Raw genomic sequence first — 57,671 nt, 5'->3', positions numbered from 1 at the left:
CGCTGTGATGCAGCATCCCGCTGTGCAAGCGGTCGCCTGTTTTGGTATTCCATCAGAACACATTGAGAGCGAAGCAGAATTAAAAATTGATGTGGTATTGAAACCCGATGCTTCCGTCAGCGCAGAAGAATTGGCGCGCTACATCAACGATAACGCGCCTTACTTTTTTGTGCCGCGCTACATCGAATTTGTGAGTGAATTGCCCATGACGCCAACCAACAAAGTGCAAAAATACAAATTGCGCGAAAAAGGTTTGAGCGGTGCTGTGTGGGATCGCACTAAAACTGATTTCAAAGTCAGCAAATAATTTTTTGATTTGCTAAAGCAGCGCTGCGCGATTATTCTTGCGCGCGGAGTTGGCCAGACAATCGCTGCCTTGCAAAAGGTGGAGGAAAGTCCGGGCTCCATAGGGCAGAGTGCCAGGTAACGCCTGGGCGGCGTGAGCCGACGGCCAGTGCAACAGAAAGCAAACCGCCGAACGGGCTGCAAAGCTGCGTGGTAAGGGTGAAATGGTGCGGTAAGAGCGCACCGCGAGTCTGGTAACAGACCGGCACGGTAAACCCCACTCGGAGCAAGACCAAATAGGAACCCTTTGGCGCGGCCCGCGTTGGGTTCGGGTAGGTCGCTTGAGGTCTGCGGTGACGCAGGTCCCAGATGAATGGTTGTCCACGACAGAACCCGGCTTATCGGCCAGCTCTAATTTTTTCTTCTTTCTTCAATACCCCTTCTCAAACAAATTAAACTTAAGGTTTTACTTTAGGTTTGTTTTCTATTGCCATGATTTGTATAGATTTTGACCATCATGAAAAGTCGATAACTTGCTGCTATCTGGCGATAAATTGAGGCGAACTGCGCTGAACGCGCCATTTTCCTGCCTTGACAAGGTTTTTTGCCCCCTATAGTGTGCCTCTGTGGTGAAAAGTGGGTAAAAGTGGCGAATATGGGATTTGCTGCACCTGCGCACCAGGGATAGGCCATGTTTCGAGGCATAGCGGAAATCAATCTAGACCCGAAAGGGCGATTGGCGATTCCAGCCAAGTACCGTGAAGTACTGGCTGAGCTGTGCCGTGGTCAATTGGTCGCCACTATCGACATCCAAGACAGTTGCCTGCGCATTTATCCGCTGCCCGTGTGGCAAACCTTGGAAGCGCAACTGGAAGCACTGCCTAGCACCGACCCTAATGTGCGCCGCATTCAACGCCTGCTGCTGGGTTACGCCAGCGAATTGGAAATGGATGGCAACGGTCGCATTTTGTTGCCCGCTTCACTGCGCAAATACGCGCAGTTGGATAAAAAACTCGTGCTCGTCGGGCAGGGCAAAAAATTCGAATTGTGGAGTGAGGAAAACTGGCAGCAGTGTCTTGATACAGCCGTCAGTGGGCAGTTTGAGCTGCCTGCGGCGATGTCCACGATTTCGTTTTAGGTGTGAGCATGAGTCACTTCACTCACACAACGGTACTGCTGCAAGAAGCGGTTGATGCGCTGCTGACGGATCGCGACGGCATTTATATCGACGGCACTTATGGACGCGGCGGACACAGTGCGCTGTTGTTATCGCGTTTGTCTCCCGCTGGCAAATTGCTGGCTTTTGATCGCGATACAACGGCGATTCATCATGCAAAAACTGCGCACGCTGATGATGCGCGTTTTGCCATCGCGCACAATAATTTTGGCGATATGTTGAGCGAAGTCTCTGCACGCGGTTGGTTGGGCAAAGTGCGTGGGATTTTGTTAGATGTAGGTGTTTCTTCGCCGCAATTGGATGATGCCGAACGCGGTTTCAGTTTTTTGCAAAATGGTCCTTTAGATATGCGTATGGATACCTCGTCTGGCGTCAGCGCGAGTGAATGGATCAATCATGCGTCCGTAGAAGAGATGACCACAGTGTTTCGCGAATACGGTGAAGAGCGTTATGCGAAACGCATCGCACAGGCGATAGCAACAGCGCGTATCGAGCAGCCTTTTCAAACCACGCTGCAATTGGCGGAAGTAGTGTCTGCCGCCAATCCTGCATGGGAAAAACACAAACATCCTGCGACGCGTGTTTTTCAAGCGATACGCATTTTTATCAATAACGAATTGGGCGAGTTAGAAGCAGCGCTACAACACTCGCAACAAATACTGTGCAGCGGTGGTCGCATTGCCGTTATTGCATTTCATTCTTTGGAAGATCGTATCGTCAAACACTATTTTCGCGAGCAGAGCCGTGGAAAAGTATTGCCGCGCCATATTCCCGTCACGGGTGAAGCGGAAGGGCGCACACTGAAATTGGTTGGCAAAGCGGTTAAAGCCAGTGAGCAAGAAGTGGCACAAAACCCGCGTTCGCGCAGTGCCGTCATGCGCGTGGCAGAAAAATTGCCGATGGAGTGCGCAGCATGAGTGCGCAATCACCTGACGATCAGAAGAAAAGTTTCGAAATCAGTGTATTTGGTCTGTTCTGCCTCGTGTTATTAATTTTTTCTGTGATGGGCACGGCCTTGGGTGTGATTGTTTCCACTTTTGAGAATCGTCGTTATTTAGCCGAGTTAGAAACACTCCGCAAAGATGCGCGCAATATGCAGGTGTTGTGGGGACAGTATTTGGTTGAGAAAACCACTTGGGCTGCATACGGCCGCGTGCACGACATGGCAGAAAAAGATTTGGGTATGCAAGCACCGCAAACTGACAAAATTATCGTGGTTAAGGTGCAATGATGGCTGAGAAAAATATGTCATCAAGTAAAGTTCAGAGCAAGAAAAATATAACGCAAGATATTTTGCCGCGTGATGGCTGGCGCATGAAGACGGCATTTGGCTTTTTGGCTTTTCTCGCTTTGTTATTGTTGGGCGGTTTAGCGAACCATCAAGTTTTGATGAATCATGCTTTTTTAGAGAAGCAGGGTGAAGCGCGAATGGTGCGTCCTGTAAAAATTCAGGCGCATCGCGGCATGATCACGGATCGCAATGGTGAACCTTTGGCGGTAAGTACGCCGGTTGTCACGCTGTGGGCGAATCCAAAAGAAATGGGGCAAGACTTAGAAAGCTGGCGCGCTGTTGGGCGAATTATGTCTTGGGGCGAGCAGGAGGTACGCGAAAAAATGGCGCAGTACGGCAATAAAGAATTTATGTATCTGCGGCGACAAATGGCGCCAGCGGAAGCAGAAGTTATTTTGGCGGAAGGGATTGATGGTGTTTACGGCCAACGAGAATACAAGCGCTTTTATCCTGCGGGGGATGTCACAGCAAGTTTGGTTGGATTCACCAATATTGACGATCGCGGGCAAGAAGGAATAGAGCTGGAATTTAATGATGCTTTAACAGGAAAAGAAGGTCATCGTCGCGTTATTAAAGATTTGAAGGGGCGAGTTGTTAAAGATTTGGGATTACAAAGACCTGAGCAGCATGGTTTAGATATCGCATTAAGTATTGATCTTCGTTTGCAGTATTTTGCGCACACAATTTTGCAAAGCACGGTTGAAAAGTTTGAGGCAAAAGGAGGGTCTGCTGTTGTTATTGATGTGAAAACTGGTGAAGTGCTCGCCATGGTGAATTGGCCTTCATACAACCCTAATAATCGTATTGGCGTAAAACCAAATCAAATGCGTAACCGTGCAATGGTTGATGTATTTGAGCCAGGCTCAACGATGAAACCGCTGACGATGTCGGCAGCATTAGAAAGTGGAAAATGGAAGCCGGAAATGGTGATTGATACCAATCCAGGCAGCATCAATGTGCAAGGAAAAGTATTGAAAGATCACCGCAACTACGGCGTGATCAATTTGACAGGGGTTATTCAAAAATCGAGTCAGGTAGGCACGGCACGAATTGCATTATCGATGGACCCCAATGTTGTACGCGGTTTATTTCATCGTGTTGGTTTTGGACAGGTAACTGGTACAAGTTTTCCTGGGGAAAGTACTGGAGTATTACCAAGCTATCAGCGTTGGCGCGATCTTGATCGCGTCACCATGGCGTTTGGTTATGGTGTTTCCGTGACCACTTTGCAATTGGCACATGCGTACAGTGTCTTTGGTAATGAAGGCGTCAAAATGCCAGTTTCCATCTTGCGAAAAGATGCAGTGACGCAAGGTGAACGCGTATTGCCAGAAAAAGTGGTACAGCAATTAATTCCAATGCTGGAGTCTGTCACTCTGCCTGGCGGTACTGCAACGCGCGCGAAAGTGCCAGGCTTTCGTGTGGGGGGTAAGACAGGCACGGTGCATAAATTGGATGGTCGTGGTTACAGCCCAAATCGTTATGTTGCCGTATTTGCAGGCATTGCGCCGATCAGCAACCCGCGTTATGCCATGGCTGTCATGATTGATGAGCCGAGCACGGGGCAGTATTACGGTGGTGAAGCGGCAGCACCTGTTTTTAGTCAGTTAATGCAAGGGGTTTTGCAGTTGATGGGAGTAGTACCTGACGCTATTCCTCCAGCAACAACACAACCACAAACGGCAGAAAAAAATAAAGTCAATGTCAGCAAGCCTGCTACTAAAGGGGTGACTGCATGAATGGCCTAGCGGCAGTGCGTACTTGGTTTGGCGATGTATTGCAGGGTGCAACCGTTGCGCATTTGCAATTAGATAGCAGAAAAGTGTGCGCTAACGATGTGTTTTTTTCTTTGGTCGATGAACCAGAAATAGCACAGGCACACATCGCACAAGCAGTGCAACGCGGTGCAGCGGCTGTCGCTGTGGATGCGTCGCAGCGCAATAGTGCTGCAAATAATTCCCCCACTATTCTTATTGCTGATTTGAAAAGAAACCTTGGTGCAATCGCGCACGCTTTTTATGGTCAGCCTTCAAAAAACTGTACTGTTGTTGGTATTACCGGCACCAACGGTAAAACATCGTGCTCGCATTGGTTGGCGCAAGCGTGGCAGAAAACAATCGGTCAGACGGCATTTATGGGCACGCTAGGCTGCGGCATGTTGCAGCAAGCGCAGCGTTTTGAAACGGGAATGACAACGCCAGATGTGTTGACGGTGCATCGCTTATTAGCTGATTTAGTGCAACAAAATACCAATATGGTGGCTATGGAAGTTTCGTCACACGCGCTCGATCAACACCGTGTCGATAGCGTGCAATTTGATACAGCTATTTTCACCAATTTAACGCGTGATCATTTGGATTATCACGGTGACATGGCGAGCTACGCGGCGGCGAAACAAAAATTATTTGATGTGGATGCGCTGCAATTGGCGATTATCAATGCTGACGATGCTTTTGGTCAGCAATTGATTGCACGCGTGCAAAAAAATGGAAAACCAGTGCTGAGTTACGCGCTGGAAAATGTAACAAGCGATCTCGGAGTGGAGCGTTATGAGGTAACTGGACAGGGTATCGCTGCCAGTATCCGTACGCCCTGGGGGAAAGGTGAGCTACAGAGCAGATTTCCGGGGGGATATAACCTGCTCAATACCCTTGCGGTAGTAGCCACCTTGTGTGGTCACGGCATCGGCCTTGAAGCTGCGTTGCAAGCAGTCGCGCAGTTAGAGGTCGTGCCGGGGCGCACGCATATCGTTAGTGAAAAAAATGATGACATCTTGGTGGTGGTGGATTACGCACACACCCCCGATGCTTTACAGAAAGTTTTGCAAGCACTGCGTCCACAAACGGCAAAGAAGTTGTGGTGCGTATTTGGATGTGGCGGCAAACGTGACAAAGGAAAACGCCCGCAGATGGCGCAAGCTGTGCAAGCTTTAGCTGATTACGTTGTGGTGACGACCGATAATCCACGCGATGAAAAGCCAGAGCAAATTATTGCGGAAATCGTTGCTGGTTTTGTGGCAACAAGCCACAAAGCATACGAAGTGATTGTTGATCGTGATGAAGCTATCAAGCAGGTCATCACCAACGCTTCTGCGGGCGATATTGTGCTGTTAGCCGGTAAAGGCCACGAAGATTATCAAGAAATTTTAGGTCAGCGCCTGCATTTTTCCGATGTGGAGCACGCGCAACAGGCTTTGCATCTGCGTCGTCAGCAGCACGCAGGCGGTGTCGCATGATGCGAGCGCAAACGCTATTTGTGGTGGCGGATGCCTGTGGTGCTGCTCGCAGCGCAACGGATACTGCGTTTACACGCGTGGTAATTGATAGCCGTAAAGTGCAAGCGGGCGATTTGTTTGTCGCGCTGGCTGGCGAGCGCTTTGATGCGCACGATTTTTTGGCTGATGTGCAGAGAGCAGGCGCTGTCGCTGCTATCGTCGAAAGAAAAAATGCTGCATTAAATTTTCCGCAGCTGGAAGTGAGTGATTGCGTGCAAGCATTGGGAAAAATTGCCTGCCTGAATCGCAATTTATTTAGCGGAAAAATAATTGGCTTAACGGGCAGTGCCGGTAAAACCACGACCAAAGAAATGATTGCTGCAATTTTGGTACAGCAGGGCAAGCCCCTAATCACACAAGGCAATCTCAATAATCATTTGGGTGTGCCATTAACGCTATTGTCGTTATCGCCTGAGCATGATTGTGCCGTGATAGAAATGGGTGCTAGTGCAGTGGGTGAAATTCGTTATCTCACGCAGATGGTGAAGCCGCAAGTTGCTTTGGTGACCAATGTCGCGCCAGCGCATCTCGAAGGATTCGGTTCAATAGAAAATGTTGCCAGCGGCAAACGAGAAATTTTTGAAGGTTTAGCCTCAGATGGAACAGCGATTATCAATTTAGATAATTCGTGGACAGCTTCTTGGCTGGATAGTGTCTCTGAGCAGTTTCGTGTGCTGACTTTTTCTATGCAAAAAACGGCCGATGTGTTTGCAGAAAATATTGTGCAAACAGCAGCGGGTGTTTCCTTTGCGCTTTGCACATCAACAGAGCACCGCAATATCGCTCTAAATTTTATTGGAACACACAATGTAGGCAATGCACTCGCCGCAGCGGCGAGTTGTTTGGCCTTAGGTATTTCACTGGATGTAATTGCGCAAGGCTTGCATACGGCGAAGCCTTACAAGGGTCGTTTGCAACTCAGAAAAGGTGTGCAAGGCAGTAGTGTGATTGACGATAGTTATAACGCCAATCCGGCATCGGTGCGCATGGCAATTGATACTTTGATGCAGTGTGATGGTGAGAAGATTTTGGTGCTCGGCGATATGGGTGAATTGGGTAGTGATGCAAAAGCCCTGCACGCAGAAATTGGCAGTTATGCCAGGCAAGTTGGTATAAAAAAACTATTGGTGACAGGTGAGTTATCACGGGCAACGGCACAAGCTTTTGGTGCGGAGGCGCAGCATTTTCCCAATTGGGAATTGTTAACTGAGCGTTGTGTTGTATTAGCGCAGGCAAAAACAGTTTTTTTAATCAAAGGATCCCGCAGTGCGGGTATGGATAGAGTTGCCGATCACTTGGCGGCTACAGAGGATTCATTATGTTGATTTGGTTGGCGGAATATTTATCACAATATTGGAGTGCATTCTCCGTTGTGCAGTATCAAACATTTCGCGCCATCATGGGAGTGCTGACTGCATTGGTCTTTTCGTTATTGATGGGCCCGTCAGTCATTGCTTATTTGCAGCGATTAAAAATTGGCCAGTCTGTGCGCACCGATGGGCCTCAGTCGCATTTAGGTAAATCAGGCACACCGACTATGGGTGGTGTTTTGATTTTGTTATCTATTTGTTTAAGCACTTTTTTGTGGGCGAAGTTGGATAATCGCTATGTTTGGGTGGTTATGCTTACCACCGTTTGTTTCGCCGCTATTGGCTGGGTAGATGATTGGCGAAAAGTGGTAGAAAAAAATTCACGAGGCTTGCCTTCGCGTTGGAAATATTTTTGGCAGTCGGTATTCGGTTTGGCATCAGCTTGGTTTTTATACGAAACGGCAAAAACACCTGTTGAGTTACAGTTGTATGTACCATTTTTTAAAGATGTGGCTATTAACCTCGGTTGGTTCTATGTGCCCTTTGTTTATTTTGTGGTCGTTGGTTCTAGCAATGCCGTGAATTTAACGGATGGATTAGATGGTTTGGCCATCATGCCTTCAGTCATGATTGCGGGAGCGTTAGCTGTATTCGCCTACGCTGTAGGTAATATCAAATTTGCTGGTTATTTGAATTTGCCTTACATCGAAGGCGCAGGTGAGTTGATTATTTTTTGTGGAGCCTTTGTTGGTGCTGGCTTGGGCTTCCTCTGGTTTAACACTTATCCGGCGCAAGTGTTTATGGGCGATGTCGGCGCGTTGGCCTTGGGTGCTGCGTTGGGTTTGATTGCCGTTATCGTGCGCCACGAAATTGTGTTTTTCATTATGAGCGGTGTGTTTGTGATGGAAACCGTGTCCGTTATTTTGCAAGTGGCCTCGTTTAAATTAACGGGCAAACGTATTTTTCGCATGGCGCCTATACATCACCATTTTGAATTAAAAGGTTGGCCAGAGCCGCGCGTGATTGTGCGTTTTTGGATCATTACCGTTATTTTAATTCTCATTGGTTTAGCAACCTTGAAACTGCGTTAATTAGGAAAGTTTGTGAATTTATCGGCAAAAAAACGCGCAATTATCGGGATGGGCAAAACGGGCCAGTCCTGCGCGCAATTTTTGCAAAGCCAGAACGAAAGTTTTGTCTGGTGTGATACGCGTGAGCAGCCAGCCGATGTGGCGTGGTTGCGTACGCAATATCCTGCTGTTGAATTTCATTGCGGTGCTTTGTCGGCAGACTTGTTGCGCGATACGAGTGAATTGATCGTCAGCCCTGGTGTTACTGTGCTGGAGCCCGCTATACAAGCGGCGGTGGCAGCAGGCGTTGCTGTGGTAGGTGATATTGAATTGTTTGTGCGCGCCACACAAAAGCCCATCATCGCTATCACCGGTTCCAATGCAAAAAGTACCGTAACAACTTTGATCGGTGACATGGCGGCAGCCTGCGATTTGCGGGCGGGTGTTGGCGGTAATTTGGGTACGCCTGTACTGGATATGTTGCAGCAAGATGCAAACTTGGATTGCTATGTGTTGGAATTGTCGAGCTTCCAGTTGGAAACGACATGCAGTTTGCGTGCGCTGGTCGCCACGGTGTTGAACATCAGTGACGATCACATGGATCGCTACGACAGTGTGCATGCTTACACGGAAGCCAAGCATCGTATTTATCACAACGCAAAAAATATAGTATTTAACCGCGCGGATGCGTTGACGCAGGCTGATGAAAAAAATGCAGCGCTTCGTTGGTCATTTGGTGTTGATAGTGGTGATGCGCAGCACGGTGTCGGCGTAAAAAATTTTGATGGTCAGCCTTGCTTGGTTTTGAATCAACAGAAAAAAATAATGCCGCTGTCGGATATTCGTATCGCTGGCTTACACAATGTTGCCAATGTGTCGGCGGCTTTTGCTATTGCGGCGGCAGCGGGATGGGAGCTAGAGCGTTGCGCGCATGCAGTGCGCGAATTTAAAGGTTTGGCGCATCGCTGCCAATGGGTGGCTGAGAAAAATGGTGTGCGCTATTACAACGATTCTAAAGGCACGAATGTTGGCGCAACGATTGCGGCGATTGAGGGTTTGGCACAAGAAAAAAATCTGGTGTTGATCGCCGGCGGTGAAGGCAAAGGTGCTGATTTTTCAGTGCTATCCCCTGTGATTGGAAAATATGTGCGTGCTGTAGTGTTGATCGGTCGTGACGCCGGCATTATTGCCAATTATTGTTCGGGCGCAGTGCAATTTCATGCAGCATCAATGATAGGCGCTGTGCAACAAGCAGCAGCCATCGCGCAAGCTAATGATGTGGTGTTGTTGTCACCAGCTTGCGCCAGTTTCGATATGTTCAAGAATTATGAAGATCGTGGCGCGCAGTTTTGTGCGGCTGTGGAGGCGTTGGTATGAATACGCTGCTTTCATTGTCGCGCACGATGTGGGGGAGAGTGGCTGCGGGAAATTACCCGATACGCAGCAATCACCGCGGCAATTTGGCATGGGATTTGGATATGCCGTTGCTCACAATCACTCTGTCACTGTTGTGCATTAGTTGGGTGATGGTAAGTTCCGCTTCACTGGATTATGCGATGCAGCAAACAGGTGACGCTTTTTATTTTAGTAAACGCCACGGTATGTATGCATTGATGGCGATTACAGTGGGCGCTGGTGTATTGCGTATTCCATTTTATTGGTGGAAGCAAATTCATATGGCTTTCTTGATTGTGGCAGTGGCACTACTGGTTGTTGTATTGATTCCCCATGTTGGCAAGCGAGTCAATGGCAGCCAGCGCTGGATTAGTTTGGGCTTTATGACGCTGCAAGTGTCAGAAATTGCAAAATGTGCAGCGATTGTTTTTTTCTCTGGTTATTTAGTGCGCCGCCGCGATGAAATGCATAGCAGTTGGTGGGGGTTTATTAAGCCGTTTCTTGTGCTGGGCTTGTTGGCCGTATTGTTATTAGCTGAACCTGATTTTGGTGCCACTGTTGTTATTGGTTTATCAACGCTGGCATTGCTGTTTCTTGCAGGAGCGCCTCTACAAAAATTTTCACCTTTTTTTGCGGTTGTTGTGGTTGGCGCAGCTATTTTGGTGGTAACAGAACCTTATCGCCTTGCACGGATGATGGCATTTATTGACCCTTGGGAAGAGTCGGTCATGTATAAAAGTGGTTATCAATTAACGCAATCTTTGATAGCAATTGGTCGCGGCGAATGGTTGGGTGTGGGCCTAGGACACAGCGTGCAAAAGTTGTTTTATTTGCCAGAAGCGCACACGGATTTTGTGTTCAGTATTTGGGCGGAAGAATCAGGTTTGGCGGGGTGCTCAGTGATCATTGGTTTATTTGCAGCAATGATTTGGCGGATGTCATTAATTGCTCGCACAGCAGCAGATCGCAATGAAACTTTTGGCGCTTTGGTTGCGTTGGGTTTGGCGATGGTGATTGCATTTCAAGCATTCATCAATATTGGTGTTGCGTCTGGTCTGTTGCCTACCAAAGGTTTAACGCTGCCATTTATCAGTTATGGAGGTAGTAGTTTGATCGTGAGTGTAGCAATGGCTGCTATGGTCTTGCGTTTGAGTTACGAGAATCGAATGGCAGAAAAGCCACAAGTGGTGATGGGATGAGCACAAAAAAGAAAGGTCGCGCCTTGATCATGGCGGGCGGAACAGGCGGTCATGTTTTTCCAGCATTGGCTGTTGCCAAAGTATTGCTACAACGCGGCTGGCAAGTGGAGTGGTTGGGCACAGAAAAGGGGATTGAAGCGCGTGTCGTGCCTGCAGAAAATATTCCATTGAATTGCATCACGGCTGTTGGTTTGCGCGGAAAAAGTTTCACGCATTTATTAACGGCGCCTCTGAAATTATTGCGCGCGCAGTGGCAATCTTTGCGCGTATTTCGTCGTTTTCGCCCCGATGTAGTGTTAGGTATGGGGGGGTTTGCTTCAGGCCCCGGCGGTTTATCCGCACGCTTGCTGCGCATTCCTTTAGTCGTCCATGAGCAAAATGCTGTGGCGGGTACAACCAATCGTATTTTGTCGCACCATGCGCGCAGATTGTTGTTTGCTTTTCCCGATGTTTTTCCGCGCGGTGAATTGGTGGGTAATCCTGTGCGTGATGATATTGCGACGCTCGCATTTTCTGGTAAACCGACTAAGCCATCAAACACGCGTTTGCGTTTGTTGGTGTTGGGCGGTAGCCAAGGTGCGCGCATATTGAATACTTTATTACCGCAGGCTTTGGCGTTGTTACCTGAAGCGGAGCGACCGTTTGTTTTTCATCAGTGCGGTCGTGAAATGGTGGAGGAAACACGAAAAAATTATCAGCAAGCGCAGGTAACGGCGCAGATAGAGCCCTTCATTGAAAATATGATGGAGATGTATAGCTGGGCGGATTTTGCTGTATGCCGCGCCGGTGCAATGACGGTGTATGAATTGGCGTGTGCACAATTACCGGCTTTATTAATTCCATTACCCACTGCAATTGATGACCATCAAACGATCAATGCGCGTTGGTTTGAAAAAGCTAAAGCGGCCAAAGTGTTACCGCAGGCCACTTTGGATGCAAAAAGTTTGTCGCAGCAGATACAAAACTTGATGCAAGACCGCGCAGCATTGCAAGCGATGTCAAAAGCCATGAAAGGTTTAGCGCAGCCAGATGCTGCCAGTAAAGTTGCCACAATTTGCGAAGATATTTTAATTGAGGATACGCAAGATGCCTGATATCAGCAGCACAACAACAGGCTTTGTGATTCCTGATATGCGCCGTATTCGTCGCATACATTTTATTGGTATTGGTGGCGCGGGTATGTGCGGCATCGCTGAAGTGTTGTTGAATCAGGGGTACATTATTTCAGGTTCTGATTTGCGTGAAGGTGTAGTCGTTGATCGCCTGCGTTCTCTTGGTGCTACGGTGTTGATTGGTCACTCAGCAGACAATGTTGCTGATGTGAATGTCGTCGTGGTCTCGACGGCGATTGATCCAAAAAATCCAGAATTGTTGGCTGCGCGTGAACTGCGCATTCCTGTTGTGCGTCGTGCCGAAATGTTGGCAGAAATCATGCGCTATCGTCACGGCATTGCTGTAGCAGGTGCACATGGAAAAACAACGACGACCAGTTTGATTGCATCTATTTTGGCAGAGGCAGGGCGCGACCCCACTTATGTTATCGGCGGTCTGTTGAACAGTTCTGGCAGTAACGCGCGTTTAGGTGCAAGCCGTTATTTGGTGGCAGAGGCGGATGAAAGCGATGCATCATTTTTGCATTTGCAACCGATGGTGTCGGTTGTCACCAATATCGATGCCGATCATATGGAAACTTACGGCGGCGATTTCAAAAAGCTGCAACAAACTTATGTGCAGTTTTTGCATAACTTGCCGTTTTACGGTGTCGCGGTGGTGTGTGTAGATGACAAACCGCTGTGCGAAATTTTTCCGGATGTCGGTCGTCCACTGTTGACTTACGGTATGAGTGAAGAAGCCGATTTTCGTATCGTCGATGTGCAGCAAGAAAAAATGCAAAGCCGTTTTACCGTGTTGCGCCCTGAGCATCCGCCGATTACTGCCGTGATTAATTTGCCTGGTTTGCATAATGTGCAAAATGCAGCGGCTGCCATTGCTGTCGCAACGGATGAAGGTATTGCGGATGATGTGATTGTGCGTGCCTTGGAAAAATTTCAAGGTGTGGGCCGTCGCTTTCAAGTGTACGGTGAATATCCTGTGCAATCTGGCACCGCAATGTTGGTGGATGATTATGGTCATCACCCGCGCGAAGTGGAATCGGTTGTCAACGCTGTGCGCAAAGGCTGGCCAGAGCGCCGTTTAGTAATGATTTATCAACCGCATCGCTACACGCGCACGCGCGATTTGTATGACGATTTTGTGCAAGTGTTGTCGAAAGTGGATGTGCTGCTGTTATTGGATGTGTATTCCGCCGGTGAAGCGTTTATTGCCGGCGCAGACAGTCGCGCATTGGCGCGCAGTATTCGTCAGCGTGGACAAGTCGATCCTGTGTTTGTCGAATCGATCACTGAAGTGCCCGATGTGTTAGCGCCACTGTTGCAGGCGGGTGATATTGTGGTGACGCAAGGTGCGGGCAATGTCGGTTCTTTGTCGGGCATGTTGGCACAGCGCGGTTTACAAGTTGCAACATCGAGCGGTGGAAAAAAATCATGAGTCATGCTTTGTCTGCTCAGTTAGGCCATGTGGCAGTTTTGTACGGCGGACTGTCATCAGAGCGCGAGATTTCTTTGAAAAGTGGTCAGGCTGTTGCCGACGCTTTGCAACGCAGTGGCGTATCCGTTGAATTAGTCGATGTGGATGCAGATTTTTTAAGTGTGCTTGCCGAGCAACAAAAAGGTTCGCGCAAAAAATGGGATCGCGTTTTTATTGCACTGCATGGCGTGGGCGGTGAAGACGGCAAAATGCAAGCCGTGTTGGACATGGCGGGCGTGCCGTATACCGGCAGCGGTGTGCTGGCTTCTGCATTGGGCATGGACAAATGGCGCACCAAAATGGTGTGGCAAGCGCAACAATTACCGACACCAGCGTATGCGTTGTTGAATGAAAATACAGATTGGTCTGCGTGCATGGCATCACTGGGTGAATGTGCCATCGTGAAGCCCGCGTGTGAAGGCTCTAGCATTGGTATGCGTCGCGTTACCAGTGCGCAAGAATTGCGCGAAGCATTTGAATACGCCAAAGATTTTGCCGGCGCTGTGTTGGCAGAAACATGGATTACCGGTGCAGAGTTCACCGTTGCTATTCTCAACAATAAAGCCTTGCCTGCTATCCGTTTAGAAACAGGGCGTGAGTTTTATGATTTTGAAGCGAAATATTTGAGTAATAGCACGCGCTATTTGTGCCCTTGCGGTTTATCGGCTGAACAAGAAAAAAACTTACAGCAGTTAGCAGAATCAGCGTTTGCTGCGGTGGGTTGTTCCGGCTGGGGGCGCGTGGATGTGATGCAAGATGCGCGTGGCGATTTTTATCTACTGGAAGTAAATACGGTACCCGGTATGACCGACCACAGTTTGGTGCCGATGGCTGCGAAAGCTGCCGGTTTGTCATTTGAAGCATTGGTGTTGGCGCTGATTGAATCTACTATGCAGGGTGCTGTGAATAATGCTTGATCGCAGTTTGAGTTCGTCAGGATTTGCACGCACTGCAACCGAGTTGCAGTCGTCAAATTTTGATCGTGCAGGACTTGAGAGAACGCTACCCGGTCACACAATGGCTTACGGTATTGGTTTGTTGTTTTTACAAACTTTGTTTGTCTGCGCGTTGATTGCAGGTAGTTATTTTGCACTACCTTGGCTGCGCGCAACTTTTGATAAGCCCATTACTCATGTGCAAGTACGCGGAGAGTGGCAAGCCTTGGATAGGCAAGCGATTGAGCGCGCCGTAGCTATATATGAAACCGATACTTTTTTGCGTATTGATCTCGATAAATTAGTGAAAGAACTGGAAGGTCAGCCATGGATTGCGCGTGCGCGCGCACGCCGCCAATGGCCTGACACAGTCGCAATCGACATCGTAGAAGAAAAGCCGATTGCCTACTGGGGTGATCGCTGGATGGTGAATGCTAAAGGGCGTATTTTCGAGCATCAGGGTTTGTATCAAAACCAGTCACTGCCGCGCTTATGGAGTGAAATTGCTGTCCCGACTGAAACCATGAATTACTACCAAATTTTTGAGCATCAATTGCAGGCGGTTAACCTGCGCTTGCAGGGTATTAGTCAAAACTTACAGGGCGATTGGCGTTTAACGCTCGACAGTGGTTTGAGTGTGATTTTAAGCCGCACAGATCCCGCAAGCAGCATTCGTTATTTTGTTGGTATCTATCAGCAAGTGATATTGCCTTCGCAGCGACAGGCTTTGGTTATTGATATGCGTTATCGGCACGGTGCAGCCATTCGTTGGCAACAGTTAGCTGCGACAGAAACTGCATCACCACCGACAAAAAATCTTGCAGGAGAAAAATCATGAATGAGGAAAGAAATCGCGTCGTTGCTCTGGATATCGGTACATCCAAAGTGGTGGCTTTGGTGGGTGAACTAGATGCCGATGGCTGCTTGGAGATCATTGGTATTGGCAGCCACAAATCGACCGGTTTACGCAAAGGCGTGGTGGTGGATATTGAATCTACCGTGCAATCGATTCAACGCGCTGTCGAGGAAGCAGAATTGATGGCCGGCTTTCAGATTCATTCTGTATTTGCAGGTATTGCCGGTAGCCATATTCGCAGTTTGAATTCGCACGGCGTGGTGGGTATTCGTGATCGTGAAGTACAGCAGGCGGATGTTGAACGCGTTATTGAAGCGGCACAGGCAGTGGCCATACCTGCCGATCAAAAGGTGCTGCACATTTTGCCGCAGGAATACATCATCGATAATCAAGAGGGTGTGCGTGAGCCGATAGGTATGTCGGGTGTGCGTTTGGAAGCCAAAGTGCACTTGGTCACTTGCGCGGTCAACGCTGTTCAAAATGTGGAAAAGTGTATTCGTCGCTGCGGGTTGGAAGTGGAAGATATTGTGTTGGAGCAATTGGCCTCCAGTTATTCCGTGTTGACAGAAGATGAGAAAGAATTGGGTGTGTGTTTGGTGGATATCGGTGGCGGTACAACCGATATCGCTGTGTTCACCGAAGGTTCCATTAAACACACACAGCAGTGATTCCCATTGCGGGTGACCAAGTCACCAATGACATCGCCATGGCGTTGCGCACTTCCACGCAAGCAGCAGAAGAAATTAAAGTGAAATATGCGTGCGCACTGACGCAACTGACGCGCGCAAATGAAATGATCAACGTGCCCAGTGTTGGTGAAAGAAATTCACGCGAATTATCGCGTCAAACGCTAGCGGAAGTGGTCGAACCAAGGTACGATGAACTGTTTACACTGATTCGTGCAGAGTTGTCTCGTAGTGGGTACGAAGGCATGATCGGAGCGGGAATTGTTTTAACCGGCGGCACTTCAAAAATCGAAGGCGCGGTGGAGTTAGCAGAAGAAATTTTTCACATGCCGGTACGCGTGGGGGCGCCAGCAAATATCAAAGGACTCGATATTGTGAAGAATCCTATTCATGCCACGGGTGTTGGGTTGCTGTTGTACGGTATTAAGCAACTGAAGGAAGGCAAACCGAGTATGGATGGGGAGACCGATCAAACAGGGGTGATCGAAAAAATAAAGCGTTGGTTTAATAAAAACTTTTGACCGTTATGGCCGTTTAACAAAAACGATGTTTAACAAAAAACAAGGTGGGGGAATGCCATGTTTGAATTAGTAGAAAACTTAGCACAAAACGCAGTGATCAAAGTGATTGGTGTCGGCGGTGGCGGCGGCAACGCTGTGCTCCACATGGTGGAGAACAATGTCAGTGATGTTGAATTCATTTGTGCAAACACTGACGCGCAGGCGCTGAATAAAATGAAAGATAGCACCGTGCTTAAAATCGGCGGCGGTGTGACGAAAGGTTTGGGTGCAGGTGCCAACCCTGATATCGGTCGCCAAGCGGCGCTGGAAGACAAGGAGCGCATCGCAGAAGTATTGCGCGGTGCCGATATGGTGTTCATCACTGCCGGTATGGGCGGCGGTACCGGTACAGGTGCTGCACCCATCGTGGCGCAAGTTGCCCGTGAGATGGGCATTCTCACGGTAGCGGTCGTGACCAAACCTTTCCCTTTTGAAGGGAATAAGCGCATGGCTGTGGCACAGCAAGGTTTGGCTGAGCTGACAGAATATGTTGATTCTTTGATTACCGTACCCAATGAAAAATTGCTGGCAGCAATGGATAAAAATGTCACGATGCTGACAGCTTTCAGGGCGGCGAACGATGTATTGCTCGGTGCGGTGCAGGGTATTTCTGAATTGATCATGAAAGAAGGTTTGATCAATGTGGATTTTGCTGATGTGCGCACGGTGATGTCAGAAATGGGCGTTGCCATGATGGGCACGGGCAAAGCTTCTGGCGAAGGTCGCGCGCGCGCGGCTGCTGAAGCGGCAATTCGCTGCCCGCTGCTGGAAAATGTTGATCTGCAAGGTGCGCGAGGCATTTTGGTCAATGTAACGGCTGGTTATGACCTCGGTTTGGGTGAGTTTGAAGAAGTCGGTCGTGCCATCCATGAATTCGCCTCTGAGAACGCCACCATTGTTGTGGGTACGGTGATCGATCCAGACATGAGCGATGAATTGCGCGTCACAGTTGTAGCTACAGGCTTGGGTCAGCGCCCTGCTGAAGTGAAGCCAACGAAAGTAGTGGATAACACCGTAGGGCAATCGCGTATGGCTGCAGCAACATCAATGAGCAGCCCGCCAAACTATGATGAGTTTGATCAGCCGGCGGTTACGCGTCATCGTGGACGCGGTGAAACTTACGGCCGTACCTATGGTGGCGCGGACAACAGCTATACCTCGCCACGAGCAAGTTCGGCTTCGGCGGCGCGCAGCGAGCAGGAGTATTCATCATCGTTAGATCACCTTGATCAAAACGATTACTTCAATGTGCCAGCGTTTATTCGTCGTCAAGCGGATTAACGCCCACCCAAAGTAATCCATACGATAAAAACCTTTCCGGCGCCCCCGCTGGAAAGGTTTTTTTATGCCTGCAGGTAAGCGACGCTCTGCCGCTATAATGCGCCGTTCAGACCAAAGACATCGGGAGTTTTATTTGTGTCAGTGAATTCATCAAACTCGCAAGCCGTCATCACCATGGCTGAATTGGATTTAGCCGGAAAGCGTGTACTGATCCGAGAAGACCTCAATGTGCCAGTCAAAAACGGCAAAATTACTTCCGACGCGCGTTTAGTCGCCGCACTGCCGACCTTGCAGTTGGCGCTGCAAAAAGGCGCGGCAGTGATGGTGTGTTCACATTTGGGTCGCCCCACAGAAGGTGAGTTCTCGCAAGAAAACTCCATGCAGCCAGTGGCTGAGTATCTGAGTAAAGCACTGAATTGCGATGTGAAATTACTGAGCGATTATCTCGATGGTGTTGCTATTCAGCCGGGCGAAATCGTGCTGTTTGAGAATGTGCGCTTTAACAAAGGTGAGAAAAAAAATAGCGATGAATTAGCGCAAAAATATGCTGCGCTGTGTGATGTTTTTGTGATGGATGCTTTTGGTACGGCGCATCGTGCAGAAGGCTCTACACACGGCGTTGCCAAGTTTGCCAAAGTGGCCTGCGCTGGCCCTTTATTAGCGGCGGAATTGGATGCGTTGGGCAAAGCCTTGGATAAACCGGCTCGCCCGATGGTGGCAATTGTTGCAGGCTCAAAAGTTTCGACAAAATTAGATGTATTGAATTCTTTGTCTACGCTGTGCGATCAATTGATTGTCGGCGGCGGTATCGCCAATACATTTTTGGCGGCAGCCGGTTACAAAGTCGGTAAATCATTGTGCGAACACGATTTAGTTGCAACAGCAAAACAAATCGCTGCAAAAGTACAGGTGCCATTGCCGGTGGATGTTGTGGTTGCGGATGCGACACAAATTGGCGATGACTTTATGGCGTTTGTCGCCAACAGCAAACCTGTGGTTAAAGCGGTGGCTGATATTAGTGATAACGACATGATTCTCGATATCGGTCCGAAAACTGCACAGCAATTTGCTGAGATGTTGAAAGCGGCAAAAACGATTTTGTGGAACGGTCCTGTCGGCGTGTTTGAAGTGGATGCTTTTGGTGGTGGTACGGAAGTCATGTCGCGTGCAATTGCGGATAGCTCTGCGTTTTCCATTGCAGGCGGTGGCGATACTTTGGCAGCGATTGATAAATACAAAGTGTCAGAAAAAATTTCTTACATTTCTACCGGCGGCGGCGCTTTCCTTGAATTTGTTGAAGGGAAAGAGCTGCCAGCGGTGGCTATTCTGCGCGAACGCGCAAAAAACTAATCTAACGGAGATTTGTTATGGCTTTAGTCAGTTTGCGTCAGCTGCTCGATCACGCAGCAGAATTTAATTACGGTGTGCCAGCATTTAATGTCAATAATTTGGAGCAGATGCGCGCCATCATGGAAGCAGCAGATAAAACCGATTCACCGGTGATCGTGCAGGCTTCTGCCGGTGCGCGTAAATACGCTGGCGCACCGTTTTTGCGCCATTTAATTCTCGCAGCAGTTGAAGAATTTCCACATATTCCTGTGGTGATGCACCAGGATCACGGCGTGAGCCCTGCTGTTTGCCAGCGTTCTATTCAGCTCGGTTTTTCTTCGGTGATGATGGATGGTTCACTCGGCGAAGACGGTAAAACACCAATGGATTACGACTACAACGCGCGTGTGACTAAAACGGTGGTTGATTTTGCGCACGCTTGCGGTGTTTCTGTTGAAGGAGAAATCGGCTGCTTGGGTTCTTTAGAAACCGGCATGATGGGCGAGGAAGATGGTCACGGCGCCGAAGGTGTGCTCGATCATTCGCAACTGTTGACTGACCCTGAAGAAGCAGCAAATTTTGTGCGCGATACGGGTGTGGATGCGCTGGCAATTGCGATCGGCACTTCGCATGGCGCGTACAAATTTACACGTCCACCGACGGGCGATATTTTGGCGATTGAACAAGTGAAAGCCATTCACGCGCGCATTCCGAATACACATTTGGTAATGCACGGTTCTTCGTCGGTGCCGCAGGATTGGTTGGCGATCATCAATGAATACGGCGGCGACATCAAAGAAACTTATGGTGTGCCGGTAGAGCAAATTGTTGAAGCGATTAAACACGGCGTGCGCAAAGTGAATATCGACACCGATTTGCGTTTGGCATCCACCGGCGCGATTCGCCGCTTTATGGCAAAAAATCCAGCTGAGTTTGATCCGCGTAAATATCTGAAAGAAACCGTCGGTGCGATGCGCGATGTGTGTATTCAGCGTTACGAAGCTTTCGGCACTGCGGGACAGGCGAGCAAAATCAAGCCGCTGTCATTGGAGGTGATGACCGATCGCTACGCTAACGGTGAATTGAATCAGCAAGTAAAATAAATGCCGCAGTAAAAAGAAGTAATAAAAAAGGTCGCTGTAATAGCGACCTTTTTTATTGGTGCGGAGAGTAAAACTCAGCCCTTATCTTTCAAGTAAGCATCGCGTGCTTTGATGATTTCCGCTTCAGCCGCTTTGGCATCTTGCCAGCCATCCACTTTCACCCATTTGCCGACTTCCAAATCTTTGTAGTTTTCAAAGAAGTGCTCGATTTGTTTGATCAGCAGTTGTGGCAAATCAGAAATTTCTTTCACATTGTCATACAGCGCAGACAATTTTTTGTGTGGCACGGCGAGCAATTTAGCGTCTTTGCCAGCTTCATCCGACATATTCAAAATACCAACAGGACGCGCGCGAATCACGGAGCCTGGCGCAACGGGATACGGCGTAACCACCAATACATCCAACGCATCGCCATCTTCTGACAGTGTGCCTGGGATATAGCCGTAGTTGGTTGGGTAGAACATCGGTGTTGCCATGAAGCGATCAACCATCAAGCAATCGCTGTCTTTGTCGATTTCGTATTTGATCGGTGCGTGGTTAGCAGGAATTTCGATTGCTACATAAATGTCGTGTGGCAGTTCTTTACCAGGGGGGAGGTCGTTATAGCTCATTAGGGTTCTCGTACAGGTGGGTAAAAAAAGCGGCGGAATTGTAGCAGCAGACGGCGCGGTCGTCTTTCTCAGTCTTTCACTTGCACCACGCCAGGGATGCTGCTGCTGACGGGTAGAAGCGACAACTGTGCTGCCATGTTGAGTGCGATGTCGCGGTAGCGTTCAGCCAGCGCGCCCGTGGGGTCTGCTGCAACCGTGGGTGCGCCACCGCCAGCCTGTTCGCGGATACGGCGATCCAGTGGCAGCGAGCCCAGCAGCGGCGTTTGATATTCCTGCGCGATGCGTTCGCCACCGCCCTCGCCAAAAATGTGCTCGGTGTGGCCGCAGTTGCTGCAAGTGTGCATGCTCATGTTTTCGATGATGCCTAGCACGGGCACGTGAATTTTGCGGAAAGCTTCGATGCCTTTGCGCGCATCCAACAACGCAATATCTTGTGGCGTCGTGACGACAACAGCGGCAGTTAAGGGTGCTGATTGCGACAGCGTGAGCTGGATATCGCCCGTGCCTGGAGGCATATCGATTAATAAGTAGTCGAGGTCATCCCACAGCGTTTGGTTCAGCAGTTGTTGTAACGCGCCACTTGCCATCGGGCCGCGCCACACCATCGGTGTGCTCTCGGTAACCAATACGCCCATCGACATCAATTGAATGCCGTGCGCCTGCATCGGTACAAAATACTTTTGATCGCGCGTGTCAGGGCGTGCGTCGGGCGCGATACCCATCATCACGGGAATACTGGGGCCGTAGATATCTGCATCCAATAAACCGACTCGTGCGCCTTCAGCGGTGAGAGCTAGAGCTAAATTGACTGCAGTGGTGGATTTACCCACGCCGCCTTTGCCGGATGCGACAGCGATTAAATTACTCACGCGTCGCATCGGCGCTGCTTTGCTGTGGCTGAGATGGTTGGCAACGCGCCAACGAATATCCCATTCAATTTTTTTGATGTCTGGAATGGCTTGCTGAATTTGCTGCTGTAGCGTGGCACTCAACGCGTTGCGCTGATCCAAAGGAATGGGATAGCCAAATTCCAGCTCGATGGATGCAATGCCACTGTCAACGCGAATGCGGCGTAAGCATCCGGCGGAGACTAAATCGGTTTGCAGGTAAGGCGCTGTATAGCGCTGCAGAAGGGCTTCAATTTGCGGGATTAATGCGGCCATGTGGCTATTGCTCTGAGAGGTTGCTACTATCAGCGCGAACGCTTGGGTAATTCTACCATTTGCTTCCATAAGCTGAGAAATAATAAGAGCGGGAGTGGTGGTGTTCTTGGGGCTATTGCACGGAAGATGGGTGGATGTTGAGTCACTTTACTTATATACGGGTACTGAACTTGTTGCTGGGAATTTCGCTGGCAACGACATCTTTTGTTTTGTCCTACAAGCATGAGCGCCAGCAAATTTTCCAAGAATTTACCTCGCAAGTAGACGCATTTGCCAGTTCTTTAGAGTTGGAATTGGGGAGAAATATCGCTGTATTGAATTCTTTTCGCAGTTTTCACGAAGCATTTCCACAGGTTGATCAAAAAGGGTTTGCAACGTTTAGCCGCAACGCGCGTGAATACAATGACGGTGTTTATAGTATGAAGTGGGTGCCACGCGTACTGGAAAAAGACCGTTCAACGTTTGAGTCAGAATTAAAAGCAAAATTTGGTGTGCAGGGTATTACGGATGTTGATGTTGCACAGAATGATAAGCCGTTTTCTCCTTCGCCTATCAGTGAAGAGTATTACCCTATTTCCATGTCAGAGCCTGAATTCAGTAATGAACTACCCATTGGGTATGATTTGGCATCAAAAATTGTGACGCGCACGGCGCTGGAAACGGCGACTTCCAATGATCAGGCCATCGCATCTACACCATTAACAATAACGGAAGATGGTAAGAAAAAATTTATCTACTTTATTTCACTGCCGCTGTATGCCCAAAGCGTTGATAGCGAAGAAGCTCGATGGAGAGAGTTAAAAGGGTTTATTGTCGGCTTGTATGATATCGATACTATTTTTAGCACAGTTTTGGGAAATACTTGGAATTGGAATGAAGATAACGGTATTGCCTTGGATGATAATTCTGGGCAGGTCAGCGCTTCTTCTATTCGTGTAGCGCAACATGTTGGCACGGATTTAGTCGATGATGACCGTTTCGTGTATTCCAAGCAGCTTTCTCCGATTGCTGATTTGCAGTGGTTTATCGTCGGTACGCCTTCAAAAAGTTATTTTCGCAGTCATCGCACGCTCTTTCCTTACATGTTAGGTGTGGGCATTTTGTTGTTCTCTTTGATGATTGAAGCGTATTTGCGCGTGTTGCGCCGTATGGATAATGAATTGCAGGATGCTGCGTTGATGGATGGTTTAACGCGCATTCCTAATCGTCGCCGCTTCTTTGAAATGGTGCATAAAGAATGGCCGCGTGCGCAGCGTTTCTTTAGACCGCTGACCATTATTCTTTGCGATGTGGATAACTTCAAAAAATACAACGATGTTTACGGTCATGTTCGCGGTGACCGTTGTTTGCATGATGTGGCGCAAGCGTTGCATAAAAGCATACATCGCCCTGGTGATATGGCAGCGCGTTATGGCGGTGAAGAATTTGCCATTATTCTGCCGGAAACAACATTAGAAGCTGCGCGAGAAGTGGCTGAAAAATGCAGGCAGGCTGTGCAAGATTTAGGTATTGAACACGCCGCCAATGCAAATTTCGGCGTAGTAACAATTAGTATTGGTGTAGCGTGCGTCGTACCAGAAGACGCCTTGCACTACGGCGATTTAATCGAGATGGCAGATCAAGCTTTGTACGAAAGTAAAGAACGCGGCCGAAACTGTGTGTCTTTGTATCGAACACGATCTTCCATCGTCTAGCTATTTTTTTGCAGTGCTGCTTTAAACTTGGACTTTTTTGAGTGTCATTAAAAATACAAGCCTATACTGGCGGCAGTAAAGAACGCTCCCTTTTTTTGTTAGCGTATTCAATTGCATTTGTTCTAATGCTTCTCCTTATTGTGCGAGTTTACTTGCGTCATGATAGCTTTGGTATTTGGGACTTCCCATTTATATTTGATTTTGCTAATGATTTTATAAAAACAGGTTTTTTATATAGCCAAGATGCTTCTCTTTATAAGCCTTCTGTTCCTACTGGGTATCCGCACCCGCCGTTATCACCTTCTCTTTTGATTTTTGTAATAAAGCTTGGATTTTCTAGAGAGGCGATATTTAACTTTTTGTCATTCGCGCATGTTGTGTGCTTTGTGGGTGCTGTTTGTTGTTGTTGGTATGGCGCCTTTGTGAAGCGCTCTTTGGCTTCGCTTTTTGCTATTTTTTTTGTTGCGGGTCTTATGATGCCTACAATGGAAAATAATTTGATGACTCTTCTGTTGGAGCCGTGCCTTCTTTTTATTGTTTGTCTTTCTTTGGTTTCTCTTTCAAGAGGTCATGATTTTCTAGCTGGTTCCTTTATTGGAGTTGGAGCTATGCTGAAAATTTACCCTGGAATTTTTTTGCTCTATTTTCTGTTGACTCGTAGATGGAAGTCTGTTTCTGGTGCGGCATTTGCTGGTTTTGTTTGTTTGCTGTTTTCTGTTTTTGTTATGGGTGTGGAGCAAAATGTAACGTACTTTTTTGTGGCTCTTCCTCAACAGCTTAAAGAGTTGCCTTATCTGTTTTTTTATGAAAATACATCGCTGCCGAGCTATGCGCTATATTTTGATCTGTTGTCGCCAGAGGGTGCAAAGCGTATTGGTACGGTAATTTTTCTAGCATTGTTATTTCTCTCTCTTTATCCATCTAGCATGGAGCCGCTAGCGACTAAGAACAAAAATATGATTATGTCTATTGATTATGCCGTGATTGTTGCCTTGTTGGTTTTGTGTATGCCAAATTCCTGGTGGAATTATCAGATACATCTGTTGGTTCCTGCTGTCGTTGTTGCTATTTTTTTGATAAAGCAAGATAGGGTGAGATGGGGGCTGCTGTCTTTATTTGTTTTTTCAATAATTTCATTATCTATCACGGTGGTTATGTCGATTGATAATGATATTCAGTATTTTATTGATATGGATAACTCTGTGCGTATGACATACATTGTGTTGAGAGGGCTGCCGAATATTATTCTTTTCGGGCTGCCCTTTTTTATTAGGTGGCAAATTTTTCTTGGAAAGCCGTACAACTATTAAGTTAAACTGCACCTACTCTGTAGCCGCTAGTGCCTCAGCCAATTTTTTTACGCCGATGACTTCCATCCCTTCAATTTTTTCACGCGGCGCGTTAGCGGCAGGCACAATGGCTTTGCGAAAACCGTGCTTCGCGGCTTCTTTGATGCGCTCTTGACCGCTAGGTACTGGGCGAATTTCACCGGATAAACCCACTTCACCGAAGACCACTAAATCGCGCGGCAGTGTGCGATTGCGAAAACTAGAAACCATCGCCAACAGCGAAGCTAAATCGGCACTGGTTTCAGATACTTTGACACCGCCAACCACATTCACAAACACATCTTGATCGCCGAGCATCAATTCACCGTGGCGATGTAAAACCGCTAACAACATCGCTAAACGGTTTTGATCCAAGCCGACTGCGACGCGCCGTGGGTTGCCGTAAGCATTGCTGTCAACAAGTGCTTGAATTTCTACCAGCAGTGGCCGTGTGCCTTCCCACACCACCATCACCACGGAGCCGCTGCTGATTTCATCGCTGCGCGATAAAAAAATCGCAGAAGGATTATTCACCTCGCGTAAGCCTTGTTCGGTCATGGCGAATACACCCAGCTCATTGACGGCGCCGAAACGATTTTTATGGCTGCGCAGTGTGCGATAGCGCGAATCATCGGTGCTTTCCAGCATGATGGATGCGTCAATCATGTGTTCTAACACTTTGGGGCCCGCAAGAGAGCCGTCTTTGGTGACATGTCCAACCAAGATCAACACCGTGCCAGTTTGTTTGGCAAAGCGCGTCAGCAACGCGGCGCACTCGCGCACTTGGCTGACGGAACCTGGCGCAGAGGCTAATTCTGGCCAGTGCATCACTTGGATGGAGTCAACCACCATCACAGCAGGTGAAAGTGATTCAGCGGCTGCTAACAGAGATTCGATATTGGTTTCAGACAGTGTGTGCAATTTATTGACGGGTAAGTTCAAACGGCGCGCGCGCATGGCCACTTGTTGCAGCGATTCTTCACCCGTGATGTAGAGGCAAGTTTGTGATTCCGCCAGTTGGCACAGCAGTTGTAGTAAGAGTGTACTTTTACCTGCGCCGGGGTTGCCGCCAATCAATACCGCAGAGCCGGCAACTAAGCCACCGCCGAGTACGCGATCCAACTCTGTGTTGCCTGTGTGTATGCGGGTTTGATCCTGCAGCGCAATTTGATCGAGCGTCTGTATACCGCCACCTGTTTTGCCAGCAAAGCCTTCGCGACGTGAGGGTGCCGTAGTTTTACTGCTGCCCAAGCGCACTTCAGAGAGAGTATTCCAACCGCCACAGGCCGTACATTGCCCTGCCCACTTGGTGTAATCCGCGCCGCATTCATTGCAGACAAAAGCGGTTTTGTTTTTGCTCATGATGGCTGTTTTCGCTGTAGAAAATTGGATTTGTAAAAACAGCGCCTATGGTACACCGCAGACCCTTGAGAATTATTTCGAAACTGCGCGTGGGTTTTTGTAAGAAAAGGCTTACAGCAATTGGAGACATTGGCGACTATGCGCACTAGGTATTTTTAGCAACAATGGCTTCACACGGACGACAGCACACACGGAGGTGCTAACCGAACGGATAGCCGGTAACACGGCGACAAGGAATGGATCAGTCAGGGAGCATGGAGCATTGGACTGATCTTAGAAGGCGCTCAAGGATGCGACCTGCTAGCGGCAGGTACTTATTTTGAGAGCACAAGGAAGACATCTAACAGATGGATCCGAACCCCGCAGCGCTGGAAGCACTGCGGGGTTTATTTTTTCCGCTATGATGAAATCAGTCAATACGCTGGAGACGCCCGTGAGTATCAAGGGTATTGTTATTTTTCTTGCCATCATCGGTGGTGTGATTTGGTTTGTGCAAAAGCAATCGCACGAACAACTCAGTAAGCCTGTCAATTTGCTGGAAGGTCAGCAAAAACAAATGCAAAAAGCCTCCAATCTTGGCAAGCAGATGCAGAACGATCTCGACCATAGAATGCAGTCAGTGCCGTCGGCGGAGTAAAAAAAACTACGAGCAGTGTGAGCTTTTACGCTTCTTCCGTTTCGTTGTGCAATAGGCGTTTACTGACGCCCCACTGTGCCAAGGTGCCGTTGGCGTGTTGGCTGATTGCGCGCGCATCGTGCATCGACAGCACTTCAGACAGCAATTTTTTTGCGTCTGCCATGCGCAGATGGCGGATAACCGATTTCACTTTGGGCAGGTTGTTGGCGTTCATGGAAAGCGCGTCATAGCCCATGGCCATCAATAGCACTGCAGAGCAGGGATCTCCGGCCATTTCACCGCACACACTGACGGTTTTTCCTTCGGTGTGTGCTTCATTGGCGATATAGGCCAGCGCTTGCAAGATAGCTGGGTGAAAATGACTGTAGAGGCCAGCGACGCGCGCGTTGTTGCGATCAACGGCCAGCAAATACTGCGTGAGGTCATTGGTACCGACAGAAAGGAAATCGGTGGCGCGTGCCAACTCGCGAATTTGGTACAGCGCAGCTGGCACTTCGATCATCGCTCCGAGCTGCGGTAGCTGAATATCGTGCCCTTCCTCCTGTAATTCATGCCATGCACGATGAATTAGCTGCAGCGCTTGCTCCAACTCTACTGTGCCGGAAATCATCGGCAGCATAATGCGTAGGTTATTCAGACCTTCGCTGGCTTTCAGCATGGCGCGTACTTGCACCAGAAAAATTTCTGGATGATCCAGTGAAACGCGTATACCGCGCCAGCCCAAAAAAGGATTGTCTTCACGGATAGGAAAATACGGTAGTGATTTGTCGCCACCAATATCGAGGGTACGCATAGTGACAGAGTGTGGTGCGAACGCGCTCAATTGCTCGCGATAAAGGCTGCGCTGCTCTTCCTCGCTGGGGAAGCGATCGCGCAATAAAAAAGCAACTTCTGTGCGATACAAGCCCACGCCTTCTGCGCCGCGATCCAATCCGCGCACCACATCGGTCATGAGCCCTGTGTTAGCCCACAGCGGTAGCCGATGCCCATCCTGCGTTTCGCTGAGCAGTGGCGTCAGTGTGTGGTACTCACGCGAGAGTTGTTGTTCTTCGCGCCACACTTCTTCAAATTGGTGGCGGCGCTCTTTGGTTGGATTGGTGTAAACCTTGCCGCGGTACGCATCGAGAATAATTTGTCGGCCATTCAGTTGCTGAATGGGTAAATTTGCCACGCCAACCACAGTGGGAATACCCATAGCGCGTGCCAGTATGGCAGCGTGGGATGCACCGGAGCCGCGCACTGAGATCAAGCCGACAAGCTGCCCTTCGGGCACTTCACCGAGCATGGAGGCGCTGAGTTCTTCGGCTACTAAAATGGTTCTTGCCGGATATACGGTGCGTTTGTTGTCCTGGTTTTGTAGGTTCATGGCTGCCAACACGCGCAAACCTAGGTCGCGCACATCGGTGGCGCGTTCGCGTAAGTAAGCGTCTTCCATGTCTTCAAAAGTGCGTATGTGTTCACGGATGACGCTGGCCAGTGCAGATCGTGCTTGTAGGGCGTCAGTGCGAATAAGTGCACTGATTTCGCCGCCTAAGGCACTGTCAGTCAGCATGCCGAGATAGACGGCAAACAGCGCGCGCTCTTCCTCGCGCAAGCGGTTTTGCAGCTGCTCCGACAATTGCTGCATATCCTGGCGCACGCGTTGCAGTGCGGCATTGAGCAGTATCAGTTCAGCATCAATGTCGTCCGTTTTCTCGATGGGGATACCATTGAGGTCGGCGGGCGGATAGACCACCACCACCTCACCCAGTGCCACGCCTTGTACGGCGGATATCCCTTTGAAATTGGCTTCTGGGGATTTATAGCCGTGCAGGCGGCTGGGTGGGTCGAGCGAGCGCGTCGCCTCAGCGTGCGCGATGATGGCCGCCAACTGCGCCGAGAGTGTGACGAGGAAAGATTCCTCCGATTCGTCAAAGTGTCGTTCTTCGATTTGCTGTACGACCAATACGCCGGTCACTTTGCCGTGGTGGATGATCGGCGTGCCGAGAAAGGAGCGAAAGCGCTCTTCGCCCGTTTCTGGAAAATAGCGGTATTGTGGATGTGATTCAGCATCATCCAAGTTGATCGGCTCTTCGCGTTTAGCCGCCAAGCCAACCAAACCTTCGCCAACTGCCAAACTGACTTTGCCCACGGCATCCTGATTCAAACCTTCGGTAGCCATCAGGATGTAGCGCTGGCTGTCGGTGTCGAGCAGATAAATGGAGCAGACCTGTGTTGCCATCTCGGTGCGCACGCGACGCACAATCAATGACAAGGCCTCCTCCAAGTGGGTGGCTGCGTTGACTTCTTGAACCAATTTTCGCAGGGCGTTTAGCATCAGACCCTCGCTTTATCGAAGCGATAAGCTGCTGGATAACGCCAAATGGTAGGGCGCAAGTTCCTTGAGGGCGCTGCGATAAACTTCGCGCTTGAAAGAGACGACTTGTGTGAGAGGGTGCCAGTAACTCACCCAGCGCCAGTGATCAAACTCAGGCGGTTCGTCGCTGTTATCAAAGTGTATTTTGGATTCATCGCCAACCATTTCCAGAAAAAACCATTTCTGTTTTTGGCCGATGCACAGTGGATTTTGATGTTTGCGTACCAAGCGGGGTGGCAGACGATAGCGCAGCCAGCCGCGCGTACAGCCTAAGATGCGGACATCGCTAGCGCCCAGCCCAACCTCTTCATTCAACTCTCGAAATAGCGCTTCTTCAGGGTTTTCCTGCGCTTGAATGCCGCCCTGCGGGAATTGCCACGCATCCATGCCGCCAACACGGCGAGCCCACAACAGTTCCCCTTGTGCATTCGCCAATATGATGCCGACATTGGGGCGAAAACCTTCTGAATCAACCACAAACACCTCACGATTGTCTGCATTGTTCCACAGATCACGGGCAGGGCAAAGTAACTTGTGCGTTGAATGTCTTAATCAAAAATGTGTCAGCTGTTGTGTGTGGCTATTGGTAACAACTTGCGTCGCATCTGGTAACAAATTAAGCGGTCAAACAATCGTAGATTTTGGTAGCTGTGTCTGTAATCGATTGATTTATAAAGATATGAAAAGTTGGCATGCAGATTGCAATAACTTTAGTACAACAATAAGAAATGGTAGCGGTAACAATAACAACGAACGCCGTGCCGACAACAAGAAAAATAACGCAGCCAAGAAGAACAAGACAAGAACAACAAGAATATAGGTTAAGAAAAATAATAAATAGCAACAACAGCAGCGTAGTACAAAGAGACTGCCAATGGATCGGGTAAAGGAAGGGTAGACGAAAGTCTGAACGCAAAGCCGGAACGAGAAATCGCTCCGGCTTTTTTTTAGATGTTAAAAATGATATAGCCGAGAATGCCTAGTACGCAGATGCCGAGCAGGATGGAGATCCACAGCATAGAGCCGTTTTGGTTCTTGCGCACAGGCACTTCATGGTAACGGTTGCCGTGAGAAGTGGGCTTAGTAATCCATTCTTTGGGCTGATACTCCTGCGCTTTCAGTGCTTCGATGTTTTGTAGTGTGCTGTGTAGATCCAAGGTCTTTTGTGTTGGATTGCTACTGGTGCCGGATGTCGTGCTGCTGCGATGGGTGGCAGGGCCTTGTACGCGGAAGCTGTAAACATCGAAGCGCAAACGATCGCCTGGGTTGACGACTTGCTCTCCGCTGATGCGCACTTCGTTGACATAGCTGCCGTTGGCTGAATCTAAATCCAGCACGGTCAAATAATCACCGTGTTTAAAAATTTGAGCGTGGCGGCGCGATAAATGATTGCCGGGGATGACGATATCGCAATCTTTGCCACGGCCCAGCAATACAGACTCTGCGTGTAGATCGAAGGCTTTTCCTGGTTGCCAGCTGCTGTCAGAAATCAATCGCCATGAGGCGCTGGTGTTGACGGCTGAACGAGGTGCTTGTTTTGGGCTTGGTGCGGCGATGCGAGTGGAAGTCAGATCGTTGTCGTCAGACTCCACCACTTCAAAGTGAACATTGCCGATGCTGACTACATCACCGCTGCGCAGGTCTTTGTATTTGACTTTTTTACCGTTGACGAAGCTGCCGCGCTGGCTCTTATTGTCTTGCAGGAACAATTTTCCATCGTGCTGGATAATGCGCGCGTGTGACTCTTCCACGGTGCTGGTGTCGAGCACGACGGTATTGCCTTGCCCTCTGCCCACAGTGCACACATTGGCAGTGATGGGAAAGGCGGGGCGGCTGTTATCCTTGAAGCGAAGCTGGTACATGGAGTTGTAGCGACGTCCGTGAAATCAAATAGGTCTTGTGGGCAATGCCGAGATAAATCGGCGGTCGATTATATATCTCTAACGGTAGGTAGTGGTAGGTTGGCATAGCCTATTCGTAGCGTTTTAATGCAAACAGATTCCTTGGATAAGTGTATGAAAATGAATGCTTCTGCATGTCGGCGTGCGGCTGTCGCGCTGCCATGGCAAGAGATCGATACCGTTCTGCTGGATATGGATGGCACGCTGTTGGATTTGCGTTTCGATAATTACTTTTGGCAGACACATTTGCCGCGTCGCTACGCGGAGGTACATGGTTTAACGGAAGGAGATGCGTATACCTTGCTGGAGCGACGGTTTTTGGCGGAGCACGGCAAGCTAAATTGGTATTGCTTAGATTTTTGGCAACGCGAATTACAAGTGGATATTCTTGCGCTCAAACGAGAGGTGCAGCATTTAATTGGTATGCGGCCTCACAGTGCAAAATTTTTGGATGCGTTAGCTGCGGCGGGGAAATCTATTTGGTTGGTGACGAATGCGCATGCCGATAGTATCCGTTTGAAAATGGAACATACTCCACTAGGGCATTGGTTGGATCGTATAGTGAGTTCGCATGATTTGGGTGCGCCGAAAGAATCGCCAATTTTTTGGCAAAAACTACAGGTGCAACACTCATTTGAGAAAACAAGAACGCTCTTTGTCGATGACACTCTTTCTATTTTGCAAGCGGCGCAGAGTTTTGGTGTAGCGCATCTGCTTTGTGTATTGCAGCCAGATAGTGGTTTGCCGCCGCGTACCGTAACAACATTCCCCGCCGTTGTTGACTTTAATGAATTGGAGATTGTGCAATGAGGAAATTACTTCTATTGGCAATTTTGCTTGGTTTCTTGGTGCCTGTGCGAGCAGAAGTATATAAATGGGTAGACGAGAATGGAAAGGTGCATTTTGGGGATCGCGCACCAGAGGATAAAAAATCTGAATCTATTGATAAGCAGCTTAATAAAGTCAATATTGACCATGGTAGTAGTGCCAAGCCAACAAGGTTGGCGCCACAAACCGAAAAAACACAGGATGAGAAAAATTTAGAGATAGAAAAAAAGAAAGCACTAGAAAAAGCGATTGGAACACAGTGTAAAAAGTGGCTGTTGGATATTGCAGCGATTGAGCGAGGAGATAGAGGGGCTTTTATTGGCGAAGATGGTAAAGAGGAGATTGTCTTGGAAAGGGATCGAGGGACAAAATTAGCTGAATGGAAGGATGATTACCGTAAATCAAATTGCCAAAAAATTTATCCTTTATCGAGATGATTTTCGATATTGTTGATGGTATGTAATAAGTAATGGTACCTACAAATGAACGATAAAAATTTAGATACGGTAGTGCGTTTTTTGTTTGAAAATGCGCCAGTACGCGGCGCATGGGTCAATTTAACGCAAAGTATGCAAGCAATGCCGGCGCTGACATCGACATCCATAATGGGAAAAAAACTGCTGGGAGAAAGTGTGGCAGCAGCCGCGTTGCTCAGTGCGAATTTGAAATTAGAAGGGCGCGTGGCTATTCAGGCGCGCGGTAACGGTGCGCTGCGTTTATTGGTAGCGGAAAGCACACAGCGCGCTGGCGTGCGTGGTGTGGTGGAGCTGGATGCAACATCGGTCACTGCTTTAAATGAATGGGTAGTTGATGGTTATCTCGCCATCACTTTATTGCCGGATCACGGTGAAAGTTATCAGGGTATTGTGCCGTTGCAGCACGCGCGCTTACAAGATTGTTTGGCGGATTATTTTCGTCAATCGGAACAATTAGAGACAGCTTTGTGGTTGGTGTCTGACGGAGAACACGCGGCGGGATTATTGTTGCAGGCCATGCCAGGCGCACGCGATGACGATAATGCGTGGCAGCATTTACATGCCCTGGCGAGCACAGTTAGAGATGAAGAGTTGTTGTCGCTGCCTTGTGAAAAATTACTGCACCGTTTGTATCATCAAGAAACGGTGCGTGTGTTTGATGCAGAGCCAGTAAATTTTCAGTGCTCGTGCAGCAAAGAGCGCTCGGCGGCGGCTTTGGCAACTTTGGGGCGCGAAGAATTAAAACAATTGTTTCAAGAGACACCTGTCGTTGATGTGGATTGTCATTTTTGCGGCAAGGCGTATCAGTACTCTGAACGCGATATCGACAAAATTTTGGACGAAATTTCACCAACACTGCATTGAAGTTTTCTAGCGAGGTGTCTTTATGTTGATCGAACCCGGTAGTCGTTTATTGATGATTGGTGCTTCACTCACGGACAGCGGCAGAGGGCGCCCCGTTGGTGAAGCGCACGAATTGGGCAATGGCTATGTATGTCAGATCAATGCGCTGCTTGGCGCTTTGTATCCTGCGCATAGTATTCGCGTGTTGAATGTTGGCACGAGTGGCAACACGGTGCGCGATCTCAAAGCGCGTTGGAAACAGGATGTATTGGATTTAGAGCCGCACTGGTTGTCGATATTGATTGGCGTGAATGATGTGTGGCGACAATTTGATTCACCGCTGCGCACCGAATTGCATGTGCCGATTGATGAATACGAGCGCGAGTTGGATGCCTTGATTCGCAGTGTGAAGCCTACTTTGCAAGGCTTGGTGTTGATGACGCCATTTTTTATTGAATCCAATCGTCAAGATCCGATGCGTGAGGCGATGGATGCCTACGGCAATGTCGTACGCAAATTGGCAGAAAAACACGGCGCAGTTTTTGTGGATACGCAGGCGGTGATAGATGGCTTGCTGGAACACATGCACCCGATGACGCTGTGTTGGGATCGCATCCATCCCAGCCAAACAGGTCACATGGCACTGTCGCTGGCGTTTATGCGAGCCATCGGCGCAGCGGTTTAGTTAATCCACTGCCAAAATTTCTTGCGCGTGTGCACGCGATTGCGCAGTGATTTTTTCACCGCCGATCATGCGCGCAATTTCATCAACGCGCAGTGCGTTATCCAGTGCTTGCAGTGTAGTTTCCATGCGTTTGTTTTTGAGTTGTTTACTCACTTGCCAGTGCTGATGTGCCTGCGCGGCGACTTGCGCTTGGTGTGTGACGCACAACACCTGCCCGCGTTCACCGAGCTGACGCAGTAGTTGACCAACCACCACGGCAGTTGCGCCGCCGATGCCGACATCCACTTCATCAAATATCAGCGTGGGCGTGCGCGAAGTGCTGGCCGTGACCACTTGTATCGCCAGTGATATACGCGACAGCTCGCCGCCAGAAGCCACGCGCACCAAACTGCGTGCTGGTGTATCGGGCTGGGTGCTGATTAAAAACTCGCTGTGTTCTGCGCCATGTTGGTGAGGCGCTGCATCTGCGTGTGGCGTTAATGCAATCTCAAAACGGCAGTGTGCCATTTTGAGTTGCGCCAGTTGCGCGTTGACTTGCTGCGCCAGATTTTTAGCAGTTTTGTGTCGCAGTTTGCTCAGTTGCTCCGCGAGTTTTTGATACTGCGTTTCCTGCTGTTTTTGCTCTTGCTGCAAGCGTGCAATCGCGCCATCGCTGTCGCGCAGCAGCGCCAATTCTTGATGCAGTTGCTCGTGCAGTGCGGGTAGCTCTCGTGCTTGCACACGGTGTTTGCGCGCCAATTCATACAGCGTGTCGAGCCTTTGTTCCACTTCGTGCAGGCGTTCTGGGTTGATGCTGACATGATCGCGATAATGCGTGAGGTCTTGCGCCGCTTCATCAATTTGAATCAGCGCGCTGTCCAACATTTCTGCCACCGTGGGCAGTGCTTCGCGCAAAGGTGAACGCGCTAGCAGTTGTTGTGCGTGCGTTAAGGCCTGTTGCAAATTGAAGGGTTCGCCTTCGCTGCACAACTGCAATAACTGATCGCAATGTGTGATCAATTCGCCGGCGTTGGCGAGTTGTTTTTGCTCGGCTTCTAAGGCGAGCAGTTCATCGGGCTGCGGCGCGATGCGATCCAGTTCATCCACTTGATATTCCAGCAATTGCAAGCGCGCTGTGTTGTCTTGATTGCTGCCTTGCAGTTGTTCAATTTTCTGCCGAATTTCTCGCCATTCACGAAAAGACACGCGTACTTTTTCCAGCGCGCTCTGATGCTGACCGAAAGCGTCCAGCAGGCGCAGATGCGTCTCTTTTTTCAGCAGCGATTGGTGTTCGTGTTGGCTGTGAATGTCGATCAGCATTTCGCCCAGCTCGCGCAGTTGCGCCAGCGTGGCGGGCTGACCGTTGATCCACGCGCGCGCGCGGCCTTCGCGCAGTATCACGCGCCGCAGCAGGCATTGTTGTTCATGCTGCGGAAAGCCGTGCGCCTCCAGCCAATCGCGCGCTTCGGGAATGTGTTGCAAATCAAATAGCGCGGCGATGTCGGCGCGCTCAGCGTCATTAGCGATGGCCTCTGCATCAGCGCGATCACCCAGCGCCAAGCCCAGCGCATCCAGCAAAATAGATTTGCCCGCACCGGTTTCGCCAGTGATCGCCGTCATGCCGGCACGCCACTCGGCATCCAGCGAGCGGGCGACGGCGTAGTCTTTGATGGTCAGTTGCAGCAGCACGGCGCAGCTTCCTTATCGGTAGTGGTTTTTTATACAGTGATTATTTATACAGTAGTTGTGGCGGTGGGCAAGGGCGCAAATCAAGGATCACGCTGTGCGCTTGCGGCAGGTTATTCTTGTCGACTTCTATGGATCACAAAAAAACATGAACGAATCTTTTTCTCCTGTGGAATCTTTTATCACGCGCTGGCGCGGTGCCGACGGCTCGGAACTTGCCAACGCGCAGAGTTTTACCCGCGAGCTGTGTGAACTGCTCGGCGTGCCGGTGCCAGACCCGGCACAGGCCGACACGCGCGACAACGCCTATGTGTTTGAACGCCGCGTGATCTTCAACAACGCCGATGGCTCAACGGCGGAGGGCAGAATCGATTGTTACCGCCGTGGTGCTTTCGTACTGGAGAACAAGAAACTCAAGCAAGGCGAGCACACGCAGGGTTTCGGTGTGGCATTGTTGAAAGCGCACAAACAAGCCGAGCAGTACGCCCGCGCTTTGCCGGCCGGTGAAGGTCGCCCACCATTTTTGTTGGTGGTGGATGTTGGTAACCTCATTGATGTTTATGCCGAGTTCTCTCGCAGCGGCGCGACCTACACACCGTTTCCTGATCCGCGCTCGCACCGCATCAAGCTCGATGATCTGCGCGATGAAAAAATTCGCGAGCGTTTGAGAACTATTTGGTGTGATCCGCTCTCGTTGGATCCCACGCGCCAATCTGCCAAAGTCACGCGCGAAATTGCCGCGCAACTGGCCGGTATCGCGAAAGCATTGGAAAGCGCGAACTACGGTGCCGAACGCGTGGCTGGATTTCTCACGCGCTGCTTGTTCACTTTTTTTGCTGAAGATGTTGGCCTGCTGCCGAAGCGTTCGTTCACTGAATTATTGGAATCACTCGCCAACGCACCGCAACAATTTGTGCCGCTGGTAACAGATTTGTGGAAGACGATGGATGGCGGCGGTTTTGCCGTTTCTCTGCGCGCCGATGTGTTGCGCTTTAATGGCAAGTTGTTCAAACAACAAGATGTGTTGCCGTTGGATCGCGATCAAATTGCGCTGTTGATTGAAGCGGGCAGAAAAGATTGGAGCCAAGTAGAACCAGCGATTTTTGGCACGCTACTGGAACGCGCACTCGACCCGACTGAGCGTCACGCGCTCGGTGCGCATTACACGCCGCGCGCGTATGTCGAGCGTTTAGTGTTGCCAACCGTAATTGAACCGCTGCGCGAAGAATGGAGCACCGCGCAGACGGCGGCACTGATGCTGGCGAGTGAAGGAAAAACAAAAGAAGCCGAAAATGTGTTGCGTGAATTTCAACATCGTTTGTGCAATGTGCGCGTGCTGGATCCTGCTTGCGGTTCGGGAAACTTTCTGTATGTAACGCTGGAACACTTGAAACGGCTGGAAGGCGAAGTGTTGAACCAGTTGCACGATTTGAATGTATCAATGAGTTTGGAGACGGAAGGCTTAACGGTTGATCCGCACCAGTTTCTTGGTATTGAGTTAAATCCACGCGCAGCGAGTATTGCTGAGATGGTGTTGTGGATTGGTTATCTGCAATGGCATTTCAAAACCAACGGCAATGCACAGCCTCCGCAGCCGGTGTTGCGCGATTTCCACAACATTGAAAACCGCGATGCCGTGCTGGCGTATGACGGCATCGAGTTGTTGCGGGATGAGAAAGGCGTGCCGGTGTCGCGCTGGGATGGCAAGACGTTCAAGCAGCATCCGGTGACGGGCGAGGATGTGCCGGATGAAACCGCGCGCATTACCATTGAGCAGTACATCAATCCGCGCAAGGACGAGTGGCCGCAGGCGGATTTTGTGGTGGGTAATCCGCCGTTTATTGGTGCGTCGCGGATGATCAATGCCTTGGGCGAAGGTTATGTGGAGGCGTTGCGCAAAACGTGGAAAGAGGTGCCGGATTCTTCTGATCTGGTGATGTTCTGGTGGAGCCATGCGGCGGATCTGCTTTGCAGTAAACAATTGCAGCGTTTTGGTTTTATTACTACTAATAGTTTGAAGCAGACATTTAACCGGCGCGTTCTTGAAAATCACATGAATAGTAAACAGCCACTTTCTCTGGTGTTTGCGATTCCCGATCATCCGTGGGTGGATAATGCCGATGGTGCGGCGGTGCGCATTTCGATGACGGTGGCGGAAGCTGGGCAGAAAGTTGGCAAGTTGTTGACTGTCGATGCGGAAAAGGATGTCGGGCAGGATGAGCCGGAATTATCTATCAGTGCAACGAAAGGTAGTTTGCATGCGGATCTGCGAGTTGGGGCGAATGTTGCATCTGCCGTTATGCTTTTGTCGAACCAAAATTTAACAAGTCGAGGTTATATGCTTTTCGGGTCAGGGTTTATTCTGACTCCTGAAGAAGAAAGTTTTCTGGCAAAAAGAGAAGGGTTAAATGGCAGGCATCCGCTGGTATATTCCTACAGAAACGGACGCGATTTAACTGATAAGTCTCGTGGAGCTATGGTTATTGATGCGTTTGGATTTTCGGTCGATAACCTTAGATTGCAATATCCTGCAGCTTATCAGTGGCTACTTGAGAGAGTAAAACCAGAAAGAGATGCAAATAAGGATAAAGCTATTCGAGAAAATTGGTGGGTTTTTGGTCGGACAAGGACGGAGTTAAGGGGTTATTGTGAAGGGCTATCTCGCTATGTTGCTACTGTAGAAACAGCTAAACACAGAACGTTTCAATTTCTTGATGAATCAATCGCTCCAGATAATATGCTTGTTTGCATTGCTATTTCTGATGCATTCCATCTTGGCGTTCTCTCCAGCAATATCCACGTTACATGGGCTTTGGCGGCGGGCGGTCGCCTTGGTGTTGGCAATGACCCGCGCTATAACAAAAGTCGCTGCTTCGAGCCGTTCCCGTTCCCTGCTGCTACGGAAGAACAGAAAGCCAGAATCCGCGAGCTGGCGGAGCAGCTGGATGCGCATCGCAAGAAACAGCAGGCGCAGCACCCGGAGCTGACGCTCACCGGCATGTACAACGTACTGGAAAAGCTCAAAAGCGGCGACGCGCTGACGGCGAAGGAAAAAACCATCCACGAACAGGGGCTGGTATCCGTGCTCAAGCAATTGCACGATGAACTCGACCTCGCCGTGCTTGATGCGTATGGCTGGAATGATTTGGCAGAACTGATGCAGGTGGTGAATGGTGTGACCCCCTCGGCGCTGCGCGCCACTCCCCCTACTTCGCAGGGGGAGATAAATCCTCCCCTATGCAATAGGGGAGGTGCCGCGTCAGCGGCGGAGGGGTCATTGCGCATCGACATCAAGCGCGAATTGGATGAGGTTTTATTGGAGCGCCTTGTTGCATTAAATGCCGAGCGCGTTGAAGAAGAACAGCGCGGCATCGTGCGTTGGTTGCGACCGGAATATCAAAACAAGAGCGCACAAAACACACAAGGCCAAGCCGCTGCACAAACCATTGCCGTGCAAACCACTTTGGATGTGGAGCCGGAAGTGAGTGAGCCAATCGTTGCTGCTGTAGAAAAACAACCGTGGCCGAAAGCCGACATCGAACAAGTGAAAGCCGTGATCGACGTGCTCGCCGCCAGCAAAACGCCGATGGACCTCGACGCCATCGCTGCAAACTTCACCGGCAAAGGTCAATGGAAAAAACGCCTGCCATCGATACTGGAAATGCTGGTGGTGGTGGGGAAGGTAAGGGTGGAGGATGGGAAATTCTGCGGGATGTGAGGGTGTGCCATGTGCGTAGTATCAGACAAATTCAAACTGTGTACGTGCAAGACGGCTGATGTGGAAAGATTGTGCCACTACTGGATTTTTTATCGTCAGGCGCAAGACAAGAATGAAATGATCATAGGCACCATCCAGCCGCCGTATTATCTGGATCCTGCTGTAGATGCGATTAATCGCGAACACATTCTGGCGCGTTTGCGGGAGGTTGATGCTTTCGATGTGGCACTGCAGCCAGCAGACGGCGATTTGCTGGTGCTGTCTTTCCAGGCGGCTGACGGAAAAGTGGACTATGGATTTGAATACAGCGCGGGTTGCTGGCGCGAAAAGGAATACAACTCGCTGATGTGGTTGTGGCATCACGATGAGGAAATGTTTGGCAAGATACGGAATGCGCTGGCGAGATAACCCTCATCCGGCCTTCGGCCACCTTCTCCCGCCAGCGGGAGAAGGGAAAAAACAGCAGGCAGCATCTCAACCCTCTCCTGATTCAGGAGAGGGTGGCGCGTAGCGCCGGGTGAGGTGGATTCAGGATGGCGCAGCGCCGGGTGAGGTGAAGTTATTTCACCCCGATAAACGGCACCGCCGAGCCCGGCACCATCGTCGCCGGCAGTTTGCCGTCCCAGCGCTCGGCCTGGATCAGGGTTACGAGGTTCGGGCTCTCGCGCAGCGCATCGGCCTTGGCGCGGATGGCGGCCGCTTCGGCCTGGCCGCGCAGTTCAATCGCCTTGGCGTCGGCCGTGGCCTGTGCCAACCGGGCATCAGCTTCGGCCTGTGCGCGGGTGCGGGTGATGTCGGCGGAGACTTTTTCCTTCTCCCAGTTCTGGCGAACTTTCTGCACTTCGACTTCGGCCAGCATGCGCTGCTCGATGCTCTGTTCGTAGGCGCTGGAGAAGTCGATGTTCTCGATCTGGATGGATTCAATCACCATGTCATTGCTGACGATCTTGATGACAGCCTGGTAGACATCCGTGCCGAACTTGGCGCGATCCTGGATCACCGACACGGCGGTGAACTGGCCGAACACTTCCTTGGTGGAATCGTTCACACGCGGGCGCAGGATGCGGTCGACGAGACCTTCCACCGAGCCGTAGGTGGAATAGATGGACTGCACGCTGGAAGGCAGTACGTGGAAGTTGACCGAGAGCTTGATCTCGGCCGGCTGCTGGTCTTTCGAGTAGGCGGGCATCTGGTCAAACTCGACTTTCAATGTCTGCACCGAAATTGGCACGGCTCGGTCGATGACCGGTATCTTGAAGTGCAGGCCGGGTTCGGCGGTGCCGATGGCGGCACCATTGCGCAGGATCACGGCGCGCTCGCCTTCATCGACGGTGTACCACGACGAGGTCAGCACGCTGATGCCGGCAAAAGCGATGATGGCGGGTGCGGCCAGTTTCAGTATCGGGTTCGTGGTGTCCATGCGGGGCTCCTTGTCAAAAGTTTGCAATAACAGTGAATGTTTCATGAGGTTGGCTGTATTCAGTGGGCTTCGTCCCAGTTGTCGCCGATGCCGGCATCGACGACCAGTGGTACATGCAGTTCGGCTGCGGCAGACATCAGGCTACAGACTGTCTCGCGCACGGTCTCGACATCGCGTTCAGCGACCTCGAACACCAGCTCGTCGTGTACTTGCATGATCATGCGCGCATCGGTTTTCGTGTGTTGCAGCCATTCCGAGACGCGGATCATCGCGCGCTTGATGATATCGGCTGCCGTGCCTTGCATCGGTGCGTTGATCGCTGTGCGCTCAGCCGCTTGGCGCAAGCCGGCGTTTTTGGAGCGGATATCGGGCAGATACAAACGGCGACCAAACAGCGTTTCAACAAAACCCTGTTCGGCAGCTTGTTGGCGTGTTTCCTCCATGTAACGCAATACGCCGGGGTAGCGCGAAAAATATAAATCAATGTATTCCTGTGCTTGATGGCGACCGATGTGCAATTGTTTCGCTAAACCAAAAGCGGACATGCCGTAAATCAAACCAAAGTTGATGGCTTTCGCGCTGCGGCGCTGCTCGGTAGTCACTTTTTCCAATGCGGTATCAAACACTTCGGCGGCAGTGGCGCGGTGAATGTCTAAACCCTGTGCAAACGCGTTGCACAAACCGTCATCCGCAGATAAGTGCGCCATGATGCGCAATTCAATTTGTGAGTAATCCGCGGCGAGCATTTTGTAATTTTTGGGCGCGATAAACGCCAGTCGCACGCGACGACCTTCTTCCGTGCGAATGGGAATGTTTTGGAGATTGGGATCTGAAGAAGACAAACGCCCTGTAGACGCAATCGCTTGGTGATACGAAGTGTGAACGCGACCAGTTGCAGGGTCTACCATCTGCGGCAATTTATCGGTGTAAGTCGATTTCAGTTTGCTCACGCCGCGATATTCCATAATCACTTTCGGCAGCGGGTAATCCAGTGCGAGTTCTGCCAACACCGGTTCGGCGGTAGACGGTTGTCCGGTCGGTGTTTTTTTCAGCGCAGGCAGTTTCAATTTTCCGTACAAAATTTCGCCGAGTTGTTTGGGCGAGCTCAAATTAAATTCTTGCCCGGCGAGTGTGAACGCTTCTTGCGTGAGTGCTTGCATGCGCTCGCCCAGTTCTACGCTGTGCTTGTGTAAGCGTTTGACATCGACCAGCACGCCGTTGCGCTCGATGCGCGACAATACAGGAAGCAAAGGGATTTCGATGTGGTCAAAAACTGATTGCAACGCCGGTGTGGCGCTCAGTTGTGGCCACAGGGTTTCGTGCAGGCGCAAGGTGATATCGGCATCTTCAGCGGCATAAAACGCTGCTTTTTCTAAGTCAATTTGATTGAACGACAATTGATTCGCACCTTTGCCGGCGATATCTTCAAAAGCAACCGTGTCGTAATCCAAATATTTTTTCGCGAGATCATCCATGTTGTGGCGCGTAGCGACGGAATCTAAAACATAAGATTCCAGCATTGTGTCATACGCCACACCGCGCAATTGAATGCCGGCGCGCGCAAACACATTCATATCGTATTTGCCGTTCTGCATCACTTTTTTAATGGAAGTATCTTCCAGTAATGGTTGGAGTGCTTTGAGTGCGGCTTCGCGTGATAATTGTGTTGGCGCGCCGAGATAATCGTGCGCCACGGGTACATAAGCGGCTTCGCCTGTTTTGACTGCAAAGGACAACCCGACAATATTGGCTTGCATGTAATCGAGCGAATCAGTTTCCGTGTCGAGTGCAAAATACGGTGCAGACTGCAAGCGTGAGATCCACTGTTGCAAGTGATCCATGTCAGTAATGGTGTCGTATTGTGCGGGGACAGTTTCGGTTTGCGTTGTTGGTGCAGTAGCGGCAGCAATCACATCGCCGCCGTTATTCACTTCTGCAATCCAACTTTTGAATTCCAGTTCGGTAAACCATTCGAGCAGTGCAGCGCGATCCGGTTCGCCCGCTTGTAAGTCGCGCCAGTTGATGGGCATCTCTACATCGGTTTTGATGGTGGCGAGTTGTTGTGACAACGGTAAAAAACTCAAAGCTGCGCGCAAGTTCTCGCCGATTTTCCCGCTGACTTTGTCGGCGTTCGCCATCACATTATCGAGAGTTCCAAATTCTTGCAGCCACTTCACGGCGGTTTTCGGGCCGCATTTTTCCACGCCCGGGATGTTGTCGACTTTGTCGCCCATCAGCGCGAGGTAATCGACAATCTGTTCCGGTGCAATGCCAAATTTTTCAATCACGCCATCGCGATCCATCACGGTATCGGTCATGGTGTTGACCAGCGTGACATGTGCACCCACCAACTGCGCCATGTCTTTGTCGCCGGTGGAAATCAGCACTTCCTGTTGTTGATCGCGCGCCTGCACGGCCAGCGTGCCGATCACATCATCGGCTTCCACACCATCGACGATCAGCAGTGGAATTCCCATCGCGCGAATCAGCGCGTGCAGCGGTGTAATCTGCGCGCGCAAATCGTCGGGCATGGGTGGGCGATTGGCTTTGTAGTCGGCGTACAACGCGTTGCGAAAAGTGTCGCCTTTCGGGTCGAACACCACGGCGATGGCGCTGTGCGGATACTGCTTGCGCAGGCTGCGCAGCATATTGATTACGCCTTTCACTGCGCCCGTGGGCTGTCCCTTACTGGTGGTCAGCGGTGGCAGTGCGTGGAAGGCGCGATAGAGGTAGGAGGAGCCATCAACAAGAATGCAATCAGCGTGTTTCATGTGTCGTCAAAAAATAGAGTTGAATCAAGTGTTCAGCATAACACTGGCGGCAAGAAGCACTGGTGGTGGTATGCTGGCAAAGTGTTTGATGAGCCGTGTATTGCGCCCAAATGTCTTTTGATCTCCCCCTCGAAGAAGCACTCGCCAAAGGCCAATTTTCTACCGCTGAAGTGAGCGAGGGAAACGAGCGCACGCGTGCCACGCTGTTGGCGCGTTTGGTGGGATTGCAGAATGTCGATCTGCCGCCGGATGAATCGCTAGAGCAGGCGATACAACGCCCAGGCGCAATGCAGTTATCGCAACAAGAAGCCAATCTTTTGTATTTTTGCGATCAGGTGTTTGAGCAAGGGCAATCGCAAACCGATTTAGAGCCAGAATTACTGAACGCTTTTCTCGCGCTGCGCCCGCTGGTGGCGAGTGTGTTACTGCGTGAGCCGCAAGTGTTGCGTGATTTACAACACCCTTTGTTTCATCTGTTAGATCAGTTGTGGGATGCGGGGCGTTATTGGAGCCCCGAATTGGGTAAGCCTGGCGAAAAATATCGTCAGCGTTTGGATGAAATGTTGCAGCGCGTACGCACGGCCGATCCCACTACTGCGCTTTTTCAAACATGGTTAGAAGAATTGGATGCGCAGCTGGCAAAGGATTTTCAGCGCGCTAACACCTTGGTGGAACGCATCCGCCAAACAGCGCAAGGCGCATTGGCCGGTGAAGCAGCAGACCGTATTGTGCGTCGGCAAATCAGTGCGCTGTTAGAACGCGCACCGATGCCTGATGTGGTGGAAGAGCTGCTCAAAGGTCCACTGCTGAACTCCATGAAAATGGTTTATCTCAGCAAAGGCCATAACAGCGACGAATGGAAACAAGTTGTTCGCGTGTCGGAAATGTTAATTGATTCCATGCTGGGCGCAGAAGATGACGCTGGCATGCAGCAGGTTTATCAAACTATTCCTAAAGTAATTCCTCTGTTGGCTAAAAATTTAGTCAGCGTGACGGATGCAGCCGAAATGGAGAGCTGGGTCACACGCGTTGAAAAATTGCACATGCAGATTTTGTTGGGCGGTAAAGTGGAGGTGCGGCCAGCACATCCTTTGTCGGGTTTAAGTGATGAAAATGGTGTTGCTGCAAACATCAGTTCAGCTTTGCTTGATCAAGTGCGTCAAATACCGGAAGGGCAGTGGCTGGTTTATCAACGCGATGGACGAGAAAAATTACATTGCCGTTTGATTATGAAATCAGACGACGGTGGGCAGTTGTTGTTTGCCAATGTACTCGGCGCAAAATGCTTGGAGAAAACGCTAGAAGAATTCGCGTATTTGCTAACAGCGCGACATATTCTCTTATTGGATAATGACAATAATTTCTCGCAAGTATTTCGCGACACAGTCGCTAATTTCTTACAGCTTTACCAGCGACAGAGTTTGATGAAGGCAGAGATTGCCGATAGGCAGCGCGCTGAGTTGGAGCGTCGTCGTTTAGCGCAGGAAAAAGCCAAACGCGAAGCCGAGCGCATCGCACAAGAAAAATTAGAAGCACAAGCGCGTGCTGAAGAAGCGGCGCGCAAGCAGGCAGAGGAGCAGGCGCGTTTAGCAGAAATTGCTGCTCAAAAAGCTGCCGAAGAGGCGCGTAAAAAAGCTGAAGAAGCACAGCGCGCAGCGGAAGAAGCAGCGCAGCATCAAAAAGCCTTGGCGGCAAAAGAGGCTGCAGAAGCGGCAAAACGGCAACGAGAAGTAGAAGAAGCAGAGCGTGAACGACTGTTACAAGCAGAGAAGCAGGCGCGTATCGATGAATGGGAAGCGGTACAGAACTCGGTGCGTACACTAGGAATCGGCGCGTGGGTCGATATTGAAATCAATGGCGAGCGTCAGCGTTGCAAACTGGCGGCAGTCATGAATGCTACCGATAAATTAATTTTCGTGGGACGCGACGGTAAAAAACTGGCAGAGCCGCGCCGCGATGAATTGATCAAAATGTTGCTGGATAACAAAGCGCGCATCGTGCAGCAGGGCGATCAATTTGAAAATTCGTTAGCCAAAGTTATACAGACTTTGCGCAAGGAGTAGAGGGAAATAGCTATGAATAATGAGACAGCATCTTGTCAGCGCACGGAATTGCGCGTCAGCCAAGAATTGGTAGTTTTTGTCGAAACTTATGCTTCGCCTTCTGGTGAAGAGCGCAAGCCGAATGTGGTGGTGTCTAAAACGATTGATTTATCAGCCAATGGGTTACAGATCATTGTAGATAAGCCGATTGCCCCCGGCAGTATTTTGCGCTTGTGTGTGGAGTTTCTCGGTGAGCCGCGCCACTACCATTTAACCGGCGAAGTAAAATGGGTGGCGAAAGTAGGCCGTGAAAAAGATTTCCTTGCCGGTTTTTTGTTGTTGGAATCGGACGGCACTGATATTGAACCTTGGAAGCACCGTATTGCACAAATGGTTGCTGACCCTACTAACGCAGTGGCTTGATTTGCTGTTGTAGCCATTCAGCGTTGAAATGTTTTTCAACCGCATCCGCTAATCGTTCAATATCTGCTTCTTGGCGCGCGCGATAATCAAACGCTTCCACATCGCGCAGACCTGCCCACGCCAACATACTGCTCAGTGATTCTGTCTCGTCAAAAATACCGTGCACATAGCTGCCGAAAATAGCGCCATCAGATGAAATAGCACCGTCGTTGTGATCGCCTAAATTCAATGCAGAGTTTTCCAGTGCGGAACCGTTGCTGACGCCGCAGTGAATTTCATAACCGCTGACTTTTGCGCCTGTCGTTTGTAATGTGCCTTGCACGCGCAGCAATTGTTTTTCCGGTTCTAGCACGGTGTTGAAATCTAAAAAGCCGAAACCTTGCGCGGTGCCCGCTTCACCTTCCAGTGCATACGGGTCGGCAATGCTGTTGCCGAGCATTTGAAAACCGCCGCAAATACCCATCAACTTTCCGCCGTAGCGCAAATGCTTTTGCAAATACGAATCCCAGCCTTGCGCCCGCAAAAACGCTAAATCGCTGCGCACACTTTTGCTGCCGGGGAGTATCACTAAATCAGCAGAAGGTTTTTCTTTGCCCGCCCACACAAATTGCAAATCCACTTGCGGATGTAGGCGTAGGGCATCGAAATCGGTGTGATTGCTGATGCGCGGTGTCACAGGCACGATTACACGCAAACGCTCCCCATGATTTTTTTCATGTGTGTTACTAGCGATAGCGTCTTCCGCTTCTAAGTGCAAACCGTGTAAATAGGGCATCACTGCCAATACCGGTTTTCCTGTGCGCTGTTCTAGCCAATCAATACCGGGTTGCAATAGCGCCACATCGCCACGAAATTTATTGATGACAAAACCAATCACGCGTTGCTGTTCGGATGCACTCAATAAATCCAGCGTGCCACACAAATGGGCAAACACGCCGCCGCGATCAATGTCGGCCACCAAAATCACAGGGCAATCTACTTTTTCGGCAAAACCCATGTTGGCTACATCGCGATCGCGCAGATTAATTTCAGCAGGGCTGCCTGCACCTTCAACGATCACTTGTTGGTATTGCTGTGACAATCGCTTAAACGATTGCAAAACGAATTGCATCGCTTCGCTTTTGTACTGGTGATAATTTTTAGCATCCATATTGCGCAGTGCTTTGCCGTGCACAATCACCTGCGCGCCAGTATCTGTATTCGGCTTCAATAAAATTGGATTCATATCGCTGTGTGGTTCGAGAAAACACGCTTGCGCCTGCACGGCTTGCGCTCGACCAATTTCGCCGCCATCTATCGTCACTGCGCTGTTTAACGCCATGTTTTGTGGTTTGAACGGTGCTACACGCACACCGCTCCGCGCCAAAACGCGACACAATCCCGCTACCAAAGTGCTTTTGCCTGCGTCAGAAGTGCAGCCTTGCACCATCAAGCAATGTGGTGATTGAAAATGCTGCGTGGATGAAAAATCAGTCATGGTTTTTGCCAGAAATTCCCGCGCTATCAAAAGAAGCCATTTCATTGAGAAACAAAACGGCAGATTGAATTAAAGGATAAGTGACGGCGACGCCGCTGCCTTCACCCAAACGCAAGCCGAGTGATACCAGTGGTTTCACTTGCAAATAATCGAGAATTTTGCGATGTCCTGCTTCATCGGAGAGATGTGAAAAAATACAGTAATCGCGTGCTGGCGGTTCTAGTGCAAAGGCAATCGCTGCGGCGCTGCTGGCGATAAAGCCGTCGATCATCACCACCATTTTTTGCTCACACGCAGCGAGAATCGCGCCAACCATCATGGCAATTTCAAAGCCGCCGAAAGTGCAAAGAATTTCAAATGGATCATTAAGCTCCCCGTGTTTTTTTAGCGCAGCATTTAATACAGTCGTTTTGTGCGCTAAACCTTCATCATTCAAACCTGTGCCGCGCCCTACGCAATCTTCAATCGCTGTGCCAGACAGCGCCGAAAACACTGCGGTGGCGGATGAAGTGTTGCCAATGCCCATTTCACCAAAGCCGATGATGTTGCAGCCGGATTCTGCGCTCGCACGCACCAACATCGCGCCGCGTGAGACAGCTTGTTCACACTGCGCGGCAGTCATTGCGGGTTCGTGTAAAAAATTGCGCGTGCCTTCCGCCACTTTAACGTTCTTGATAGGCAGGCCGCGTAAATCGCCATTCACACCGGCATCCACCACATCAATCGCAATGCCGTGTTGGCGACAAAACACATTGATCGCCGCGCCGCCACTGACAAAATTACGCACCATTTGTTGCGTCACTTCCGAAGGGAAAGGGCTGACACCTTCGGCGGTGATGCCGTGATCGCCAGCAAATAACAGCATGTGCGGTTTATTTAATGTTGGCATCAACGATTGCTGAATCAACGCCACTTGCAGTGCGATGGTTTCCAATGTGCCAAGCGCACCCAATGGTTTGGTTTTGCCATCAATTTTCTGTTGGATTTCCGCTTGCAGTGTTTTATTGGTGGCGCGAACGGTGAATAGAGCGTGTGGATCAAACATAGTCTTTCCGTTAATGCTGTGAGAGTAAATCGGCGGGTAGGGTGTATTGTCGTTTGCGGTTAGCCAGCGGACATAAAAACGCCATGCCACTGGCGGTGAGTGCTAAATGCGCTTGCCCTGTTGCTGTGCCGTAACGCGCATCGCCAATGATGGGATGCCCCAATTCAGCGAGATGGCGACGAATTTGGTGTTTGCGTCCGGTGTCGATATGAATGCGTAAATGTGTGCATTGATTGCCAGCATCGTAGCTCGCGCCGTCTATCCAAGTGAGTGCGTGTTTGCCGTCAATCGTGCTGTCAATTTTGAAGGGCAGCGCAGTTTTATCTTCGGACAAAACAGCCTCACATTTACCAACGACGCTGGCGCGATAATGTTTTTCGATGCGATTGTTTTGAAATAATGCAGACAGCGCAGCAGCAGCTTTTTCGGTGTGCGCCACCAACATCAAGCCGCTGGCTTCGCGATCCAATCGGTGCACTAAAAAAGTTTTGCGTTGTGTTTGTTGTTCCGCGAGTCGCAATAGCGAGCAGTGATCGCCTTGCAGCGTACCTTGCGCCAATAATCCCGCTGGTTTGTACCACACGCTGTAGCTGCGCTCATCGGCAATCAGTGTCGGTGTGGGCGGATTTAACGCGAGTATCGCGGCATCAAAATAAATATGCAGTTTGCTATTGGCGGGTAATTCGCGTGTCGCGCGGCGCAATCGTTCTTGTTTTTTGTTGATTTGTAGCCAGACAGCACCTTGCGCCATCGCTTTTTTGCATTGCATGCGTGAGAGCGGCGTGTGTTCTGCCAACCAATCAATCGCGCGTTTTCCCGCTGCGGTAATCGCGATGCTGGCATCTAATTTTTGCGGTGTGGTTTCAGTCATGGTCGATAAAAAATTACGCAGCGTTCAAGCTGCTAAGAATGTGGCGATAGCTGGCGAGGCGTTCAGGAAAAACAGTACCCGCTTGTTCGGCGGCGAGTACGGCGCAATCCGGTTCGTGTTCGTGTTGGCAATCGCGAAAACGGCAGTGCTGCGCATGCTCGTATAAATCAGGAAAATGTTGCAGCAATTCTGGCGCAGGCAAATGTTGTAGTGTGAATTCACGAATGCCAGGGGAATCAATAATGTTTCCGCTATTGGGTAAATGATAAAGCCGCGCGGTGGTGGTGGTGTGACGACCTTTTTCTACACCGGCGGACAACGCGCCAACAGCAATTTCCACATCGGGTAACAGTGTGCGAATCAATGAGGATTTTCCTACGCCAGATTGCCCGACTATCACCGCCGTTTTGTCGCGTAAAAAATCTTGCAGCGCAGCGACACCTTCATTTTTTTCTGCGGAGACACAAAAAACGGGATAACTGATGTCGCGATACATCTGTAACAGCGGCTCTATGTATAGACGATGCTTGTCGTCGAGCAGATCAGTTTTATTGCACACAATCGCCGCCGCAATATGGTGCAAGCTGGCAGCGACTAAATAGCGATCAATCAAAATCGGAAAAGGCTCAGGCACGGGTGCGAGCGTGATCAAAATCACATCCACATTCGCCGCAACCGGTCGCAACAAACCGCGACTGTCGGGGCGCGCTAACAGCGAATGCCTTTCGCTGCCAGCAACGACAACGCCTGTGGTGAGTTGCTCGTTATCAGCGGGCGGCAATTTGGCAATCGCGTGATCACCCGTTACTAAAGCTGCAATATTGGCGCGCAAAAAACAGCGCACGGTGCGCGGCGGTGTATCAAAAGTTTCCACATCCAATTGGCTGCCGTAATGCGCGATTACCAACACGGCTTGCTCTGCGCCGAGCTGCGCTTCATCCGGCGCGGTGTCGCTCGCAATGTCATCCACTTTATTGCGGCGGCGTGTTTGCTGCAGAGCGATGCGGCGGCGTTGTTGATCGGTTAAGCGTCGGGCCATGAGGTCGGCTTCACATCGGCAGGCGTAGCGGTAAGAATGGCGCACACCTTACCAAGAGAGCAGCGAGATGCAACCAAAGCCTGTTGTGGATAAAAACCATCTGATTTGGATTGATTTAGAGATGACTGGCTTGAATCCCGACACCGATGTCATCATTGAAATCGCCACCATCGTCACCGATAGCGATCTCAATGTTTTGGCAGAAGGCCCTTCTCTGGCGATTCGCCAGCCGCACGCGGTGATGGATGGTATGGACGAATGGAACACGCGCCAGCACGGCAACAGCGGTTTGACCAAGCGCGTGCTGACCAGCGATTTCGATACCGCCGAAGCCGAGCGCCAGACTCTGGCGTTTTTGGCGCAGTGGGTGCCGGCGGGCGCTTCACCGATGTGCGGCAATAGCATCTGTCAGGATCGCCGTTTTTTGTGGCGCGGCATGCCGCAACTGGAAGCGTTTTTTCATTACCGCAATTTGGATGTCAGCACCATCAAAGAATTAGCCAAACGCTGGCGACCAGAAATTGCCGATGGCGTGAAAAAACATAGCTCACATTTGGCGCTGGATGATATTCGCGATTCGATTGTGGAGTTGCAGCATTACCGGAAGTTTTTCTTTGTTTTGTAGAGTGAGCAAATACATATGGTTGAAGTATTAATTGGATCTTTAATCACTTGGCTGGTTTCATATGCCTACTACAAAAGAGCTGGTGACGATCTAAAAGAGGAAGCTAAAAGCCTAAAAAATCAGACGCAACTCATTCTGACGGCTCTTGAGCAAGGAGGGCTTGTCGAACTACGGAGGGAAAGTGGAGTTATTACAGGATTTGAAAAATGGATAGTCAGACCTACAGGAGTTGATGGCATAGCTATTGGGAAACCCTCTATCGATCATGTTTAGTTTGACCAATCCCCCACAAGAATATAGTCTTACCTTAATCTTACTTTTGAGGTGGCTCATGGAAACCACAAAACTTTCCAGCAAGGGGCAGGTGATTATCCCGAAGGCTTTTAGGAGTAGTCATTGCTGGGAGCCTGGCTTGGAATTGATGGCGATAGACACAGGCGATGGCTTATTGCTCAAGCCGAAAGCGCCTTTTGCGCCGACCAGCCTCTCTGATGTGGTGGGTATGTTCGACGGCAAGGTTGAGCCAAAGACGGACGAGGAAATTCAGGCGGCGTTAACCCAATCCATGCGGAGCCAATTCATTCAAGGAAAGTAGCGTGATAGCCATTGATACCAATGTGTTGGTGCGCCTGCTGGTGACGGATAACCCAGCGCAGAGCAAAGCCAGCCAAAAACTGTTTGCCTCTGAAAATATCTTCATTCCCGACACGGTATTGCTCGAAGCGGAATGGGTTTTACGCGCCGCGTTTGATTTGCAGCCCGCCGATATTTGTACGGCATTTCGCCGTATCTGTGGCCTGCCCAATGTGGTGCTGAACAATGCACGGCTTGTCGCACAGGTGATTGATTGGCACGAAGCTGGTTTTGATTTTGCGGATGCATTTCATTTGGCTTTAAGCCTTGATCATGAGGCGTTTAAAACTTTCGATGCGGGCTTTATCAAGAACGCCAAAAAGCACACAGATCGCCGTGTAGAACGCCCCTAGCTACAGCATCTGCAACAAAAGTATCGGCAACTACAGCGTCTGCCGCATCTCCAGCGCCGGCTGCGCACAATCGCTCTGGCCGATTTGTTTCGCTGGCACGCCAGCCATCAGAGCGCATTCCGGCACATCTTTGAGTATCACGCTGCCAGCAGCAATCTGCGCGCAAGCGCCGATATGGATATTGCCGAGAATCTTACTGCCGGGGCCGATCAACACGCCCGCGCCGATTTTGGGGTGGCGGTCGCCCGTTTCTTTGCCGGTACCGCCCAGCGTCACATCCTGCAAGATGGAAACATTGTCAGCCACGGTAGCGGTTTCGCCGATGACGATGCCGGTGGCATGATCGAGCAGCACGCCGCTGCCGATGCGCGCTGCGGGGTGGATATCAACAGCAAACGCGACCGAGATACGGTTCTGCAAAAAGTACGCCAGCGGTTTGCGGTTTTGCTGCCACAGCCAATGCGCCACGCGCCACGCGGTCAGCGCGTGAAAACCTTTATAAAACAATAGTGCTTGCAGCGGCGATTGGCACACGGGGTCGCGGGTGGTGATGGCTTCCAAATCGCGCGCCACTACCGCGGTGATCGTGCTGTCTGCGCAAAAAGCTTCGCTAAACACTTCCATCAGTGTGAGTGCGGGCAGGGCTTGGCAATCTAATTTGCCGGCGATAAGGAAACCTAAGGCGGAGCAGAGGCTTTGGTGGCGCAAGACGGTGTTGTGCAGAAAGCTCGCCAGCACAGGTTCTTGCGCGGCTTCCTGTTCGGCAACGCGGCGTATGGTCTGCCAAAGCGAGTCAATCATGGTGTGAATCTGCAACAAAGTGATGGGGCGCAGTATAAGATGCGCGGAGAGTTCTGAGGTATGTCCATGTCTGCTGTAAAAACCGCCAACGCCGTTGATTTATTTGGTCGCAAACCGTTTTGGGCCAAGCGTTTTGGCGCGGCGCCCGTGCTGCCGATGTCGCGTGCGGAAATGGATGAGCTGGGCTGGGATAGCTGCGACATCATCATCGTCACCGGTGATGCCTATGTGGATCATCCCAGCTTCGGCATGGCAGTGATTGGTCGCACGCTGGAAGCGCAGGGTTTTCGCGTCGGCATTATCGCGCAACCGGATTGGCAATCGGCAGATGCGTTCAAAGCCTTAGGTAAACCGAATCTGTTTTTTGGTGTCACTGCCGGCAACATGGATTCGATGATCAACCGTTACACCGCTGATAAAAAAATTCGTTCGGACGACGCGTATTCGCCCGATGGCAAAGGCGGTTTTCGCCCTGATCGTTCTACATTGATTTACAGCCAGCGTTGCCGCGAAGCGTACGCCGGTGTGCCGTTGGTGATTGGCGGCATCGAAGCGAGTTTGCGCAGATTGGCGCATTTTGATTATTGGTCAGAAAAAGTGCGCCGTTCGATTTTGTTTGATAGCAAAGCCGACATGTTGATTTACGGCAACGCCGAAAGACAGGTGGTGGAACTCGCGCACCGTTTAGCCGCCGGTGAAAACATTCGCGATATTCAAGATATTCGCGGCACAGCTTTTATCACAAAAAATATTCTGCCCAATTTTAGCGAAGTGGATGCAACGGAACCGGAGGCCGCAGAAACTGTGCGCTTGGTGAATCTGGAAGCACACGCAGAAAAAAAATCAGCCACGGCAGAAGTGGTGCGTTTGCCATCGTTTGACGATGTCAGCAACGACACGCTGCTGTACGCGCACGCTTCGCGCGCGTTTCACAAAGAAACTAATCCGGGCAATGCGCGCGCGGTGATACAACAACACGGTGATCGCATGGTGTGGATGAATCCGCCGCCGCTGCCTTTATCGACATTGGAAATGGACGGTGTGTTTGGACTGCCGTATTCACGACAACCGCATCCTGCGTATGGCAAAGCGAAATTTCCTGCGTACGAAATGATCCGTTTCTCTGTCAATATCATGCGCGGCTGTTTTGGTGGTTGCACTTTTTGTTCGATCACCGAACACGAAGGGCGCATTATTCAAAGTCGCTCGGAAGAATCTATTCTGCAAGAAATTGAAGATATTCGCGACAAAGTGCCAGGCTTTACCGGCGTGATTTCGGATCTCGGCGGCCCTACGGCGAATATGTGGCGCTTGAATTGCAAGGATGAAAAAATTGAGCAGAACTGCCGACGATTGTCTTGCGTGTATCCGAGTATTTGCAGCAATCTCGACACCAATCAAATGCCCTTGGTGAAGCTGTATCGCAAAGCGCGCGCGCTACCCGGCGTCAAAAAAATTCTGATCGCCTCCGGCCTGCGTTATGACTTGGCAGTAGAAACGCCAGAGTATGTGAAGGAATTAGTCACACACCATGTCGGCGGTTATTTGAAAATTGCGCCGGAGCACACGGAAGACAGTGTGTTGACCAAAATGATGAAGCCGGGCATTGGTACTTATGACCGCTTCAAAGGTATGTTTGAAAAATATTCACGCGCAGCGGGCAAAGAGCAGTATCTCATCCCGTATTTTGTGGCGGCGCATCCTGGCACGCGCGACGAAGACATGATGAATCTTGCGCTGTGGTTGAAGAAAAATAATTTCCAAGCCGATCAAGTGCAGGCATTTATTCCCTCACCGATGGCGATGGCGAGCGCGATGTATCACACGGGAAAAAATCCGCTGAAACGCATTCGTGCCAATAGTGAAACCGTAGCGGTGCCGAAAGGGATCAATCAACGCAAATTGCACAAAGCGTTTTTACGCTATCACGACCCGGATAACTGGCCGTTATTGCGCGCGGCGTTGCACAAAATGGGGCGTGCGGATTTGATCGGTAACGGTATTCATCATCTCATCCCTAAAACACAGCCGGTGAAAATTGATTCACGCATCAAAAATGCCGATGCCATTTATCGTCGTCGCGCCAATAAATTGCTGACGCAGCACACAGGGCTTCCGCCGCAGCCTTCTGTGGGTGAAGGTAAAAAGAAAACGCCTCGCTCTGGTAGCGCCCCTAGTCGGCGTCCGCAGCGTATACGGTAGTTGATTGTGCGGTCTAGCACAGTAATTCGCAGCGCAATAATAATTTTTGGATTGTTATTGATGTCGTTGCTGTTACTGTTTGCGGTGAATGAATATGAAAAAGATATGGCTTTTCAATGGGAGAGCATGGTGCAGCCGCATTGGGAAGGCGCAGTGCCGCAAGAGAAGTTGCTGCTGCCATTGGTTAACGATCAGGCGAAAGAGATTGTTATTACGCCTGAAGAAAAAGAGATAGAACAGCCACCGGTTGTTGATGTAGAAAAAGTTGTTGTTGAAACCAAGCCGGCACCAGTAAAGGCCATTGTGAAGGCAATCAAAAAAATAGGCGCAAGCCACCCAGCAGCAAAACCTGCGATGAAAAATGAATCGACAGCAAAAATGGCAAGCAATCAGCGCCGCGCATTGCGATTAAGAATGTCGGATGACAATTTATATCGTAATCAGACGGCGCGCTGGGAAGAAAAAAAGAAAAAAGTAATGCCAGATTTCTTTGCGCCAAAAGAAGAACCCAATGATGGTATAGAAATGGGGGCGCAATTGATCATGGACGATGATGATAGAAGGCTTGGCGGTAGTAAAAAAAAGCAGGATGAAGATGCTGGCTACTTGGATAGCATTCAAGGTGCGGAGTTTAATTTTAAGATCAAAATGCGCTGATTTTTTCTTTATTATAAAATTTCACTGTCGATAAAAACTCAAACCGTATTGCTGTAACAGTTTTACTTCCTGCAGTGCTTTCTGCTGATCTGTGCGCGGGTTGATGGCAACAAGCTTTTTTTGACCGGTTTCATCATTTGGATTAGTTTGTAATAGTGCCAATGCCGTTGCACCGTTTTGTAGACGATTGTGCAGTTGGCGCAGTTCTTTCACGCTGTAAACGCTGCTGCCAATGCAACTAACTAGCAGCAGTGCGCTGAGTGCCTTTGACCACAATGCCGTATTGCTGCGCAGTGCGGCAAAAGCCACAACGAGCAATGGCAAGGTCAGAGTGCCATAACGAGAAGCGAGCATCTGTTCACTGCCCATACCGCCGCGTGTTGCGGCAATCAGCAGTGCAGAGCCGACGCTGAATAAAAGTAATGACAGTGCAATCGTGCGCTGTGCTTTTGTTTGTGAATGCGTAGCGCTAGCAATAACAATAACAAACAGCATGACAAGCGCGCTGAGTAGCGCAACCAATGTGTAATAACGCGCCACAAGATTGCCTAATACCAACAAGCTGCCACTCAAGAGTGACAGCGGTGCGAAGGTATTGATTGAAAGAGTATTGAACGAAGTGGGCGCAGTGTTATGCAAAAGTTGCAGATAGGCTGCGGCACCGACAGCGCTGAACAGCAGCCACGGCAATAACAGTATTTTTTCCCGTTGCCAGAGCAGAGGCAGTGCCGCCATCCAATAAGGCAGACAGCCCGCAAAGCTAACGCTCGCCGCCACGCCAAAAACCAGCGCAACAACAAACGCAATAAACGAGTTCCGTAGTAATAAGAGGCTGGCAAATCCACACAGACTGCACAGCAGTGCCAGAGGAATTTGCAGTTGCCAGCCCCACAGCCAGTTCTGTGCTTGCGCCCAGCTAAACACCAGCAACGCGAGACAAAACTGTTCTGGTTTTGAAAGCGCACGCGTCAGCAGTTGTGTAGTGAAAATGCGCAGGATGTGCCAGCAGGCGAGTATGCAGCCAAAGCTGAATAGCACTTCAGCCAGCGTATTCCAGTGTGTGAGTGTCGCGAGTACCAACATAATGGCGCGCGGCAGCAACAGGATGTGACCGTTGTGTGGCGCTAGCATGGCTTGCCATGTCAGCGTGCCTTCGCTTTTTGCTTGCAGTAGTGGCAGTAAATCCCACTGGTCGTGGTAAGGCACATCAATGTGCCAATACAAAATCATCACAAGCGTGAGTGCGGCGGGCAGCCAGTGCCAAGGTAGCTGTTGCAGCGCAGTCCTCACGCGGATACTCAGGGTGTTATTGCAAATGCCGCAAATTGCTGATGCCCAATTTGGCATTGGGATTGGCTTTGTAGATCAGCGCAATATGGCCGATGGTTTGCGCCAGCTCGCACTCGCAGCGTTGACACATCTCAGCAATGACAGCCTGTTTTGCCTCGCGATCACCCACTGCCACTTTTACTTTAATTAACTCGTGATCGTGCAGGGCGCGGCGAATTTCCTCCAGCACGCTGTCAGACAAACCCTTGCCCGCTACGATGACAACGGGATTCAGTGCATGACCGATGGCTTTCAGTTGTTTGCGCGTTTGGCTGTCGAGTGGCATGGCGGCGTATCCAGAGCGTGAGGCGCGCATTGTAGCGGTTTTGCTGTAGCCAACTGCTATCATGGCCACTGAAACAGGATTGAACGCATGACC

Annotated in this window: 51 protein-coding genes, 1 other RNA gene and 1 pseudogene (2 of these 53 cut by a window edge); 37 read left to right on the top strand and 16 right to left on the bottom strand. The window is 50.2% G+C overall.

Features of this window, described 5'->3' with window-relative positions:
• From R3E63_03890 to fba, 19 genes and pseudogenes are all read left to right on the top strand, one after another.
• Window positions 1-307: the end of an AMP-binding protein gene (locus tag R3E63_03890; protein ID MEZ5539096.1), read on the top strand. Its footprint begins 1,307 nt before the window's first position; only the last 307 of its 1,614 coding nucleotides appear in the window; its start codon lies off the left edge, out of view; it ends in the stop codon at window positions 305-307.
• Window positions 308-352: 45 nt separating this feature from the next.
• Window positions 353-702: RNase P RNA component class A (rnpB, locus tag R3E63_03885), an RNA gene on the top strand.
• A 274-nt stretch (window positions 703-976) separates the two neighbouring features.
• Window positions 977-1,423, top strand: a complete 447-nt coding sequence (mraZ, locus tag R3E63_03880) for a division/cell wall cluster transcriptional repressor MraZ (GenBank protein ID MEZ5539095.1) — start codon at window positions 977-979, stop codon at window positions 1,421-1,423.
• A gap of 8 nt (window positions 1,424-1,431) precedes the next feature.
• Window positions 1,432-2,379, top strand: coding sequence for a 16S rRNA (cytosine(1402)-N(4))-methyltransferase RsmH (gene rsmH, locus R3E63_03875; GenBank protein MEZ5539094.1), 948 nt, complete (start codon window positions 1,432-1,434; stop codon window positions 2,377-2,379).
• Window positions 2,376-2,693 (top strand): cell division protein FtsL, encoded by a 318-nt coding sequence (gene ftsL, locus R3E63_03870; GenBank protein ID MEZ5539093.1) that lies wholly within the window; start codon window positions 2,376-2,378, stop codon window positions 2,691-2,693. The genes rsmH and ftsL overlap by 4 nt, the downstream gene beginning before the upstream one ends.
• Window positions 2,693-4,492 (top strand): penicillin-binding transpeptidase domain-containing protein, encoded by a 1,800-nt coding sequence (locus R3E63_03865; GenBank protein MEZ5539092.1) that lies wholly within the window; start codon window positions 2,693-2,695, stop codon window positions 4,490-4,492. The genes ftsL and R3E63_03865 overlap by 1 nt, the downstream gene beginning before the upstream one ends.
• Window positions 4,489-5,988: a UDP-N-acetylmuramoyl-L-alanyl-D-glutamate--2,6-diaminopimelate ligase gene (locus R3E63_03860; GenBank protein ID MEZ5539091.1), complete on the top strand. Its 1,500-nt coding sequence runs from the start codon at window positions 4,489-4,491 to the stop codon at window positions 5,986-5,988. The genes R3E63_03865 and R3E63_03860 overlap by 4 nt, the downstream gene beginning before the upstream one ends.
• Complete coding sequence (gene murF, locus R3E63_03855) at window positions 5,985-7,352, top strand: UDP-N-acetylmuramoyl-tripeptide--D-alanyl-D-alanine ligase (GenBank protein ID MEZ5539090.1); 1,368 nt, start codon at window positions 5,985-5,987, stop codon at window positions 7,350-7,352. Before R3E63_03860 ends, murF begins: the two co-directional genes overlap by 4 nt.
• Entirely contained in the window at window positions 7,346-8,428 is a 1,083-nt protein-coding gene (gene mraY / locus R3E63_03850; GenBank protein MEZ5539089.1) for a phospho-N-acetylmuramoyl-pentapeptide-transferase, read from the top strand. The genes murF and mraY overlap by 7 nt, the downstream gene beginning before the upstream one ends.
• A 48-nt stretch (window positions 8,429-8,476) precedes the next feature.
• On the top strand, window positions 8,477-9,784 hold the full coding sequence (murD, locus tag R3E63_03845) for a UDP-N-acetylmuramoyl-L-alanine--D-glutamate ligase (protein MEZ5539088.1): 1,308 nt from the start codon (window positions 8,477-8,479) through the stop codon (window positions 9,782-9,784).
• Entirely contained in the window at window positions 9,781-11,001 is a 1,221-nt protein-coding gene (ftsW, locus tag R3E63_03840; protein ID MEZ5539087.1) for a putative lipid II flippase FtsW, read from the top strand. The genes murD and ftsW overlap by 4 nt, the downstream gene beginning before the upstream one ends.
• Window positions 10,998-12,095: an undecaprenyldiphospho-muramoylpentapeptide beta-N-acetylglucosaminyltransferase gene (murG, locus tag R3E63_03835; GenBank protein MEZ5539086.1), complete on the top strand. Its 1,098-nt coding sequence runs from the start codon at window positions 10,998-11,000 to the stop codon at window positions 12,093-12,095. The genes ftsW and murG overlap by 4 nt, the downstream gene beginning before the upstream one ends.
• A gap of 37 nt (window positions 12,096-12,132) precedes the next feature.
• Entirely contained in the window at window positions 12,133-13,548 is a 1,416-nt protein-coding gene (murC, locus tag R3E63_03830; GenBank protein ID MEZ5539085.1) for a UDP-N-acetylmuramate--L-alanine ligase, read from the top strand.
• The gene (locus R3E63_03825) at window positions 13,545-14,504 is read left to right on the top strand and encodes a D-alanine--D-alanine ligase (GenBank protein ID MEZ5539084.1); all 960 of its coding nucleotides are present in this window, start codon (window positions 13,545-13,547) and stop codon (window positions 14,502-14,504) included. Before murC ends, R3E63_03825 begins: the two co-directional genes overlap by 4 nt.
• Complete coding sequence (locus R3E63_03820) at window positions 14,497-15,360, top strand: FtsQ-type POTRA domain-containing protein (GenBank protein ID MEZ5539083.1); 864 nt, start codon at window positions 14,497-14,499, stop codon at window positions 15,358-15,360. The genes R3E63_03825 and R3E63_03820 overlap by 8 nt, the downstream gene beginning before the upstream one ends.
• A pseudogene (ftsA, locus tag R3E63_03815) lies at window positions 15,357-16,585 on the top strand (cell division protein FtsA). Before R3E63_03820 ends, ftsA begins: the two are co-directional and overlap by 4 nt.
• Before the next feature lie 57 nt (window positions 16,586-16,642).
• The gene (gene ftsZ, locus R3E63_03810) at window positions 16,643-17,905 is read left to right on the top strand and encodes a cell division protein FtsZ (protein ID MEZ5539082.1); all 1,263 of its coding nucleotides are present in this window, start codon (window positions 16,643-16,645) and stop codon (window positions 17,903-17,905) included.
• A gap of 174 nt (window positions 17,906-18,079) precedes the next feature.
• A complete protein-coding gene (locus tag R3E63_03805) occupies window positions 18,080-19,255 on the top strand; it encodes a phosphoglycerate kinase (GenBank protein ID MEZ5539081.1) in 1,176 nt (391 codons plus the stop codon).
• A gap of 17 nt (window positions 19,256-19,272) precedes the next feature.
• Window positions 19,273-20,337, top strand: a complete 1,065-nt coding sequence (gene fba, locus R3E63_03800) for a class II fructose-bisphosphate aldolase (protein MEZ5539080.1) — start codon at window positions 19,273-19,275, stop codon at window positions 20,335-20,337.
• Window positions 20,338-20,411: 74 nt separating this feature from the next.
• Here fba and ppa read toward each other — a convergent pair whose 3' ends face one another.
• The gene (gene ppa, locus R3E63_03795) at window positions 20,412-20,948 is read right to left on the bottom strand and encodes an inorganic diphosphatase (GenBank protein ID MEZ5539079.1); all 537 of its coding nucleotides are present in this window, start codon (window positions 20,946-20,948) and stop codon (window positions 20,412-20,414) included.
• Between the two features lie 68 nt (window positions 20,949-21,016).
• Window positions 21,017-22,111 carry an iron-sulfur cluster carrier protein ApbC gene (gene apbC, locus R3E63_03790; GenBank protein MEZ5539078.1) on the bottom strand — a complete coding sequence of 365 codons (1,095 nt, stop codon included), beginning with the start codon at window positions 22,109-22,111 and terminating at the stop codon, window positions 21,017-21,019.
• Window positions 22,112-22,245: 134 nt separating this feature from the next.
• Between apbC and R3E63_03785 the strand changes: the two genes are divergently transcribed.
• Entirely contained in the window at window positions 22,246-23,805 is a 1,560-nt protein-coding gene (locus tag R3E63_03785; protein ID MEZ5539077.1) for a diguanylate cyclase, read from the top strand.
• 41 nt (window positions 23,806-23,846) lie between these two features.
• Window positions 23,847-25,115 carry a glycosyltransferase family 87 protein gene (locus R3E63_03780; protein MEZ5539076.1) on the top strand — a complete coding sequence of 423 codons (1,269 nt, stop codon included), beginning with the start codon at window positions 23,847-23,849 and terminating at the stop codon, window positions 25,113-25,115.
• Window positions 25,116-25,127: 12 nt separating this feature from the next.
• Here R3E63_03780 and radA read toward each other — a convergent pair whose 3' ends face one another.
• The gene (radA, locus tag R3E63_03775) at window positions 25,128-26,495 is read right to left on the bottom strand and encodes a DNA repair protein RadA (GenBank protein ID MEZ5539075.1); all 1,368 of its coding nucleotides are present in this window, start codon (window positions 26,493-26,495) and stop codon (window positions 25,128-25,130) included.
• 433 nt (window positions 26,496-26,928) lie between these two features.
• Between radA and R3E63_03770 the strand changes: the two genes are divergently transcribed.
• A complete protein-coding gene (locus R3E63_03770) occupies window positions 26,929-27,132 on the top strand; it encodes a hypothetical protein (protein ID MEZ5539074.1) in 204 nt (67 codons plus the stop codon).
• A 25-nt stretch (window positions 27,133-27,157) separates the two neighbouring features.
• On the opposite strand, the gene ptsP is transcribed toward R3E63_03770, so the two are convergent.
• The 3 genes from ptsP to R3E63_03755 all read right to left on the bottom strand — a co-directional run bounded on the left by ptsP (window position 27,158) and on the right by R3E63_03755 (window position 31,350).
• Entirely contained in the window at window positions 27,158-29,449 is a 2,292-nt protein-coding gene (gene ptsP, locus R3E63_03765; protein MEZ5539073.1) for a phosphoenolpyruvate--protein phosphotransferase, read from the bottom strand.
• 12 nt (window positions 29,450-29,461) lie between these two features.
• Complete coding sequence (locus tag R3E63_03760) at window positions 29,462-29,965, bottom strand: RNA pyrophosphohydrolase (protein MEZ5539072.1); 504 nt, start codon at window positions 29,963-29,965, stop codon at window positions 29,462-29,464.
• Between the two features lie 470 nt (window positions 29,966-30,435).
• Window positions 30,436-31,350, bottom strand: a complete 915-nt coding sequence (locus R3E63_03755) for an FHA domain-containing protein (protein MEZ5539071.1) — start codon at window positions 31,348-31,350, stop codon at window positions 30,436-30,438.
• Between the two features lie 153 nt (window positions 31,351-31,503).
• Between R3E63_03755 and yrfG the strand changes: the two genes are divergently transcribed.
• From yrfG to R3E63_03735, 4 genes are read left to right on the top strand one after another with little or no spacing between them, the layout of a single operon-like run.
• Window positions 31,504-32,199, top strand: a complete 696-nt coding sequence (gene yrfG / locus R3E63_03750; protein MEZ5539070.1) for a GMP/IMP nucleotidase — start codon at window positions 31,504-31,506, stop codon at window positions 32,197-32,199.
• On the top strand, window positions 32,196-32,654 hold the full coding sequence (locus tag R3E63_03745; GenBank protein MEZ5539069.1) for a DUF4124 domain-containing protein: 459 nt from the start codon (window positions 32,196-32,198) through the stop codon (window positions 32,652-32,654). Before yrfG ends, R3E63_03745 begins: the two co-directional genes overlap by 4 nt.
• 45 nt (window positions 32,655-32,699) lie before the next feature.
• Entirely contained in the window at window positions 32,700-33,557 is an 858-nt protein-coding gene (hslO, locus tag R3E63_03740) for an Hsp33 family molecular chaperone HslO (protein ID MEZ5539068.1), read from the top strand.
• Window positions 33,558-33,579: 22 nt separating this feature from the next.
• Window positions 33,580-34,221: an SGNH/GDSL hydrolase family protein gene (locus R3E63_03735; protein MEZ5539067.1), complete on the top strand. Its 642-nt coding sequence runs from the start codon at window positions 33,580-33,582 to the stop codon at window positions 34,219-34,221.
• Here the strand turns inward: R3E63_03735 and recN are convergent, their stop codons facing one another.
• Window positions 34,222-35,889: a DNA repair protein RecN gene (gene recN / locus R3E63_03730; protein ID MEZ5539066.1), complete on the bottom strand. Its 1,668-nt coding sequence runs from the start codon at window positions 35,887-35,889 to the stop codon at window positions 34,222-34,224.
• A gap of 145 nt (window positions 35,890-36,034) precedes the next feature.
• On the opposite strand from recN, the gene R3E63_03725 reads away from it, so the two are divergent.
• Entirely contained in the window at window positions 36,035-39,604 is a 3,570-nt protein-coding gene (locus R3E63_03725) for a type IIL restriction-modification enzyme MmeI (GenBank protein ID MEZ5539065.1), read from the top strand.
• A 60-nt stretch (window positions 39,605-39,664) separates the two neighbouring features.
• On the top strand, window positions 39,665-40,012 hold the full coding sequence (locus R3E63_03720; GenBank protein MEZ5539064.1) for a hypothetical protein: 348 nt from the start codon (window positions 39,665-39,667) through the stop codon (window positions 40,010-40,012).
• A gap of 151 nt (window positions 40,013-40,163) precedes the next feature.
• Here R3E63_03720 and R3E63_03715 read toward each other — a convergent pair whose 3' ends face one another.
• Together R3E63_03715 and polA are read right to left on the bottom strand one after the other, a co-directional pair.
• Window positions 40,164-41,024 carry a prohibitin family protein gene (locus R3E63_03715; protein MEZ5539063.1) on the bottom strand — a complete coding sequence of 287 codons (861 nt, stop codon included), beginning with the start codon at window positions 41,022-41,024 and terminating at the stop codon, window positions 40,164-40,166.
• Window positions 41,025-41,083: 59 nt separating this feature from the next.
• Window positions 41,084-43,795 carry a DNA polymerase I gene (gene polA, locus R3E63_03710; protein MEZ5539062.1) on the bottom strand — a complete coding sequence of 904 codons (2,712 nt, stop codon included), beginning with the start codon at window positions 43,793-43,795 and terminating at the stop codon, window positions 41,084-41,086.
• Window positions 43,796-43,905: 110 nt separating this feature from the next.
• On the opposite strand from polA, the gene R3E63_03705 reads away from it, so the two are divergent.
• Complete coding sequence (locus tag R3E63_03705; protein ID MEZ5539061.1) at window positions 43,906-45,858, top strand: DUF1631 family protein; 1,953 nt, start codon at window positions 43,906-43,908, stop codon at window positions 45,856-45,858.
• 12 nt (window positions 45,859-45,870) lie between these two features.
• The gene (locus R3E63_03700) at window positions 45,871-46,260 is read left to right on the top strand and encodes a PilZ domain-containing protein (protein MEZ5539060.1); all 390 of its coding nucleotides are present in this window, start codon (window positions 45,871-45,873) and stop codon (window positions 46,258-46,260) included.
• Here R3E63_03700 and R3E63_03695 read toward each other — a convergent pair.
• The 4 genes from R3E63_03695 to rsgA are packed head-to-tail and all read right to left on the bottom strand — an operon-like array spanning window position 46,244 to window position 50,692.
• Entirely contained in the window at window positions 46,244-47,737 is a 1,494-nt protein-coding gene (locus R3E63_03695) for a cobyric acid synthase (protein MEZ5539059.1), read from the bottom strand. The two genes, R3E63_03700 and R3E63_03695, sit on opposite strands and share 17 nt — an antisense overlap.
• Window positions 47,730-48,782: a nicotinate-nucleotide--dimethylbenzimidazole phosphoribosyltransferase gene (gene cobT, locus R3E63_03690; GenBank protein ID MEZ5539058.1), complete on the bottom strand. Its 1,053-nt coding sequence runs from the start codon at window positions 48,780-48,782 to the stop codon at window positions 47,730-47,732. The genes R3E63_03695 and cobT overlap by 8 nt, the downstream gene beginning before the upstream one ends.
• A 10-nt stretch (window positions 48,783-48,792) precedes the next feature.
• The gene (locus R3E63_03685) at window positions 48,793-49,653 is read right to left on the bottom strand and encodes an RluA family pseudouridine synthase (GenBank protein MEZ5539057.1); all 861 of its coding nucleotides are present in this window, start codon (window positions 49,651-49,653) and stop codon (window positions 48,793-48,795) included.
• A 13-nt stretch (window positions 49,654-49,666) separates the two neighbouring features.
• Window positions 49,667-50,692 carry a small ribosomal subunit biogenesis GTPase RsgA gene (rsgA, locus tag R3E63_03680; GenBank protein MEZ5539056.1) on the bottom strand — a complete coding sequence of 342 codons (1,026 nt, stop codon included), beginning with the start codon at window positions 50,690-50,692 and terminating at the stop codon, window positions 49,667-49,669.
• Window positions 50,693-50,759: 67 nt separating this feature from the next.
• Between rsgA and orn the strand changes: the two genes are divergently transcribed.
• From orn to R3E63_03660, 4 genes are read left to right on the top strand one after another with little or no spacing between them, the layout of a single operon-like run.
• Window positions 50,760-51,317 (top strand): oligoribonuclease, encoded by a 558-nt coding sequence (gene orn / locus R3E63_03675; protein MEZ5539055.1) that lies wholly within the window; start codon window positions 50,760-50,762, stop codon window positions 51,315-51,317.
• A gap of 15 nt (window positions 51,318-51,332) precedes the next feature.
• Window positions 51,333-51,590, top strand: coding sequence for a hypothetical protein (locus tag R3E63_03670; protein MEZ5539054.1), 258 nt, complete (start codon window positions 51,333-51,335; stop codon window positions 51,588-51,590).
• 58 nt (window positions 51,591-51,648) lie between these two features.
• Complete coding sequence (locus tag R3E63_03665) at window positions 51,649-51,912, top strand: AbrB/MazE/SpoVT family DNA-binding domain-containing protein (GenBank protein ID MEZ5539053.1); 264 nt, start codon at window positions 51,649-51,651, stop codon at window positions 51,910-51,912.
• A gap of 1 nt (window position 51,913) precedes the next feature.
• Window positions 51,914-52,303 carry a type II toxin-antitoxin system VapC family toxin gene (locus R3E63_03660; GenBank protein ID MEZ5539052.1) on the top strand — a complete coding sequence of 130 codons (390 nt, stop codon included), beginning with the start codon at window positions 51,914-51,916 and terminating at the stop codon, window positions 52,301-52,303.
• Between the two features lie 30 nt (window positions 52,304-52,333).
• On the opposite strand, the gene cysE is transcribed toward R3E63_03660, so the two are convergent.
• Entirely contained in the window at window positions 52,334-53,104 is a 771-nt protein-coding gene (gene cysE / locus R3E63_03655) for a serine O-acetyltransferase (protein ID MEZ5539051.1), read from the bottom strand.
• Window positions 53,105-53,164: 60 nt separating this feature from the next.
• On the opposite strand from cysE, the gene R3E63_03650 reads away from it, so the two are divergent.
• Together R3E63_03650 and R3E63_03645 are read left to right on the top strand one after the other, a co-directional pair.
• Window positions 53,165-55,306 (top strand): YgiQ family radical SAM protein, encoded by a 2,142-nt coding sequence (locus R3E63_03650; protein ID MEZ5539050.1) that lies wholly within the window; start codon window positions 53,165-53,167, stop codon window positions 55,304-55,306.
• Between the two features lie 60 nt (window positions 55,307-55,366).
• On the top strand, window positions 55,367-55,963 hold the full coding sequence (locus R3E63_03645; protein ID MEZ5539049.1) for a hypothetical protein: 597 nt from the start codon (window positions 55,367-55,369) through the stop codon (window positions 55,961-55,963).
• Window positions 55,964-55,984: 21 nt separating this feature from the next.
• Here the strand turns inward: R3E63_03645 and R3E63_03640 are convergent, their stop codons facing one another.
• Window positions 55,985-57,253: a hypothetical protein gene (locus R3E63_03640; protein MEZ5539048.1), complete on the bottom strand. Its 1,269-nt coding sequence runs from the start codon at window positions 57,251-57,253 to the stop codon at window positions 55,985-55,987.
• 16 nt (window positions 57,254-57,269) lie between these two features.
• Window positions 57,270-57,578, bottom strand: coding sequence for a YhbY family RNA-binding protein (locus R3E63_03635; protein MEZ5539047.1), 309 nt, complete (start codon window positions 57,576-57,578; stop codon window positions 57,270-57,272).
• 87 nt (window positions 57,579-57,665) lie between these two features.
• Between R3E63_03635 and rlmE the strand changes: the two genes are divergently transcribed.
• A protein-coding gene (gene rlmE, locus R3E63_03630; protein ID MEZ5539046.1) for a 23S rRNA (uridine(2552)-2'-O)-methyltransferase RlmE crosses the window boundary here: on the top strand, window positions 57,666-57,671 show its 5' portion. The gene runs 657 nt beyond the window's last position; the window shows 6 of its 663 coding nt (coding positions 1-6); it begins with the start codon at window positions 57,666-57,668; its stop codon lies beyond the right edge, outside the window.

This window comes from Pseudomonadales bacterium (assembly GCA_041395665.1).
In the GTDB taxonomy this organism is placed as follows: domain Bacteria; phylum Pseudomonadota; class Gammaproteobacteria; order Pseudomonadales; family UBA7239; genus UBA7239.
This window is presented reverse-complemented; position numbering and strand designations above follow the sequence as displayed.

Coding starts and splice junctions, on each gene's coding strand:
- R3E63_03805 (MEZ5539081.1), top strand. CDS start 18,080: ATGGCTGAATTGGATTTAGCCGGAAAGCGTGTACTGATCCGAGAAGAC.
- R3E63_03645 (MEZ5539049.1), top strand. CDS start 55,367: ATGTCGTTGCTGTTACTGTTTGCGGTGAATGAATATGAAAAAGATATG.
- rsgA (MEZ5539056.1), bottom strand. CDS start 50,692: ATGGCCCGACGCTTAACCGATCAACAACGCCGCCGCATCGCTCTGCAG.
- ptsP (MEZ5539073.1), bottom strand. CDS start 29,449: ATGCTAAACGCCCTGCGAAAATTGGTTCAAGAAGTCAACGCAGCCACC.
- R3E63_03670 (MEZ5539054.1), top strand. CDS start 51,333: ATGGTTGAAGTATTAATTGGATCTTTAATCACTTGGCTGGTTTCATAT.
- R3E63_03685 (MEZ5539057.1), bottom strand. CDS start 49,653: ATGACTGAAACCACACCGCAAAAATTAGATGCCAGCATCGCGATTACC.
- mraZ (MEZ5539095.1), top strand. CDS start 977: ATGTTTCGAGGCATAGCGGAAATCAATCTAGACCCGAAAGGGCGATTG.
- ftsW (MEZ5539087.1), top strand. CDS start 9,781: ATGAATACGCTGCTTTCATTGTCGCGCACGATGTGGGGGAGAGTGGCT.
- apbC (MEZ5539078.1), bottom strand. CDS start 22,111: ATGGCCGCATTAATCCCGCAAATTGAAGCCCTTCTGCAGCGCTATACA.
- cobT (MEZ5539058.1), bottom strand. CDS start 48,782: ATGTTTGATCCACACGCTCTATTCACCGTTCGCGCCACCAATAAAACA.
- R3E63_03865 (MEZ5539092.1), top strand. CDS start 2,693: ATGGCTGAGAAAAATATGTCATCAAGTAAAGTTCAGAGCAAGAAAAAT.
- R3E63_03735 (MEZ5539067.1), top strand. CDS start 33,580: ATGTTGATCGAACCCGGTAGTCGTTTATTGATGATTGGTGCTTCACTC.
- ftsL (MEZ5539093.1), top strand. CDS start 2,376: ATGAGTGCGCAATCACCTGACGATCAGAAGAAAAGTTTCGAAATCAGT.
- R3E63_03725 (MEZ5539065.1), top strand. CDS start 36,035: ATGAACGAATCTTTTTCTCCTGTGGAATCTTTTATCACGCGCTGGCGC.
- murC (MEZ5539085.1), top strand. CDS start 12,133: ATGCGCCGTATTCGTCGCATACATTTTATTGGTATTGGTGGCGCGGGT.
- R3E63_03860 (MEZ5539091.1), top strand. CDS start 4,489: ATGAATGGCCTAGCGGCAGTGCGTACTTGGTTTGGCGATGTATTGCAG.
- rsmH (MEZ5539094.1), top strand. CDS start 1,432: ATGAGTCACTTCACTCACACAACGGTACTGCTGCAAGAAGCGGTTGAT.
- R3E63_03755 (MEZ5539071.1), bottom strand. CDS start 31,350: ATGTACCAGCTTCGCTTCAAGGATAACAGCCGCCCCGCCTTTCCCATC.
- R3E63_03820 (MEZ5539083.1), top strand. CDS start 14,497: ATGCTTGATCGCAGTTTGAGTTCGTCAGGATTTGCACGCACTGCAACC.
- polA (MEZ5539062.1), bottom strand. CDS start 43,795: ATGAAACACGCTGATTGCATTCTTGTTGATGGCTCCTCCTACCTCTAT.
- mraY (MEZ5539089.1), top strand. CDS start 7,346: ATGTTGATTTGGTTGGCGGAATATTTATCACAATATTGGAGTGCATTC.
- murG (MEZ5539086.1), top strand. CDS start 10,998: ATGAGCACAAAAAAGAAAGGTCGCGCCTTGATCATGGCGGGCGGAACA.
- R3E63_03695 (MEZ5539059.1), bottom strand. CDS start 47,737: ATGACTGATTTTTCATCCACGCAGCATTTTCAATCACCACATTGCTTG.
- yrfG (MEZ5539070.1), top strand. CDS start 31,504: ATGAAAATGAATGCTTCTGCATGTCGGCGTGCGGCTGTCGCGCTGCCA.
- murD (MEZ5539088.1), top strand. CDS start 8,477: ATGGGCAAAACGGGCCAGTCCTGCGCGCAATTTTTGCAAAGCCAGAAC.
- fba (MEZ5539080.1), top strand. CDS start 19,273: ATGGCTTTAGTCAGTTTGCGTCAGCTGCTCGATCACGCAGCAGAATTT.
- R3E63_03825 (MEZ5539084.1), top strand. CDS start 13,545: ATGAGTCATGCTTTGTCTGCTCAGTTAGGCCATGTGGCAGTTTTGTAC.
- R3E63_03635 (MEZ5539047.1), bottom strand. CDS start 57,578: ATGCCACTCGACAGCCAAACGCGCAAACAACTGAAAGCCATCGGTCAT.
- ftsZ (MEZ5539082.1), top strand. CDS start 16,643: ATGTTTGAATTAGTAGAAAACTTAGCACAAAACGCAGTGATCAAAGTG.
- R3E63_03745 (MEZ5539069.1), top strand. CDS start 32,196: ATGAGGAAATTACTTCTATTGGCAATTTTGCTTGGTTTCTTGGTGCCT.
- hslO (MEZ5539068.1), top strand. CDS start 32,700: ATGAACGATAAAAATTTAGATACGGTAGTGCGTTTTTTGTTTGAAAAT.
- murF (MEZ5539090.1), top strand. CDS start 5,985: ATGATGCGAGCGCAAACGCTATTTGTGGTGGCGGATGCCTGTGGTGCT.
- cysE (MEZ5539051.1), bottom strand. CDS start 53,104: ATGATTGACTCGCTTTGGCAGACCATACGCCGCGTTGCCGAACAGGAA.
- R3E63_03715 (MEZ5539063.1), bottom strand. CDS start 41,024: ATGGACACCACGAACCCGATACTGAAACTGGCCGCACCCGCCATCATC.
- R3E63_03700 (MEZ5539060.1), top strand. CDS start 45,871: ATGAATAATGAGACAGCATCTTGTCAGCGCACGGAATTGCGCGTCAGC.
- R3E63_03705 (MEZ5539061.1), top strand. CDS start 43,906: ATGTCTTTTGATCTCCCCCTCGAAGAAGCACTCGCCAAAGGCCAATTT.
- radA (MEZ5539075.1), bottom strand. CDS start 26,495: ATGAGCAAAAACAAAACCGCTTTTGTCTGCAATGAATGCGGCGCGGAT.
- R3E63_03650 (MEZ5539050.1), top strand. CDS start 53,165: ATGTCCATGTCTGCTGTAAAAACCGCCAACGCCGTTGATTTATTTGGT.
- R3E63_03665 (MEZ5539053.1), top strand. CDS start 51,649: ATGGAAACCACAAAACTTTCCAGCAAGGGGCAGGTGATTATCCCGAAG.
- R3E63_03785 (MEZ5539077.1), top strand. CDS start 22,246: ATGTTGAGTCACTTTACTTATATACGGGTACTGAACTTGTTGCTGGGA.
- ppa (MEZ5539079.1), bottom strand. CDS start 20,948: ATGAGCTATAACGACCTCCCCCCTGGTAAAGAACTGCCACACGACATT.
- orn (MEZ5539055.1), top strand. CDS start 50,760: ATGCAACCAAAGCCTGTTGTGGATAAAAACCATCTGATTTGGATTGAT.